This is a genomic window from Nocardia miyunensis NBRC 108239, assembly GCF_001613065.1.
Taxonomy (GTDB): domain Bacteria; phylum Actinomycetota; class Actinomycetes; order Mycobacteriales; family Mycobacteriaceae; genus Nocardia; species Nocardia miyunensis.
Window position 1 is genome coordinate 57672 of sequence record NZ_BDBQ01000051.1, and the last position, 56639, is coordinate 114310.

The 56639-nt window shown below is 67.9% G+C and carries 54 protein-coding genes (2 of these 54 cut by a window edge); 23 read left to right on the forward strand and 31 right to left on the reverse strand.

Features of this window, described 5'->3' with window-relative positions:
* The 5 genes from NM2_RS22265 to NM2_RS22285 all read right to left on the reverse strand — a co-directional run.
* A protein-coding gene (locus NM2_RS22265; protein ID WP_067672129.1) for a family 1 encapsulin nanocompartment shell protein crosses the window boundary here: on the reverse strand, window positions 1-134 show its beginning. The gene continues 667 nt to the left of window position 1, outside the view; only the first 134 of its 801 coding nucleotides appear in the window; its start codon is at window positions 132-134; the stop codon falls past the left edge of the window.
* A gap of 61 nt (window positions 135-195) precedes the next feature.
* Complete coding sequence (locus NM2_RS22270; protein ID WP_067672132.1) at window positions 196-1215, reverse strand: Dyp-type peroxidase; 1020 nt, start codon at window positions 1213-1215, stop codon at window positions 196-198.
* A gap of 56 nt (window positions 1216-1271) precedes the next feature.
* On the reverse strand, window positions 1272-1598 hold the full coding sequence (locus tag NM2_RS22275) for a cupin domain-containing protein (RefSeq protein WP_067672135.1): 327 nt from the start codon (window positions 1596-1598) through the stop codon (window positions 1272-1274).
* Window positions 1599-1705: 107 nt separating this feature from the next.
* A complete protein-coding gene (locus NM2_RS22280) occupies window positions 1706-2191 on the reverse strand; it encodes a dihydrofolate reductase (RefSeq protein ID WP_067672138.1) in 486 nt (161 codons plus the stop codon).
* Window positions 2188-3033 (reverse strand): thymidylate synthase, encoded by an 846-nt coding sequence (locus tag NM2_RS22285; protein ID WP_067672141.1) that lies wholly within the window; start codon window positions 3031-3033, stop codon window positions 2188-2190. The genes NM2_RS22280 and NM2_RS22285 overlap by 4 nt, the downstream gene beginning before the upstream one ends.
* 165 nt (window positions 3034-3198) lie before the next feature.
* Between NM2_RS22285 and cobF the strand changes: the two genes are divergently transcribed.
* Both cobF and NM2_RS22295 read left to right on the forward strand, forming a co-directional pair.
* On the forward strand, window positions 3199-3948 hold the full coding sequence (cobF, locus tag NM2_RS22290) for a precorrin-6A synthase (deacetylating) (protein WP_067672144.1): 750 nt from the start codon (window positions 3199-3201) through the stop codon (window positions 3946-3948).
* A gap of 219 nt (window positions 3949-4167) precedes the next feature.
* Window positions 4168-5034 (forward strand): Fpg/Nei family DNA glycosylase, encoded by an 867-nt coding sequence (locus NM2_RS22295; protein WP_067672147.1) that lies wholly within the window; start codon window positions 4168-4170, stop codon window positions 5032-5034.
* Window positions 5035-5037: 3 nt separating this feature from the next.
* Here NM2_RS22295 and NM2_RS22300 read toward each other — a convergent pair whose 3' ends face one another.
* Together NM2_RS22300 and NM2_RS22305 are read right to left on the reverse strand one after the other, a co-directional pair.
* On the reverse strand, window positions 5038-5886 hold the full coding sequence (locus NM2_RS22300; RefSeq protein ID WP_067672149.1) for a DUF1906 domain-containing protein: 849 nt from the start codon (window positions 5884-5886) through the stop codon (window positions 5038-5040).
* Window positions 5887-6494: 608 nt separating this feature from the next.
* Complete coding sequence (locus tag NM2_RS22305) at window positions 6495-7349, reverse strand: class I SAM-dependent methyltransferase (RefSeq protein ID WP_067672152.1); 855 nt, start codon at window positions 7347-7349, stop codon at window positions 6495-6497.
* Between the two features lie 82 nt (window positions 7350-7431).
* Here NM2_RS22305 and NM2_RS22310 point away from each other — a divergent pair, with 82 nt between their 5' ends.
* Window positions 7432-8019 (forward strand): TetR/AcrR family transcriptional regulator, encoded by a 588-nt coding sequence (locus NM2_RS22310; protein WP_067672292.1) that lies wholly within the window; start codon window positions 7432-7434, stop codon window positions 8017-8019.
* A 4-nt stretch (window positions 8020-8023) separates the two neighbouring features.
* Here NM2_RS22310 and NM2_RS22315 read toward each other — a convergent pair whose 3' ends face one another.
* The 6 genes from NM2_RS22315 to NM2_RS22335 form a co-directional block, all read right to left on the reverse strand.
* Entirely contained in the window at window positions 8024-9523 is a 1500-nt protein-coding gene (locus NM2_RS22315; protein WP_067672155.1) for a carboxylesterase/lipase family protein, read from the reverse strand.
* Between the two features lie 17 nt (window positions 9524-9540).
* Entirely contained in the window at window positions 9541-9786 is a 246-nt protein-coding gene (locus NM2_RS22320; protein ID WP_067672158.1) for a DUF2630 family protein, read from the reverse strand.
* A gap of 226 nt (window positions 9787-10012) precedes the next feature.
* Window positions 10013-10393: an ArsR/SmtB family transcription factor gene (locus NM2_RS47680; RefSeq protein ID WP_084531420.1), complete on the reverse strand. Its 381-nt coding sequence runs from the start codon at window positions 10391-10393 to the stop codon at window positions 10013-10015.
* An 89-nt stretch (window positions 10394-10482) separates the two neighbouring features.
* The gene (locus NM2_RS22325; RefSeq protein ID WP_067672161.1) at window positions 10483-11256 is read right to left on the reverse strand and encodes an ABC transporter ATP-binding protein; all 774 of its coding nucleotides are present in this window, start codon (window positions 11254-11256) and stop codon (window positions 10483-10485) included.
* Window positions 11253-12332, reverse strand: coding sequence for a FecCD family ABC transporter permease (locus NM2_RS22330; protein ID WP_067672164.1), 1080 nt, complete (start codon window positions 12330-12332; stop codon window positions 11253-11255). The genes NM2_RS22325 and NM2_RS22330 overlap by 4 nt, the downstream gene beginning before the upstream one ends.
* Entirely contained in the window at window positions 12329-13552 is a 1224-nt protein-coding gene (locus NM2_RS22335) for an ABC transporter substrate-binding protein (RefSeq protein ID WP_245718161.1), read from the reverse strand. The genes NM2_RS22330 and NM2_RS22335 overlap by 4 nt, the downstream gene beginning before the upstream one ends.
* A gap of 196 nt (window positions 13553-13748) precedes the next feature.
* On the opposite strand from NM2_RS22335, the gene NM2_RS22340 reads away from it, so the two are divergent.
* Genes NM2_RS22340 through NM2_RS22355 form a run of 4 tightly spaced genes read left to right on the forward strand, consistent with a single transcriptional unit; the run spans window position 13749 to window position 18553 of the window.
* Entirely contained in the window at window positions 13749-14711 is a 963-nt protein-coding gene (locus NM2_RS22340; protein ID WP_174575663.1) for an ornithine cyclodeaminase, read from the forward strand.
* Between the two features lie 2 nt (window positions 14712-14713).
* Window positions 14714-16054, forward strand: a complete 1341-nt coding sequence (locus NM2_RS22345; RefSeq protein WP_245718162.1) for a type III PLP-dependent enzyme domain-containing protein — start codon at window positions 14714-14716, stop codon at window positions 16052-16054.
* Window positions 16055-16082: 28 nt separating this feature from the next.
* A complete protein-coding gene (locus NM2_RS22350) occupies window positions 16083-17153 on the forward strand; it encodes a PLP-dependent cysteine synthase family protein (RefSeq protein ID WP_067672173.1) in 1071 nt (356 codons plus the stop codon).
* A complete protein-coding gene (locus NM2_RS22355; RefSeq protein ID WP_067672294.1) occupies window positions 17153-18553 on the forward strand; it encodes an MATE family efflux transporter in 1401 nt (466 codons plus the stop codon). Before NM2_RS22350 ends, NM2_RS22355 begins: the two co-directional genes overlap by 1 nt.
* 23 nt (window positions 18554-18576) lie before the next feature.
* On the opposite strand, the gene NM2_RS22360 is transcribed toward NM2_RS22355, so the two are convergent.
* Entirely contained in the window at window positions 18577-19245 is a 669-nt protein-coding gene (locus NM2_RS22360; protein ID WP_067672176.1) for a response regulator transcription factor, read from the reverse strand.
* A gap of 109 nt (window positions 19246-19354) precedes the next feature.
* Between NM2_RS22360 and NM2_RS22365 the strand changes: the two genes are divergently transcribed.
* A complete protein-coding gene (locus NM2_RS22365; protein ID WP_067672179.1) occupies window positions 19355-20731 on the forward strand; it encodes a sensor histidine kinase in 1377 nt (458 codons plus the stop codon).
* Between the two features lie 348 nt (window positions 20732-21079).
* On the opposite strand, the gene pdxR is transcribed toward NM2_RS22365, so the two are convergent.
* A complete protein-coding gene (gene pdxR, locus NM2_RS22370; RefSeq protein ID WP_245718163.1) occupies window positions 21080-22486 on the reverse strand; it encodes a MocR-like pyridoxine biosynthesis transcription factor PdxR in 1407 nt (468 codons plus the stop codon).
* Between the two features lie 34 nt (window positions 22487-22520).
* Here pdxR and NM2_RS22375 point away from each other — a divergent pair, with 34 nt between their 5' ends.
* Complete coding sequence (locus tag NM2_RS22375) at window positions 22521-23192, forward strand: pyridoxamine 5'-phosphate oxidase family protein (protein WP_067672185.1); 672 nt, start codon at window positions 22521-22523, stop codon at window positions 23190-23192.
* A gap of 507 nt (window positions 23193-23699) precedes the next feature.
* Here NM2_RS22375 and NM2_RS22380 read toward each other — a convergent pair.
* Together NM2_RS22380 and NM2_RS22385 are read right to left on the reverse strand one after the other, a co-directional pair.
* Window positions 23700-24938 (reverse strand): hypothetical protein, encoded by a 1239-nt coding sequence (locus NM2_RS22380; protein WP_067672296.1) that lies wholly within the window; start codon window positions 24936-24938, stop codon window positions 23700-23702.
* Window positions 24939-25239: 301 nt separating this feature from the next.
* Window positions 25240-26001 (reverse strand): crotonase/enoyl-CoA hydratase family protein, encoded by a 762-nt coding sequence (locus tag NM2_RS22385; RefSeq protein WP_067672188.1) that lies wholly within the window; start codon window positions 25999-26001, stop codon window positions 25240-25242.
* Between the two features lie 267 nt (window positions 26002-26268).
* Between NM2_RS22385 and NM2_RS22390 the strand changes: the two genes are divergently transcribed.
* The gene (locus tag NM2_RS22390) at window positions 26269-26943 is read left to right on the forward strand and encodes a TetR/AcrR family transcriptional regulator (RefSeq protein ID WP_084531422.1); all 675 of its coding nucleotides are present in this window, start codon (window positions 26269-26271) and stop codon (window positions 26941-26943) included.
* 9 nt (window positions 26944-26952) lie between these two features.
* Window positions 26953-28575, forward strand: coding sequence for an acyl-CoA dehydrogenase family protein (locus NM2_RS22395; protein ID WP_067672191.1), 1623 nt, complete (start codon window positions 26953-26955; stop codon window positions 28573-28575).
* A gap of 365 nt (window positions 28576-28940) precedes the next feature.
* Here NM2_RS22395 and pgi read toward each other — a convergent pair whose 3' ends face one another.
* Window positions 28941-30578, reverse strand: coding sequence for a glucose-6-phosphate isomerase (gene pgi / locus NM2_RS22400; protein WP_067672194.1), 1638 nt, complete (start codon window positions 30576-30578; stop codon window positions 28941-28943).
* A 355-nt stretch (window positions 30579-30933) separates the two neighbouring features.
* Here pgi and NM2_RS22410 point away from each other — a divergent pair, with 355 nt between their 5' ends.
* A complete protein-coding gene (locus NM2_RS22410; protein ID WP_067672201.1) occupies window positions 30934-32385 on the forward strand; it encodes an NAD-dependent succinate-semialdehyde dehydrogenase in 1452 nt (483 codons plus the stop codon).
* Between the two features lie 90 nt (window positions 32386-32475).
* Here NM2_RS22410 and NM2_RS22415 read toward each other — a convergent pair whose 3' ends face one another.
* On the reverse strand, window positions 32476-32769 hold the full coding sequence (locus NM2_RS22415) for a chorismate mutase (protein WP_067672204.1): 294 nt from the start codon (window positions 32767-32769) through the stop codon (window positions 32476-32478).
* 418 nt (window positions 32770-33187) lie between these two features.
* On the opposite strand from NM2_RS22415, the gene pcrA reads away from it, so the two are divergent.
* Window positions 33188-35671 (forward strand): DNA helicase PcrA, encoded by a 2484-nt coding sequence (gene pcrA, locus NM2_RS22420; RefSeq protein ID WP_067672299.1) that lies wholly within the window; start codon window positions 33188-33190, stop codon window positions 35669-35671.
* A 259-nt stretch (window positions 35672-35930) separates the two neighbouring features.
* On the opposite strand, the gene NM2_RS22425 is transcribed toward pcrA, so the two are convergent.
* Window positions 35931-37079: a M23 family metallopeptidase gene (locus NM2_RS22425; protein WP_067672208.1), complete on the reverse strand. Its 1149-nt coding sequence runs from the start codon at window positions 37077-37079 to the stop codon at window positions 35931-35933.
* A gap of 605 nt (window positions 37080-37684) precedes the next feature.
* Between NM2_RS22425 and sucC the strand changes: the two genes are divergently transcribed.
* The 6 genes from sucC (at window position 37685) to purH (ending at window position 45357) form a co-directional block, all read left to right on the forward strand.
* Window positions 37685-38866, forward strand: a complete 1182-nt coding sequence (sucC, locus tag NM2_RS22430) for an ADP-forming succinate--CoA ligase subunit beta (protein ID WP_067672211.1) — start codon at window positions 37685-37687, stop codon at window positions 38864-38866.
* 13 nt (window positions 38867-38879) lie between these two features.
* The gene (gene sucD, locus NM2_RS22435; RefSeq protein ID WP_067672214.1) at window positions 38880-39794 is read left to right on the forward strand and encodes a succinate--CoA ligase subunit alpha; all 915 of its coding nucleotides are present in this window, start codon (window positions 38880-38882) and stop codon (window positions 39792-39794) included.
* Window positions 39795-40121: 327 nt separating this feature from the next.
* Complete coding sequence (locus NM2_RS22440) at window positions 40122-41231, forward strand: DUF5336 domain-containing protein (RefSeq protein ID WP_067672217.1); 1110 nt, start codon at window positions 40122-40124, stop codon at window positions 41229-41231.
* Window positions 41232-41405: 174 nt separating this feature from the next.
* Window positions 41406-43016, forward strand: a complete 1611-nt coding sequence (locus NM2_RS22445) for a cell division protein PerM (protein ID WP_067672220.1) — start codon at window positions 41406-41408, stop codon at window positions 43014-43016.
* A 101-nt stretch (window positions 43017-43117) separates the two neighbouring features.
* Window positions 43118-43738, forward strand: coding sequence for a phosphoribosylglycinamide formyltransferase (purN, locus tag NM2_RS22450; RefSeq protein ID WP_067672302.1), 621 nt, complete (start codon window positions 43118-43120; stop codon window positions 43736-43738).
* Window positions 43735-45357: a bifunctional phosphoribosylaminoimidazolecarboxamide formyltransferase/IMP cyclohydrolase gene (gene purH, locus NM2_RS22455; RefSeq protein ID WP_067672224.1), complete on the forward strand. Its 1623-nt coding sequence runs from the start codon at window positions 43735-43737 to the stop codon at window positions 45355-45357. The genes purN and purH overlap by 4 nt, the downstream gene beginning before the upstream one ends.
* Window positions 45358-45964: 607 nt before the next feature.
* Here the strand turns inward: purH and NM2_RS22460 are convergent.
* The 5 genes from NM2_RS22460 to rpmB form a co-directional block, all read right to left on the reverse strand.
* Window positions 45965-46426 carry a hypothetical protein gene (locus NM2_RS22460; RefSeq protein WP_067672227.1) on the reverse strand — a complete coding sequence of 154 codons (462 nt, stop codon included), beginning with the start codon at window positions 46424-46426 and terminating at the stop codon, window positions 45965-45967.
* Window positions 46427-46538: 112 nt separating this feature from the next.
* Window positions 46539-46793 (reverse strand): 30S ribosomal protein S18, encoded by a 255-nt coding sequence (rpsR, locus tag NM2_RS22465; RefSeq protein WP_040819081.1) that lies wholly within the window; start codon window positions 46791-46793, stop codon window positions 46539-46541.
* Window positions 46794-46904: 111 nt separating this feature from the next.
* Window positions 46905-47267, reverse strand: coding sequence for a 30S ribosomal protein S14 (rpsN, locus tag NM2_RS22470; RefSeq protein WP_067672230.1), 363 nt, complete (start codon window positions 47265-47267; stop codon window positions 46905-46907).
* The gene (gene rpmG / locus NM2_RS22475) at window positions 47267-47431 is read right to left on the reverse strand and encodes a 50S ribosomal protein L33 (RefSeq protein WP_067672233.1); all 165 of its coding nucleotides are present in this window, start codon (window positions 47429-47431) and stop codon (window positions 47267-47269) included. The genes rpsN and rpmG overlap by 1 nt, the downstream gene beginning before the upstream one ends.
* Window positions 47431-47667, reverse strand: coding sequence for a 50S ribosomal protein L28 (gene rpmB / locus NM2_RS22480; RefSeq protein WP_067672305.1), 237 nt, complete (start codon window positions 47665-47667; stop codon window positions 47431-47433). The genes rpmG and rpmB overlap by 1 nt, the downstream gene beginning before the upstream one ends.
* 99 nt (window positions 47668-47766) lie before the next feature.
* Between rpmB and mrf the strand changes: the two genes are divergently transcribed.
* The 3 genes from mrf to rpmF are packed head-to-tail and all read left to right on the forward strand — an operon-like array spanning window position 47767 to window position 49578.
* Complete coding sequence (gene mrf, locus NM2_RS22485; RefSeq protein ID WP_067672236.1) at window positions 47767-49119, forward strand: ribosome hibernation factor-recruiting GTPase MRF; 1353 nt, start codon at window positions 47767-47769, stop codon at window positions 49117-49119.
* Window positions 49116-49403: a type B 50S ribosomal protein L31 gene (locus tag NM2_RS22490; protein WP_067672239.1), complete on the forward strand. Its 288-nt coding sequence runs from the start codon at window positions 49116-49118 to the stop codon at window positions 49401-49403. Before mrf ends, NM2_RS22490 begins: the two co-directional genes overlap by 4 nt.
* A gap of 1 nt (window position 49404) precedes the next feature.
* Entirely contained in the window at window positions 49405-49578 is a 174-nt protein-coding gene (gene rpmF / locus NM2_RS22495; RefSeq protein WP_067672242.1) for a 50S ribosomal protein L32, read from the forward strand.
* Between the two features lie 333 nt (window positions 49579-49911).
* Here the strand turns inward: rpmF and NM2_RS22500 are convergent, their stop codons facing one another.
* The 6 genes from NM2_RS22500 to NM2_RS51750 form a co-directional block, all read right to left on the reverse strand.
* Complete coding sequence (locus tag NM2_RS22500; RefSeq protein WP_067672245.1) at window positions 49912-50304, reverse strand: hypothetical protein; 393 nt, start codon at window positions 50302-50304, stop codon at window positions 49912-49914.
* Window positions 50305-50646: 342 nt separating this feature from the next.
* Window positions 50647-51474 (reverse strand): MHYT domain-containing protein, encoded by an 828-nt coding sequence (locus NM2_RS22505; protein ID WP_067672247.1) that lies wholly within the window; start codon window positions 51472-51474, stop codon window positions 50647-50649.
* 48 nt (window positions 51475-51522) lie between these two features.
* Window positions 51523-52134 (reverse strand): GTP-binding protein, encoded by a 612-nt coding sequence (locus tag NM2_RS22510; protein WP_067672250.1) that lies wholly within the window; start codon window positions 52132-52134, stop codon window positions 51523-51525.
* On the reverse strand, window positions 52115-52492 hold the full coding sequence (locus NM2_RS22515; RefSeq protein ID WP_067672252.1) for a DUF742 domain-containing protein: 378 nt from the start codon (window positions 52490-52492) through the stop codon (window positions 52115-52117). The genes NM2_RS22510 and NM2_RS22515 overlap by 20 nt, the downstream gene beginning before the upstream one ends.
* Window positions 52493-52499: 7 nt before the next feature.
* The gene (locus NM2_RS22520; RefSeq protein ID WP_067672258.1) at window positions 52500-52910 is read right to left on the reverse strand and encodes a roadblock/LC7 domain-containing protein; all 411 of its coding nucleotides are present in this window, start codon (window positions 52908-52910) and stop codon (window positions 52500-52502) included.
* Window positions 52907-56074, reverse strand: coding sequence for an ATP-binding protein (locus NM2_RS51750; protein WP_084531425.1), 3168 nt, complete (start codon window positions 56072-56074; stop codon window positions 52907-52909). Before NM2_RS51750 ends, NM2_RS22520 begins: the two co-directional genes overlap by 4 nt.
* A 444-nt stretch (window positions 56075-56518) precedes the next feature.
* Between NM2_RS51750 and NM2_RS22530 the strand changes: the two genes are divergently transcribed.
* Window positions 56519-56639, forward strand: partial view of a response regulator transcription factor gene (locus tag NM2_RS22530; RefSeq protein WP_067672267.1) — the 5' portion only. The gene runs 572 nt beyond the window's last position; only the first 121 of its 693 coding nucleotides appear in the window; its start codon is at window positions 56519-56521; its stop codon lies off the right edge, out of view.

The window sequence follows — 56639 nt, forward strand, 5'->3', positions numbered from 1 at the left end:
GAGCCGTGCGGGCCGGAGACGTCGACCACGCGACGCCCCGCGACATGCCGTTTGAACGTGCGCTTGGCCTCGTCCTCGATCGCCGACCACGCCTCGGACGTGATCGGTGCGAGTTCGCGGTGCAGGTTGTTCATCGCTGGAGTCCTTTCGACGTGGCCGGACTTGTGGGCCGGACCGCTCGCGTACTCGACCCGATCATGCCGGGCCCTTCTTCAATGTGCCGATACCGAGAGAGCCGTCCCCGGAGCTCGCGGCCACAGGTGCGCCCGCGGGTTCGGCGGCCGCGTCCGGGGGATCGGGCAGGTCGTCCAGGAATCCCGCGGGCGGGGTGAAGAACGAGGTCCCGGTGACCGCTGTGGAGAAATCCAGGATGCGGTCGTACGCGGCCTCGTCGCTGCCCAGGAACATCCGCTCGAGCATGCGCTCGGTGACGCTCGGCGTCGCGGCGTAGGCGACGTAGTACGTGCCGAATTCTCCTTCGCGCACACTGCCGAAGGGCATGTTCGCGCGCAGAATCTGACGTTGCGTACCGTCCGGGTCGTACAGCGTATTGACCGCGACGTGCGAATTCGCCGGCTTGTCCGCGTCGGACAGCTCGTAGTCACCCAGCTTGGTCCGGCCGATCACCAGTTCCTGCTCGGACACCGGCAGCGCGTTCCAGGTCACCAGATCGTGCAGGTACTTCTGCACGATGACGTAACTGCCGCCCTCGAACACCGGATCCTCCTCGCCGATCAGCGCCGTCGAGGCCGCGAGCGCACCCTCCGGATTCTCCGTGCCGTCCACGAAACCGAGCAGATCGCGCTGTTCGAAATAGCGGAATCCGACCGTCTCGTCCACGATGGTGGCCGCACCGCGCAGCCGGTCGCCGATCACCATCGCCAATTCGAAGCAGGCGTCCTGGCCCTCGGCCTTGATGTGGAACAGCAGATCCCCTGGAGTGGCCGGAGCCGTGTGCGTTGGCCCCTCGTAGGCGGGGAATTCGTGCAGTTCGGCCGGGCGCGGGCCGGCGAACAGCCGATCCCAGGCCGCGGAACCGATACTGGTGATGCAGGCCAGATTCGCTCCGGGTAGACGGAAGCCGACCGAACGGCGCAGTCCCGACAGATCCGCCAGCAGATCGCGAACGGTATTCTCGCCGCCCTCGTCGATGGTGGCGACCAGGAACAGGGCGGCCGGGCTGAGCGGATCGAGGATCGGCTGCGACTCACTCATGATCGACAGCGTACGGGGGCACACCGACAATCACGCGGAATGGGTCCGCGCACTCCCTATTTCGCGACCGTCAGCAGGAAGGCGACGTCCTCGACCGCGGACACGCTGTGCCGGGCGGTGGGGATGATCAGCAGATCACCCGGCGAGCCCTTCCACTCGTTGGCCCCGCTGAACAACGTGAGCGTGCCGGACAGCACCTGCAGGGTGGCCTCGCCGGGATTCTCGTGCTCGGCCAGGCTCTGCCCCGCGGTCAGCGCGATGACGGTCTGCCGCAGCGAATGGGTGTGGCCACCGCACAGGGTCTGGGAGCTGCGCCCACTGGTATTCGCCGCGGCCAGTTTGAGTTGCTGGCGGGCCACCGCGGTCAGCGATTTCTTGTCCATGAACAGCCTTTCACGCCTGCGCCGTGCGAGTTGTCACGGGTTGAATAGTCGTGAGTATGCCGCAGGCGCCGGACGAGAACGTGCTGTTTCACATTGCAATTCGATGTTCAGCGTCTGGTGTAGTGCCGGATGCGAAAGCGCAGACCGGTGGACGACTGCGCCCACGGACCGTCCTGCGCGATCCACTCCGGGCCGATGACCGGCGCGTAGGCGTCGCCGTCGATCTCCGCGTCCACCTCGGTGACCATCAGATCGGTCGCGTATTCCATTGCGGCACGGTAGATTTCGCTGCCGCCCATCACCCACAGCGGATCCGCTCCGGACGCGCGCAACGCCTGTTCCAGCGAATCGGTGCGCTCGGCCCCGGCGGCGGACCAGTCCGGCTGCCGGGTGAGGACGATATTGCGGCGTCCGGGCAGCGGACGGAAACGTTCGGGCAGCGAATCCCAGGTGCGACGTCCCATCACCACCGGGTACCCGCCGGTGACCTTCCGAAAGTGGGCCATATCCTCCGGGATGTGCCAGGGAATCGTGTTGTCCCGGCCGATCACGCCGTTCCGCGACTGAGCCCAGATCAATCCGATCTGCGTCATACCGCGACCGGCGCTTTGATCGCCGGGTGATGCCGGTAGCCGACCACTTCCACATCGGAGTACTCGTAGTCGAACAGCGAAGGCGCGGGGCGCAGATGCAACCGCGGGAACGGGTACGGCTCCCGCTCGAGCTGTTCGCGCACCTGCTCGACGTGGTTGTCGTAGATGTGGCAGTCCCCGCCGGTCCAGATGAACTCACCGGGCGCCAGTTCGGTCTGCTGGGCGACCATCAGGGTGAGCAGGGCATAACTGGCGATGTTGAACGGCACCCCCAGGAACAGATCCGCACTGCGCTGATACAGCTGGCAGGAGAGTTTGCCATCGGCGACGTAGAACTGGAACAGCGCGTGGCAGGGAGCCAACGCCATCCGGTCCAGATCGGCCACGTTCCACGCCGAGACGATCATTCGCCGCGAGTCCGGATTGGTGCGCAGGGTGTGCAGGACCTCGGAGATCTGGTCGATCTGCGAGCCGTCGGGCGTCGGCCAGGACCGCCACTGCACCCCGTAGACCGGACCCAGCTCACCCTTCCGATCGGCCCATTCGTCCCAGATGCTCACGCCGTGCTCGTGCAGCCACGCCACGTTGGAATCGCCGCGCAGGAACCACAGCAGTTCGTAAACGATCGATTTCAGATGCACTTTCTTCGTGGTGATCAGCGGAAATGTCGCCGACAGGTCGTACCGCAACTGATGACCGAACACACTGCGCGTCCCGGTCCCGGTCCGATCGGTTTTCGGCGTCCCCGTGCTGAGCACCAACCGCAGCAGATCCTCGTACTGCGTATCGGGAACGACGCCGGATGCCGTATCCGGCACCGTGACGAGCCGCGAGTCCTCCATGACTGGAAGCTTACGCAGTTCGCGCGGGGTGCGTCCGCCGGGCGGTGCGCTGCCGCGAGGAGCGGACGGTGATGCCGCTGTGTTGCTTTCGGCAATTCGGTCGCGGATGTCGGGGACGGTGTACCGGGAGGTTGCTGGTCGGGGTGGTTTGGCAAGCTTGCGGGTGTGCGGAAGCTTTATGTGATCGGGATCGGGGCAGGGGATCCGGAGCAGGTGACGGTGCAGGCTGTCGCGGCGATGCGGCGGGCCGAGGTGTTCTACGTCATCGGCAAGGGTGAGGCGAAACGGGAGCTGGTGGAGGTGCGGACCGCGATTCTGGCCGCGCATATGGATCGGGCGTACCGGGTCGTGGAGATCGCCGATCCGCCGCGCGAGCGGACCGTCGCGGACGGGGAGTATCGCGATGTCGTGCGGGATTGGCACGAGCGGCGCGCGGCGCTGCTGGGGGAGGCGTTCGCCGAACACGACGGTGTCGGGGCGATCTTGGTTTGGGGGGATCCGTCGCTGTACGACAGCACGTTGCGGATGATCGAGCGGGTCGATGCCCGCACACCGCTGGATTACGAGGTGATTCCGGGGGTGACCAGCGCGCAGGCCCTGGCCGCGCGGCATCGGATCGTGCTGCACGAGATCGGCGAGCCGGTGCACATCACCACCGGTCGTCGGCTGCGCGAGGAGGGGTTACCGCCCGGTGTGCCCACGGTGGTCATGCTCGACGGCGAAACCTCGTTCGCCGGAATCCCCGGCGACGACGTGCAGATCTGGTGGGGCGCGTATCTCGGCATGCCCGACGAGGAACTCATCGCGGGTCCGCTGCGCGCGGTGGAATCACGAATCCTCCAGCGCCGCAACGAACTTCGCGAGGCGAAGGGGTGGATCATGGATATCTACCTGTTGCGCCGGGACGTCGGCTGAGCGACCTGATCCTCGTCACTCGTACGGAGGATCGGCGCTTCGGGCTGCCGAACTGGTCGCGCTTTCCAGCGCGGTGCCGGTGGGTGTGGAATTCGCGGGCCCTGGCCGATTCCGGTCGGAATCCGGCCGACGGCGGTCAGCTCGGTGCATCGAGCAGGCCGGCGACGGTCGCGGGGATTTCGGGCCGGGTTTGTCGGTAGTCGCCGGTAGTGTGCAGGGGTGCCCGAATTACCGGAGATCGTGGCGCTCGAGCGGTTCCTGGCCGAGCATGCGGTGGGTGCGGTGGTGGGGCGGGTGGATGTCGCGGCGCTCAGTGTGCTCAAGACGTTCGATCCGCCGGTCACCGCACTGTCCGGCCGTGATGTCACCGGGGCGGGACATTGGGGCAAGCATCTGGGGTTGAACTGCGGTGGGCTGTGGTTGATCACCCATCTGTCGCGGGGCGGGTGGCTGCGCTGGCTCGATGAGCCGGGTCGCACCCCGCCCAAACAGGGGAAGGGGCCGCTGGCGCTGCGGGTGCATCTGTTCACTCCCGAGGGGGCGACCCCGGCATTCGATCTGACCGAGGCGGGGACGAAGAAGCGCCTCGCCGTGTGGATCGTCGAGGACCCATGGACGGTGCCCGGTATCGCCCGCCTGGGCCCGGACGCGCTGGAGGTCACCGGCGAGCAGTTCGCGGCGCTGCTGCACGGCACGGCCCAGCGACTCAAGACCGTCCTGGCCGATCAGGCGGTGATCGCCGGAATCGGCAATGCCTATTCCGACGAGATCCTGCATGCGGCAAAGCTTTCCCCGTTCGCCACCGCCAACCGCCTGACCCCCGAGGAGGTCGAGCGGCTGTACGCGGCGATGCGCGAGATCCTCACCGACGCGATCGCTCGATCGGTCGGCCAGGAGGCGGCGAAACTCAAGGGCGAGAAGCGATCCGGGCTGCGCGTGCATGCCCGCACCGGGCTGCCCTGTCCGGTCTGCGGTGACACCGTGCGCGAGGTCGTCTACGCGGACAAGTCGTTTCAGTACTGTCCGACGTGCCAGACCGGCGGCAAGATCCTCGCAGACCGGCGCATGTCGCGGTTGCTGAAGTGAGTCTCACGCTTTACTCGCGGGCGGCTGATATCCCGCAATGCCCAGGTGCGCACCGATCTCCGCGAGCGCGTCCACGATCGTGCGGCCGTTCAGCTGCGGCCATCCGGCGAATACGGCCGGAATCGCATCCCGGGTGCCCGCGCCGCCGATCTGATCGATGGTCAGATCCGTATGGTAGAGCAGCCATTTCAAGGCGTCACCGACGGAGACCTGATTTCCGTACGCGTCGGTGATGGTGTCGCTCAATTGCATATCTCCTCCTAAGCTCCACTGGCCGTAATCATCTTTCAGAGATTGGTTGATATCGCATTCGACGCCATTGACGTAGGCGTATCCGAGCGAGACGTTCTGCAGGATATTGATGCGCGGATCCTGATTCCCGCCGCTCCACGCCTGGGTCTGCCAGGCCCAGGTGGCCACGCCTGCATCCAGTGCCCGCGAGACGGGCCAGTAGCCGCCGTAGATGCCCACGTTGTTCGTGCCGAGAATCGTTGCCGCACCTTGCAGATAGGCGTTGATCGGGGTCTGTTGTTCGGGTGTGGCGTCGAAGTCGGCGGAGAAATAGATGGGCCGGTCCGCGGATCCGCCGCAGGCGAGGACCTGATTCAGCCCTGCCTGGGCATCGGAGCGCCCGGCGTCATATCCCTCCAGCATCCTGTCGGCATAGGTCTCCCAGTTGGAGACGATGTCGATTCCGTGGGCGCGCAAGTCGTCCGCCTCGGCCGGGGTCAGTAGTTTTCCGGGTAGACCGGCGCCGCCCGAGGAGAGATAGCGGCAGACGAATCGATATCCGGCGGCCGCGATGGCCGCACCTCCGGGAATTCCTCCGGCATAATCCAGACCATTGGCCATGGCGCTCCTCCCCGATCGAAGATGTGGCTGATTCGGCGACGGATCGCCTCGAATGCCTTTCAGTCGTATGCATTACGTGCTCGATGGCGCGGAATTCGGCGGTGGGCAGACCGAATCGAAGGCGCCCCTGGGGTGGCGGCAACAACCGCACATCACGAAAGAACTGGTGTGCATACGAATTCCTCGCTCTTCCAGGGGAATCGAGAGACAGTACGCGAACCGCCCCTTCAATCTTGGCAGAGTGCGGCGCAACGGGCAAGCAAATCCGCCCTGCGAATCGGGCGTCTCGGAGGAATTGGCCGAATCTACCACTGTCCCAGGGGGTGCGAGCCGACGCCTCGCGGTGTTGATCGCGTCTCGCCCGAGCTTGCGCCGTCGAAAAATCGGGCGTCCAGTCTGGGGAGATCCGGCAAAAGCATTGCGGTGCCGTGTATCCCGGTCCGATTGTCATCGTCGCACCCGGATCGGTCGTCGCCCCGGCGTGAGCTCGGCCCCGGGCTCGGCCGGAGTGCGGGTCCGCTGCTCTCCAGCCACATGTGAGCAATCCTGCCGGAGCGCCGAGTCAGTGCACTGTCACATGGATGAATCCTGTTGGGGGGCAACAGGATCTATAGATCGCCGCGCTTGCGCACGGCGGCGACCGCGACGGTCGTGTACGGCATCGTGAAGCTGCCGCCCAGGTCGTCGATGGCCGCGCCCACGCCCGCCAGGATCTCGGCCAGACGATCCGGTTCGAGCCTGGTGAACATGCCGGTCGTGGGCAGCTGGTCCAGCCATTCGTCGCGGGTGTAGGTGCGTCGCCACTCGTGCTGCCACCGTTCCGGCTCCCCGAACGCGCCGCTCTGCCGAATGCCGTCGGCGGCGGTATCGAAGAATGCCTGGTAGACGTCGAGCGCCGGGCGGGCCGGCTGATCGGCGAACGGCGAGTCGGGTACCACTCGCCGGTAGACCGCGTGCACCCGCTCGGCCACCTCGGGCGGCATCTGGAAGACGTGGTTGAACGGCGCGAGCAGCCCGCCGGGACGCAGCACCCGCCCGGCCCGCGCGGCTCCGGCGACCGGATCCACCCAGTGCCATGCCGTTCCCGAGACGACCGCGTCGAATCGCCGACCGCCCGATTCCCACTTCTCGAAGGTGGCCACCTCGGTCTCGATCCCGGTTCCGCGCGCGAATTCGGCCATCCGCGCGTCCGGTTCGACGCCGAGCACCGTGCAGCCGAGGCCGCGGAACTGCCGCGCGACGATGCCGGTACCGGTGCCGACGTCGAGGATCTCACCGCCCGGCGCGGTATCGCGGATTCGTTCGATCAGCTCCGCCGGATAGGGCGGGCGTGTGCGGTCGTAGCGGGCGGCGTCCGCGCCGAAGGATTCGGCTATGGCGCGGGCCTCGTGCGGTGTGCTCGCCGAGGGGGTATCGGCCGGTGCGGGTCGGGATCGCGGCTGTTCGGAAGGTAGAGTGGGCATACGCCCACGGTAATGGGCGCATGCCCACTCGACAATGATCCGGGTGGTCGATCGAGTTCGCCCTGAGCGGAAAGGGGTGCCGGTGCCCACGGGAGTGGCCCTGCGCGATGTGCGCGAGCAGTTGTTCAATGCGGCCGAACGCATCCTGCTGCGAGACGGTCCCGACGCGCTGACCAGCCGGGCCGTCACGACGGAGGCGGGTTGCGCGAAGGGCGTACTGCACCGGCACTTCACGGATTTCGACGAATTCCTGGCCGAACTCGTCCGGGACCGGATCGCCCGGATCGGCGCGCAGGCGCACGCGCTGGAGGAGTCCGCCGGGACCGGCACGGTCGTCGCGAATCTCACCGCCGCACTGACGGATCTGTTCGGCGCCGTCGCCGTGTCGATCGTCAGCCTCGTCATCTTCCGCGACGAACTGCGCGCCAGGCTGCGCCGCACCGAACAGGCCGGAATCCCGCTGCTGCGCGAGGCGGGCGAGATGATCGCGGCCTACCTGCGGCGTGAGCGCGAACTCGGGCGCATCACCGCCGACGCCGATATCGATACCCTCGCACCGACATTGATCGGCGCGGGGCATCTGCGTTTCGCCGATAGGGGCGCGCCACCGGAGTCCGCGGAGGTCGCCAGGATGGTGACCACCGTCCTGGCCGGAGCCCTGGCGAAGTAGCGGCTCAGCTCACGGCCGGGACCCGAACCCCTTCCCAGGCAAGGCGTTTGGACTTCTCCGGATCCACCTCGAGTCGCGGCGGTGAGTCGATCACGCGGGTGACGCGGTGCTGCTCGCTGTATGCGGGCCAGGACGGCAGCGGACTGCCGGTGCGCGCGAAAGCCAGCCAGTTGTCCTGGAATTCGCGTTGCACCGCGAGGAAACCCTTGCGCCCGCCCGCCGCGGTGAGCACTCGGCCGACCGCGGAGTTCACGCCGCCGAAGACCGGGATCAGATCCAGTGCGTGCGTCGCGCCGAAACCGGCCAGCCGCACCGCCCGAGGTGCGAAGTCGAAGCGGTAGGCGTAGGTCGGCGCGTATCGGCTGTGCCCGGCCATGACCTCGAGCGATGGCCGCCAGAAGACGAAATCACCGCCCGCCCGCACCGCCGTCTTCGGCGCGGGATAGCCGGGATAGGCTGCGGCGATACGGGATTCGGCGCCTTCGGAACCGGTCAGGACCGCGCACATGCGTTCCTCGGTGGTGGGCAGGGTGTCGTCGAACCGCGCGAACAGCGTCGCCTCGTTGCGATTGGTGCCGATGATCAGCGGCAGCGGATGCGCCGTGCCGTTCACGATCGCATCGATCGGGGCCTCGGGCAGATAGTCGCCGTCCACGACCGGGGATGCGGCGAAGGTGCCCGGATACTGGTGGGACCACTTGCCCAGCCGGGATTCCACCGCCTTGCGGATATCGTTGGCACTGGCCTCACCGAGCACCTTCGCCGCGTTTTCCGGTGTGGCGCCGAGCTTTTCGATACAGGTGCGCGCGAACAGCCGGGCCTGTTCGGCGGAAATCCCCCAGTCGGCGGGTGCGCTCTGGGCGATACCGCGATGGAACAGTCCGGCCGCCGCGGGCGTGGCCAGCAGTGAGAGCACCGCGTGCGCGCCCGCGGATTCGCCGAATATCGTGACGTTGTCCGGGTCTCCGCCGAATGCGGCGATGTTGCGCTGCACCCACTCGAGCGCCGCGACCTGGTCGCGCAGGCCGAGGTTGGAGTCGAAAGGCCGTTCGGGTGTGGAGAATTCGCTGAAATCGACGTAGCCGAACGCGCCGAGCCGGTAGTTGATCGATACGACGACGACGTCACCGAGAGTCGCCAGGCGCGTGCCCGAGTACAGGCTCAGCGCCGAGGTGCCGATCAGGTACGCGCCGCCGTGGATGAACACCATGACCGGTCGCGGAGCCGAGGACGGTTCCGCCGGGGCGACCACGTTGAGCGTGAGGCAATCCTCGGCTGTCGGTTGGATGGTGCGCGGCCCGATCCGTGCGCCCGAGCGATGCTGCATCGCGGCGAAGCCGAATTCGGTGGCGTCGCGCACCCCTTGCCAGGGCTGCACCGGTTGCGGAGCCCGGAATCGCAGCTCGCCGACCGGTGCGGCCGCATAGGGAATCGAACGCCAGCGCACCACATGACGGCCGCGCCGGCCCCGAACCACACCGTCCGCAGTGGAAATCTCTGCCATGGGCACGATGGTAGCTGTTACTGCAGGTATCCCTCGACCTGCTTGGCCGGGTTGACCTGGGCATCATTCGGATCGCCGCCCTGGTCGATGCGGGCCCGCCGCTGCCGCAGCAGATCCCAGCACTGGTCGAGCTGCACCTCGAGCTCGGCCAGCTGCGCCCGCTCGGCCTCCTGACCGAGCGCCCCCTCTGCCGCCTTGGACCGGAGCTGATGCTCCCGATCCACCAGTTCGGTGATTCGCGCGAGGACATCATGTTCGGACATAGGGGTGAGTTTAATTGCCTGCTGTATTTTCGGCCTCCGCTTCGCTCCGGCGGGTTTGCGGCGCCCTTGTGGCTCACCGCCCGGCCCCGTGTCGGGCACTCGTTCCTCGCACCCGCCACGCGTCCGGGCGGCGAGCCGCGCCGCAAACCAGATGTCGGCGTTGTCTGGGGCTGGTGGAACAAGGTGCGAGGGGCCGGTGTCGGTGCTTGGTTTCGTACTGCCGCGCTCACTTGGCCTGTCGGGCGTGCACGGCGGGCATCCCGTAGGGGGATCGATCGGTCGACGGGTATCTGTACTGGGTTCGGCGTTGCTGGGGTGGGGAAGGGCGGTGATCCTGGAGGGGTGGCTGGGGAAATTGGGACAGCCATGCGGTCAGGCTGTGCAGGCCGTCGATATTCACGGCGTAGAACCTGTTCATACCGGCGGGGCGTACCGTTGCCAGGCCATTGTCGAGTAACGCTTTGAGATGTTGGGATACCGCTGCTTCGGAAATTCCGCGCTGTACGCTGATCGTTCGGGTGATCGCTCCGGAACTCTTCTCTCCCGATGCGAGTAATTCGAGAATTTGTCGGCGAGTCGGGTTGCCGAGAACTCCAAAGGCGTCCATGCGGAAATAATAGAGAAAGCTATATTAGAGGACTATGAGAAGGGTGACCGGCATCCTGGTTTGGGCGGCGTGACGAGCGGGAACACAAATCAGACCTCCGTGACGTATGCCGAGGTCGCCATCAGTGCGAGCGTATCGTCGTCGCTGAAGTGGATTCGCGCGTTGACGCGGTAGACCTGACGCAGCATATCCTCGGTGATCACTTCGCGTGGCGTCCCGACGGTGTGCACGGTCCCGTCCCGCAGAACAACGACGCTATCGGCGAAACGCGCCGCATGGGTCAGGTCGTGAATTGTCGTGATCACGACCGCGGGTTGTTCTTCGGCATATTGCCGGACGAGTTCGAGCATCTTCAGTTGATTGTGCAGGTCCAGGCTGCTGGTCGGTTCGTCGAGTAACAGCACCGAAGGTCGTCGCACGATGGCCTGCGCGAGGCTGACCAATTGTCGTTGCCCGCCGGACAGATGTGCCATCTTGCGTCCGGCGACCGCGGTGAGCCCGACCCGTTCCAGGACATCGGCCACCAGATCCACGGTGCTGCGTTCGACCCGGAATCCGGCCCCTTGCTGAAAGGCGAGCAGCACGTTCTCGAAGACGGTCAGTGTCGTGGCGGGCGGTGGATCCTGCGGCAGATACAGCACGGAACCGTGCCGACCAGGGGAGGACCCGTTGCCGTTGCCGAGGGCGACCGTCCCGGAATGCCGGTGCAGTCCCGCGATGCAGCGCAGCAGCGTGGACTTACCGGCCCCGTTGGGTCCCACGACCGCGTACATCGCGCCTGGCCGGAACGCCGGAAGGGATATCGACCGCAGGATGGGCGTGCGGCCGTAGGTGAAGTCGAGATTCTCGACGGTGATGGTCATGTCCACGTCCGCTGTCGCCGGGTCATGATGATGAGCAGGAATACCGGAACGCCCACCAGCGAGGTGATGACGCCGACCGGGATGATCACGCCCGGCACGACGATCTTGCTCACCATCGAGGCGCCGGTGAGCAGGGTCGCGCCGCTCAGGATCGAGGCGGTGAGGAAGTACCGCTGGTCCTCGCCGACGAGGATCCGCGCGATGTGCGGTCCGACGAGTCCGATGAAACCGATTGTGCCCGCGATCGATACGGCGGTGGCGGCCAGCAGCGAGACGCCGATCAGTGCGATGGTGCGCATCCGATCGACCGGCACGCCGAGCGCGTTGGCGCGGTCGTCACCCATCCGGAACGCGGTCAATGTCCATGCCTGCCAATAGAAGAAGGGCAGCAGCACCGCGGTGACGACCGCGAGCGTGCCGATCTGCGGCCACGTCGCGCGGCTGAGGCTGCCGAGGGTCCAGAACACGACCTGCTGCAGTTGCACCTCGGAGGCGACGTACTGCATCAGCGCGAGCAGCGCGTTGAACAGGAAGACGATGGCGATGCCCAGCAGGATCATGGTCTCGGCCCCCGTGCCCCGCAACCGGCTGAAGCCGAGAATGATCAGGCAGGCCGCGATCGCGAATATCCATGCGCTGCCCGCCATTCCGAGTTCGTTGCCCAGCGGCAGCAGGCTGGTGAAGCCGGTGACGGCGGCCAGCGCCGCGCCGAATCCCGCGGCGGCGGAGACGCCGAGCGTGTAGGGCTCGGCGAGCGGATTGTTCAGGATCGTCTGCATGCCCGCACCGGCCGCGGCCAGCGCGCCGCCGACGAGGATGCCGGTGACCGACATGGGAAGCCTTATGCCCCAGACGATCTGGTCGTCTACGGCGGGAGCCTGCCCCGGGGTGAAGGCTGCCCGGAGCAGATCGCCCGCGGGCATCGGCGCGCCGCCGATCATGACGTCGCCGCAGAACACCGCCACCGTGAGCACCGCGAGCGCGGCGACGATCAGGATCCGGCGGCGGGCCAGGGCCCGGTATCCGGCCCCCGCGGTGACCGCTCGTTCGACCGGCGTCCGGTTCACCGTGATCATGACAGCCCCGTCCAGAAGGTGCCGCCGGCGGTGATCGGCAGGAACTTCGTATGCAGCTCGGTCAGTTCGGCGCTGGGGTCGACGTCGCCGAACAGTTCGGGGTGCAGCCACTTCGCCATCCACTCCACGGCCAGATAGTTGTACGGCGAGTCGTAGAAGTGGTGCCACAGCGCGAAGGTGCGATGGTCGCGGACCGCGGCGAGGGTGTCGAAGCCCGGCTGTTTCGACACGACCGAGGCCAGTTGGCCGCGCGCGGCGTCGGGGGTCTCGTCGTAGCCGAGCGCCACGAAACCGCCCGCCTTGACCGGGGTTTTGCCGGGCGCCCAGTTGGCGCCGGTGGCGATGATGACCGCGGGATTGCGCTCGAGGATCTTCTCCGGCGACAGCGTGCCCTGCGGGGTGGAGAGCAACTCGTCGCCGAGGTTGGTGCCGCCGGCCGCGGTGACGAGTGCGGCAAGATTGCTGCGCGCGAAAGTCGAGCAACAATCATAGTAACCAGGCGCTCGCCAGAGGAAGGCCGGTGTCGGTGTCGCATGCGCGGCGGCCAGTCGATCGCGCACCATCGTCACCTTGGATCGGTAGTAGTCGATGAACGCCTGCGCCTGCTGCTCCCGGCCGAAGATCTGCCCGAGTGCGCGAATACTGGGCACGGTGTGCGCGACGGGGTCGACGAAGTAGTCGATGACAACCGTTGGGATACCGGCCTTTTCGAGCTTGCTGACGATCCCGGCGTCCTGCGCGGCCTTGAAACTCGCTGCGCTGACTACGAATACGTCCGGACGCAGCTGTAGCGCCTGCTCGGCCGAGAGCGATCCGGCCGAGATCTCGCCGGTGGTGGTGACCTTGTCCAGCTGCGGAAAGCGCTCCCGGTACTTGTGATACGTGTCGGTGTCGTTCTGCAGCAGGTCGTCCGGCCAGCCCACGACGTCGCGCGTGGGGTCGTCCTTGTTCAGGAATGCCGTGGTGTAGATCAGGCGCTGTCCGCCCAGGAGCACCCGCTGTGCGGGCAGTCGCACCTGGACTTTGCGGCCCAGCGCGTCGGTGATCGTCGTCTCGTGTCCGCTCGACGCGGTGGTGGCGCTCGGACTGCAACTGGTGATCAACAGTACCAGGATCGTGGTGAGCAGGACCGTGATCGACAGTGCCCGTCCCGGCGGCCGGAACGCGGTCAGTGAACTGCCCGGTTGCCGACTCGCACCGGACGACATGTTTTTCCGCATATTTGGTTAGCCTTCCCTCATCTTCTGAAAGGCTAGGTACCGGGCTCGGATGATGTCAACAGCGACGGGCAAGCCGAAAAATTGCCCTGAACAAGACTTTTCTTAAGTCCTTGCAGTTGCTGATTAGGTAAGGCTAGCCTTCGAGTCGCCGCGTCTTCTCAGCGGATTCCCAGCACCACGATTGGACCGCATCCCCATGCATATCCTCACCCGGAGCGATCTGGCGGACCTGCAGGTGTCCCCGTCGGATGTGATCAGTGCCGTCGAGGACGGCTACCTCGCGTTCGCACGAGGCGACTCCCGATGCCCGACCAAACTGATGATGCCGCTGCCCGACGAGCGGCGTGATTCGGTGTCGTATTCGATGCTCGGCTACGACGCGAATCTCGAACATCTCGGCTTCAAGACCTCGTATCGCCAGGGCAGCCAGACCAACGAGAAGTACTACACCACAATCACTTTGTACGACGACGCCACCGGACAGCCGTTCGCGCTGCTGGATTGCCAGCGCGTCGGCGCCTCGCGCACACCGGCCACCACCGCCTTGATCGCACGGGAGTGTGCCGCACCGGGGGCGCGCTCGGCGTTGATGATCGGCACCGGGGTGCAGGGTGTGAACACGCTGCCGTATCTGCTGACCGTGCTGCCGGATCTGGCGACCGTCCGGCTGTTCGGCACCCATCCCGATGGCATCGCGTCCTCGAAACGCATACTGCACGAACATTTTCCGGATCGTGAGCTGGAGCTGGTCGAGGATGTGCGCGAGGCGGTCGAAGCCTCGGACATCGTGGTCGTCGCCTCGGGCCGGGCCGCGCATCCGCCGATCGATGTGCGGTGGCTGCCGCCGGGCGGATTGATGATCTCGGTCGCCAGCAAGGGCGTCGCGGCGGGCGCGATGCGCGATTCGGACTACAACATCACCACCAGCATCGGCCAATTGGGCGTCACCGGAACACGATTGGCGTCCGGGGGAGAGGTGCGCGTCGACGCGGTGCTGCCCGACATCATCGCCGGTCGGGCGCCGGGCCGCCGCGCGCCGGGCGACCGGGTGTTCGCTTTCTCCAGCGGCATGATCATCACCGACATCCCGGTCGCGCACGCGTTCGCCACCCGTGCCATCGCAGCCGGCCGAGGACAGAACGTCGAGTTATGGAAATAACAGTGTCGAACCAGATCACAGCGCCGAATGTCGCTCCCGCACTGGTGGCCCGGCAGTCGGAGTGGGCGGTGTCGGTGCAATCCGATCCCGCGCTGCTCGGCGATATCGCGCATGCGGTGGGCGGTCCGTTCCACGTCATCGATCCCGATCGGTTCGCCGCCAATCTCGACGCGTTCCGCGGCGCACTGCGCGCCGCTGGTGTCGAGGGCCGAATCTACTTCGGCAAGAAGGCGAACAAGGCCGGAGCCTGGCTCGACGCGTGCGCCCGGCACGACGGCGGGGTCGACGTCGCCAGCGCTCCGGAACTGGTGCACGCGCTCGGCCACGGTGTGCGCGGTCGCGACATCGTGGTGACCGGGCCCGCCAAATCCACCGAACTGCTCTGGCTGGCCGCCCGGCACGAATGCCTCGTCGCCATCGATGATCTCGATGAACTCGAGCGGCTCATCGGCCTCGGCGTCGCCGCCCGGATTCTGCTGCGGGTACTGCCGCCGACCGGCCCGAACAGCCGATTCGGACTCGATTCGGAGCAGCTCGATCGCGCCCTCGAACGCTGTGTGCAGGTGCGCGAGGACATCACCATGGACGGTTTCTCCTTCCACCTCGACGGCTATGCGCCGCAACCGCGAGCCGAGCTGGCGAACGAGTTGATCGACCGCTGCCTGGACGCGCGGGCGAGGGGCCTGGCCGCCACGTCGATCGACATCGGCGGCGGATTCGCCTGCGACTACGTCGATTCCGACGACTGGCGGCGTTTCCAGGACGACTACTCCGACGAATGGTTCCATGCCGCGAAGCAATTCACCCGCTTCTACCCCTACCATCAGGCGCCGGTCGGCGCGGACATGCTCGCCGCGGTCCTGGAACAGGTCGGTCCGCGCTTCGCCGAAACCGACACCCGGCTGCTGTGCGAACCCGGCCGAGCGCTGCTCGATCAGGCCGGTTTCTCGGTGTTCCCGGTGCAGGGGTGCAAGGCCCGCGGCGACCACTTCGCCGTCACCGTCGGCGGGCTCAGCATGAGCATCTCCGAACAGTGGAAGGGCAGTGAATTCCTGCCCGATCCGCTGCTGTGGCCCGCCGGCCCGGCCGCGGACCCAGCCGGGGGCGGGGGGCCGATCGCCGCCTTCATCGCCGGTTCAAGCTGCCTGGAGTACGACGTATTGACTTGGCGCAAAATAGCTTTCGAGCGGTCGCCGCGCTACGGCGATCTGATCGTCTACCCCAATACCGCCGGATATCAGATGGACAAGAACGAGAGCGGCTTCCATCAGCTGCCGCTGCCGCCCAAGGTCCGTGTCCACCCTCGAGACGGCCGATACACCTGGTCGATCGAGTCCCACTGATGCCGCCGCGACTCGGAGGAACGCCACCATGCTGACCACGATCAGCCGATCGACCACAGCGATCGCGGATCACGCGTCCGCTCTCGTCGGTGATACGCCCCTGCTGGAACTCACCCGAACCGGTTCGGGCACTCGGTTGCTGCTCAAACTCGAACAGTTCAACCCGACCGGCTCCGGCAAGATCCGGATGGCCCGCCAGATGATCCTCGCGGCGGAACGCACCGGCCGGCTGCGGCCGGGCGGTCATATCGTCGAACCGACCTCCGGCAATACCGGTCTCGGCCTGGCCATGATCGCGCTGGAGCGGGGATACCGCTTCACCGCGGTGGTGGATTCGCATGCCGCACGGGACAAACTGCGTGTGATGGCCGCGATGGGGGCCGAACTGGTCCTGGTCGACGGCGATTCCACCGGCGGGCCCAGCACCGTGGAGCGACGCCGCGTCGCGGACGAGATCGCCGCCCGCACCGGAGCTTTCCGCCCCGACCAGCACAACAATCCCGCCAACAACGACGGATACACCGAACTCGCCGGGGAATTGGTCGACGCGCTCGATCGGATCGACTATCTGGTCGGCGCGGTCGGCACCGGCGGATCGCTGTGCGGCACGACCCGCGAGCTGCGCCGCCTGGGCGTGCCGGTCACCACGATCGGGGTCGAGCCGGTCGGCTCGATCATCTTCGGCGGTCCCGGCGGCAGTTATTGGCAGACCGGCGCGGGCAGCCCGCCCGGATTCACCGTGGGCAGCAATGTCGACTACAGCTGCATCGATGAGGGCGTCCCGATCGGCGATGTCGCGGCCTTCACCACCGCGCGCGTCGTCGCCCGCCGCACCGGACTGCTCATCGGCGGAACCGCCGGCGCCGCAATCAGTCTCGCGCTGCGCCGCCTGGCCCTGGTTCCGGCGGGCAGCACGATCGTGGTGCTCGTCTGCGATGCCGGGGAGAAATATCTGGACACCATGTACGACGACGATTGGCTCCGCGCGCGCGGCCTCCTCGACGAGGCCGCCCACCGGCGGCTGCACCGCCTGCTCGACGCCTACGCCGATTCGGTGGACATCGCGGCCGCGGATCTGTGCCGGAAGGCGGGCGCGTGATGTCCGCACTGCTCGGCGATCCCACCGGCCGATTGCGCGACTACCGGCCCGTCATCGCGCTGGCCTCCCCGATCGCGGGGATCCAGCTGGCCCAGGTCGCCCTGACCACGGTCGATCTGGCGATGATGGGCCTGCTCGGCGTCACCGCGATCGCCGCGGGCGGTCTGGCCATCCTGCTCTACAACCAGCTGCGCACCATGAGCGTCGGCATGGTCACCGGAATCGGCAATCAGATCGCCGGTGCGGTCGGCCGCGGTGAAAAGCGCACCGGCAGTGAGGAACTCGACGACGAGGCGCGAACGGAGATCCGGGATCTGGTCCGCGCCGGACTGCTCGTCGCGACCCTTGTTTCGGTCCTGGCCGCGGTCATCCTGATCGGGCTCGGCTGCGCGCTGCCGCTGTTCGGGCAACGTCGCGAAGTGGTCGACATCGCGCGCCCGATGATGATCGCGCTCGCACCCGGGCTGATACCGATGCTGTGGCTGAATGTGTTGCGGCAGTTCACGGTCGGCATGCGCAGGCCCGGTTCGCTGCTGCGCGTCACGCTGATCTCGATCGCGGTCAACGCGCTGCTGGACGCCGCGTTCATCTACGGCTGGCTCGGTCTGCCGAAGCTCGGGGCGACCGGTATCGGCCTGGCCACCACGCTCGTGCAGGTGTTCACCCTGGTCGCGCTGCACCTGCAGATCCGGCGGGAAGCGCAACTCACCGGACTGCTCGCGCTGGACCTGTGGAAATTCGACCGGCCGACCGTTCGCCGCGTCGTCGGAATGGGCACGCCGATCGCCTTCACCTACGGCAACGAGGCCGCCATCACCTCCATTGCGACCGTACTGATGGGCATCTTCGGTCCGGAGCTGCTGGCCGCGAGCAATATCGTCAACCAGCTCGCCTATATCGTCTATCAGCTGAACATCGGTCTGTCCCAAGGGTCTTCGATTCTGGTCAGCCGCAGCGTCGGGCGCGGTGACCGGCACGAGGCCGGGGATATCGCGCGCAGGGTGCTCACCGTGAGCGTCGTGACCATGACGGCGTTCGGACTCCTGTACTGTCTCGCACCGCGGGTGGTGGTGGCTCCGTTCCTGCACGGCGCCGGTGCCGGCGTGGTGGCGACCGCGACCGGGCTGCTGTGGTTCGCCATCGCGCATCAATATCTCAAGGGCGCGCAGAACATCTGCGTCGGATTGCTGCGCGGTCTGGGCAATACCACCTCGAGTCTGCGCATCACGCTGATCGGCTACTGGGGCGTGGGAATTCCGGTCATGCTGATCGCCGCCTATCTGCTGCACTGGCGCGGATACGGGATCTGGCTCGGGTTGTGCGCGGGGTTCGGGGCGACCGCGGTGTTGTTGCTCAGGCGGTTCCGCGCCGATCTGCATACCCGACAGGCCAGCCCGTAGGAGTCCGGGCAGCCGAATCGGCGCTAGTCGGCCAGCTGGTATCCGACCCCGCGGTGGGTTCTCAATGTCGTTCTGTCGAACGGGATGTCGATCTTGCTGCGCAGGTATCGGATGTAGACGGCCACCACGTTGTCCGGGCCGTCGTAGTGGCTGTCCCAGACGTTGCGCAGGATCTCCGACTTGCTGACCACCATCCCGGGATGGCGCATCAGAAATTCCAGCAAGCCGAATTCCCTTGGTGTCAGGGATAACTCGACCTCGCCGCGGCGCACCGACCGCTGGCTCGGATCGAGGGCGAGATCGCCGACGGTGAGGATCTCGTGCTGCTGCGGGGACTGCCGCCGCATCAGGGCGCGCAGGCGGGCGATGAGCACCAGGAACGAGAACGGTTTGGTGAGGTAGTTGTCCGCGCCCATATCGAGGGCGTCGGCTTCGTCGAGAGCGCCGTTCTTGGCGGTCAGCATGAGCACCGGCGTCGTGACGTCTCCGGCTCGGATCTGGCGGAGGACTTCGTATCCGCTCAATCCCGGCATCATGATGTCGAGCACGATCACATCGAAGTCGTCCTCCGTCGCCATCCACAGTCCGTCGACGCCGTTGCCCGCGATCTCGACGTGAAATCCCTCGTGTTCGAGGCCGCGGCGAATGGTCTCCGCGAGCCCCGCCTCGTCCTCGACTACCAGCACACGCATGACCCGTGAACCCCTTTCCGGCCCGGCAAACCCCCTGATGATGACTCGACCCGATATTTACCTTAACTTAGGCTAAGCAAACTATGCACGCGTTGGTGAGGGAGTCGGTATGCGATGGCAGAAGCGGATCCGCGAACGCCTCGCGGGGCTGTGGCCGCCGTCCCGCTGGGGATTGCGGCTGCGGTCGGCGCTGGTCGCCACGGCCGTCATCGCGATTGTGCTCGGGGTCGGCGCGGCACTCATGCTGGGGCTGCTGTACCGGTCGCTGATCGGCACCGTCGACAGTGCCGCCGCCGCTCGGCTCGACGACATCGTCGCGCAATTGCGCACAACGCCTCCGATGAAGGCGAGCGCGGCTCTGCTGGTCCCCAACGGATACGTCAACATCGTCGAAATCTCCGACAGCTCGGGGCGATTGCTGCGATCCTCCGCCCGGCCAGGCTCGCAGCGGCGGCTGGTTCCGGCCGCGGACGACGTCGTCGGGCAGTCGCTGGGCCGGGATTCGGATCTGCGGCTGTCCGCGCGCGAGGTCGAGTCACCGTGCGGGCGCGTCACGGTGATGGTCGCGGCGGATACCCAACCCGTGGAGGACACCATGGGAGAGGTCGCGCTCGCATTGGCGATCGGCACTCCGGTCGTCATCGCGGTCGCCGCCGGAGCGACATACGCGCTGGTGGGGCAGTCACTACTGTCGGTCGAGGCGATTCGATCGCGCGTCGCGGGGATCGGCAGCACCGGTCTGTCCGAACGGATTCCGGTGCCCTCGGCGCGCGATGAGGTCGCCCGGCTGGCCGTCACCATGAACGAGATGCTCGGCCGGATCGAGGCCGGGCACCTCGCCCAGCAGCGCTTTCTGTCCGACGCCTCGCACGAGCTGCGCAGCCCGCTGGCCACCGTCCTGAGCGGTTTGGAACTCGCCCGCGATCATCCCCGGGCGTTCGATACGGACCTCGCCGCCGGGACGCTGCTTCCCGAGGCGGAACGCATGCGCTACCTCATCGACGACCTGCTCATGCTCGCCGCCGCCGACGAGAACGGGCTCACCGTGCCGCTCACCGACGTCGACCTCGACGATGTCGCCGCCATCGCGCTCGAGGCCACGCGGCATCCCGCCGATGTGACGCTGGCCAGACAGTTCAACCCGGTCCGAGTGCGGGGCGACGCGCGGTCGCTGACCCGGGTCGCCCGCAATCTGCTCGGCAACGCCATCACCCACACGAGCTCGATCGTCACGATCCGCACCGTGCGAACACTGTCCGGCGCGCAGCTGATCGTCGACGATGACGGCCCGGGAATCCCTGTGTCCGAACGCGAACGGGTCTTCCAGCGTTTCGTCCGCCTCCAGGACGACCGCGGCCGCGACAGCGGAGGAACCGGACTCGGGCTGGCGATCGTCGCGGAAATCGTTGCCGCCCACCGTGGTACCGTCACCATCGAGGATTCGCCGTACGGCGGTGCGCGGGTAGTCGTGAAACTGCCCGTGTAGGCGCCCTGTGTTTTCGGCCTCCGCATCGCTCCGGCGGTTCGCGGCCCTCTGAGTCTCACCGATGAGCCCCGTGCCGGGCACTCGTTCCTCGCACCCGCCACGCGTCTCGGCGAGACGCGCCGCGAACAGGTTGTCGGCGTTCAACGGAGTTGGTGGAACGGGGTATTCGGATGCACTTCGTAGAACGGTAGCGGTTGTCTCGGTGCGGGTTTCGTAGGGAGTTTGCTGTGGGAATTGTTCCGCGGCATCCACTGGCGCTCAGGTGCCGAGGCGGGTCGCGAACCAGGAGTCGGCACCATCCGGGGCATGGGCCGAGGGGTGGAGGGGTGTGTATCCGCAGGGTGGTGTTCAGGTGGCGGCTATGCAGCGGGCGGCGATTCGGGCGGCGGTGGCCAGGTCGGTGGGTGGGAGGGCGGCGTAGCCGAGGGGGATGCCGAATTCCCGGGGTGGGCCGCTGTGGTGGCGGGCCAGGCCGTCGAGCAGGACGCCGTGGGTTCGGGCGGTGGCGACGGCGCGTTGCTCGTGCGCGGCGGTGGGGAGTGGCACGGTGACGTGGGAGCCCGCGTCGTCGCCGCGGACGTCCAGGCCGTGGCCGCGTAGTTCGTCCACCAGAAGTGCTCGCCGGGGCGGCATTTCGCGGCGGAGGCGGCGCAGGTGGCGGGCGAGGTCGCCGTGGCGGGCCAATTCCACGAGGACCTGCTGACCGGCGGGCGCGGGATGGGTGCCGGTCCATTCACGGTGTGCCACTACGGCATTCGCGATGTCCGGGCTGGCGACCAGCCAGCCGACGCCCAGTGTGGCCGACAGGATCTTCGAGGTGGTGCCCAGGTGGATCACCACGTCGGGGGCCAGGGTGGCGAGCAGGGGGAGCGGGGCGGTGTCGTAGCGCAATTCGCCGTCGTAATCGTCCTCGATCACCAGGGCTCCGGTGCGGCGGGCGAAGTCGACCAGGGCGACCCGGCGGGTGGCGGGCATTCGCGCGCCGAGCGGAAACTGGTGTGCTGGTGTGCAATACACGGCTCGGACGTTCGGCGGGATCAGATCGACGCGCAGTCCGCCGGAGTCGAGCGGGACGGGCACGACCCGGATGCCCGCGGCCCGCAGCGCGCCGACCGCGCGCAGATATCCGGGCTCCTCCACGGCCACCGCGTCGCCGGGGCGCAACAGCGCGGCAGCGAGTTCGCTTACCGCCGAACCGGTTCCGTTGGTGGCCAGGACCACGGTCGCACTGCCCGCGCCCAGGCCGCGGTGCCGCAGCAGATGTTCCGCGACGGTCGTGCGGTAGTCGGGTTCGCCCGCTCTGTTCTTGTGCGCCTCGGGAATTCGATCCCCGGCCGCGCGCCACGCTCGCCGCCAGGCCGCCCGGTCGATCGCCGCGACGCACGGCGTTCCCGGGACCAGGTCGAGCAGATCCGCGGCCGGACGTTCGGCGCTGGCGGACGCGGGGCTGTGCGGTGCGGCGGCGGGCGAGGCGGTGAGGTAGGTGCCTGAACCGTGCCGGCCGCTGAGCCAGCCCTCGGCATGCAACTGGTCGTAGGCCGCGCTGATCACCGTGCGGCTGACACCGAGCTGTGTGGCCAGCGCCCGGGAGGAGGGCAGCCGGTCGCCGCCGCGCAGCCGGCCCGCGGTGGCGGCGGTGCGCAGGCCGTCGGCGATCTGCACGGCCAGCGGCGTCGCCGACGTGCGGTCGATCAGGAGTGGCAGATCGGGCTGGCCCATGGAAGTGGTCTTTCGAAACAGTACGGAATTGGCCATTAGATAATGCCACTGGTTCGGGGAATCTGGATGTATGACCGAGTCAGTCGCCACCCGCACCCCGCTCTCGCCGACGCCCCGCAGCACCGTCACCCGGTTCCGGGGCCAGCGCGACGCCACCGACCGCGCCGCGCTGGACGCCATTCTCGACGCCGCGACGATCTGTCATCTCGGCGTGCTGATGCGCGGCGCTCCGGTCGTGCTGCCCACCATCTACGGACGCGACGGAGACACTCTCTACCTGCACGGATCCACCGGAGCGGGTAACCTGCGCGCGGCCATGACGGGCGATGTGTCGGTGGCGGTCACCCTGGTCGACGGCATCGTCTACGCGCGCTCGGCCATGCACTTCTCGATGAACTACCGCTCGGCGGTCGTGCACGGTCGTCCGGTCGAACTGACCGACCACGACCAACGCCTGCACGCCCTGCGCGTCATCGTCGAACACGCCGCACCCGGCGCGTGGGACAACGTCCGCCCGCCGACCAAGAAGGAACTGGCCGCCACCACCGTCCTGTCCCTCGACCTCACCGAGGCCTCGGTCAAAACCCGCACCGGCGATCCGGGCGACGACGAAGCCGACCTCGCCAGCGATGCCTGGGCGGGCGTGTTGCCCGTCCGGCAGATCTTCGACTCGCCCATCCCGTCCGCCGATCTCGCTCCCGGCATCGAGATTCCGCCGCACGTTCTGGCTCGCCACGGGTAGCCGCCCGCGGTTGCCGATCGCCCGCTATCGAGCGGCGCCGGGTGCGATCACGGTCGGAGTGCCGGGGTCGTTCGATCTTGGACCCGGTGATATTCCGTGGTCACGACAGGGCCACCGAGTCGGCTGTTAGGGCATGAACAGCGAATTCCCTTGCCGTAGTGAATCTTTTGTGCCGCGATGACGAGCCGACGCCGATGTGGGTGGTGCCAGCGGAGTTCTGATGTTCCGGAGTGGCACCGGTTACGTCCGCGATAACGGCGATGTGTCCGCAGGAGGTGTGTGGGCGTGGTGGTTCCCGGTCGCGCCGGGCTGGCTGGGGTGGGGCACCGCATGTGCGTCGCCGAGCAGCGCACCGGCGTCGGCAAGGTGGTTGAAATACGTTGCGCGGGAACGTCGATGATCGAATCGAACCCGACGTTTCGGAGTGGGCCTCGTCGGTGCTCGCAATGGCGGGGGCGGAAAGTGTTCGGGTGCTGCTGGTGTCGGATCGGCGGGGCTCGGGTGGGGCTACCAAAAGGTCGGTGTGAGGCCGTGGGCGGTGAGGGTGGTGTGGGCGAGATCGTTCAGGGCCGTGGGGGATCGGATGGCGGGGTCGAGGGAGGTGAGGGCGAGGGTGTAAGTGTGCCCGAGGCGGGAGAGGTAGCCGGACAGGCGGGTGCGGGGGAGCGGGGGTGTGAGGCCGGGGTGGATGGCTCGGGCGGCCACGCCGCGGCAGGGGTGCGGGCCGAGGTGGGACAGGGTATTCGGTAGCGGGCCGATGTTGGAGCACAGGATGTCCCGTTCTCCGGCTCCGCGCGTCAGGGCGTGGGCGGCGCGGGCGGGGAGTACCTGCAGGATCTCCTCGGGCATGCCGCCGGGGCTGGAAATGCGGTATTCGTATGCGGCACGGCATTTTTCGCGCAGCGTGGCCGGAGTGTCCGAGCGGGTGACGGCGACCTCGGTCATCGCCATGTCGTTGTCGACGCGCGGTTCGTCGCGGGTGTCGACCGGAATGCTGGCCGAGATCTCCGGCTCGTGTAACCCGCTGTCCCACAACATTTGTGCGATCAGATGAACGAAGAAACTGTTCCCGGTCGCGGCGTGGGCGGCCGCCGCCAGTTCCCAGTCCGCCGCCGGAATCTCCAGTACGACACCGCATATGCTGGCCGGTCCCGAGCGTCGCGGTGCGGCACTCGGACGTTCCGGGACGCCGCGCCGCAGTGCTCGAACCGTTCCCCCCAGGACGATGCCCCATTGTCGTCGCGCATCAGACCAATCCGACTGCGGCGCGGTGATTTCCGCTGTCACAGCAGCGGAGAGCGCCTGATCGACCGCGATCGCCAGGCCGCGCCCGTCGGCCAGGACGTGTGAGCAGGTCAGCGCGACGATCGAACCCCCGTCCGCGAGCGTCGCCGTGGACAGTCGCCAGCCCGGACCGTATTCCGGGTCCAGATCGAAGCCCTGCGCGTCGGCCCAGGCGAGCATCTCACCCGCCCGCAGCGCACGCTCGCTGATCCGGATCGGATGCGCGCTGATGTTCGCCCGCCACCGCGGCCGCGCGCCCGGCACCCGAGCCCGCACCACCCGACGCCCCAGCGGCCCGCTCCGCAGCGCGGCATGCACCTGTTCCAGCACTTCCGGCGCAACCCGATCAGTGGTCCGCCACAACCCCTGCAGCGCGATCGGCGTACCCATACCCCGATGCGTGCGCAGGAAGATCTCGTCGACGACGCCGAGTCGGCTCATCGGACGCTGGTCAGCGGACATGCCGCCATTGTGCCATCGGCGCACCCCCTGCGTTCGGCGGGCTGTCGCGCCGGATCGGCGCGGTCGTGTCGCGCGTCGGACGCCCGCGGACAGCTCTCACCGCGAGGCCGGTCTGCCGCAGCTCGGGCATTCGGGTTGACGCGCCGACGTGGTGCCAGAGGTGAGGCAGGACAGCCGTGGCGGCCCGCGCCGGTGGCGACGGAGTCGTGTCTTGCGCCGCACGCCCGCGGACAGCTCTCACCGCGAGGCCGGTGTGCCGCCGCTTCGGCGCGCGGGTGGGCGCGCCGCGTGGTGCCAGGGTTCAGGCAGGGCTGCCGTGGCGGCCCGCGCCCGAGGCGAAACGTTGCGCGCCCGCGAGTGCGCCGTCGGACAGGGCGTTCATGCCGTGCCGCAGTTCGTTGGCGATGGCCGCGGCCTCGTCCAGGCCCTGCTGTTCGAGTGCGGACATCCGGTCCGAACGCAGGCAGGTCTGCGGGAGTGCGGCCAGCTCGCGGGCGAGATCCTCCGCGGCGGTGCGTGATTCGCCGTTGGGGACGACGCGGTTCGCCAGGCCCATCTGCAAGGCCTCGGTGGCGCCGACCGCGCGGCCGGTCAGAATCATGTCCATCGCCCGCCCCTCGCCGACGATGCGCGGCAGCCGGACCGTGCCGCCGTCGATGAGCGGAACGCCCCAGCGGCGGCAGAACACGCCGAACGTGCTGTCCTGCTCGGCAACTCGCAGATCGCACCACAGCGCCAGCTCCAGACCGCCGGCCACCGCGTAACCCGCGATCGCGGCGATCACGGGTTTGGACAGGCGCATCCGGGTCGGGCCCATCGGGCCGTCGCCGTCCTCCGCGACGCGATTGGATCGCTCGGTGCCCAGGCCCTTGAGATCGGCTCCGGCGCAGAAGGTTCCGCCCGCGCCCCACAGCACCGCCACCGCGGCCGCCGGATCGGCGTCGAACTCCCGGAACGCGTCCGCCAGCGCGTTCGCCGTCGGACCGTCGACCGCGTTACGCGCCTCCGGCCGGTCCAGGACGACGGTGAACACCGGTCCGCTGCGCTCGATTCGGACGCTCACATCTGCTCCTCGCCTGTCGCCGCACCCCTGCGGATGCCATCGGTCCACTGTCGAGCCCTTGGCCGCGCTCGTTTCCGCCATCGGTCGTCTCGGAATGCGTACCCCGTGGCGGGCGGGTTGATCAGGTCTCCCGACCGCACTCCATGACGCTCGGGCTCGCTGGGTATTCCGCTCGGCCGCGCGGTGGCTCCCGTGCGCGCCGATACCCGACGATACGTCCCCGAGCCGGCCTTGCGTCAAGAAATGAATATATGATTCACTTCTTGTGTGGCCTACCGCAGAACCCCCGCTGTGCAGGCCCGTCTCGACAGACAGGCGGGCGTGATCGTGCACGCCGCCACGCGGGTGCTCTCCCGGGAGGGCTTCGCCGGGTTGTCGATGGCGGCGGTCGCGGCCGAGGCCGGGGTGGCCACGGGCACCGTGTACAAGCACTACAGCGGCAAGGCCGAACTGGTCACCGCGGTCTTCCGCGAGGTCGTGGGCCGTGAGGTGGCCGCCGTCGCGCAGGCGGGCGCGGCCGGGGCGGGCGGTGTGATCGAGCGGGTCGGCGCGGCCGTGGAGACCTTCGCCGGACGCGCGTTGAAGAATCCGAAACTGGCCTACGTCCTGCTCGCCGAACCGGTGGATGCGGCCGTGGACGCCGAGCGGCTGCGCTTCCGCCGCGCCTTCGCCGAGATCTACGAAACCGCCGTCGCCGAGGGGGTGGCCGGTGGGCAGCTGCCGCCGCAGAATCCCCGGATCAGCGCCGCCGCCCTGGTCGGGGCCATCGGCGAGGTGCTGGTCGGCCCGCTCGCCGAGGCGCGGCAGAGCGAGTCGGTGATTCCCGAGCTCGTGGATTTCGCGTTGCGCGCGTTGGGATTTCGCGCCACCGATGAGAGCGGCAATCCGGATGCTCGCATCCCGCAGACCCGCGACGACCGAGTTCCGGCGTCGCCCGAATAGGAGTTCCGCATGCCCACCCACGAGGTGTTCAACCAGGTTCCGAATATCGTCCCGTTCGACAACTCGCGCAATCCGGCGCTGATCGAGGGCCTGCACCGGGAGGGCGCGGGCTGGGCGGAGCCCGAAGTGCGTGAATTGGGCGCGCTCGCAGGCGGATTCGAGGCCCAGGAGTGGGGCCGGGTGGCCAACGAGTACCCGCCGGTGCTGCACACGCACGACCGCTATGGCAATCGGATCGACGAGGTGGAGTTCCACCCGTACTGGCACCGGCTGATGGACGTCGCGGTGACGCACGGCCTGCACGGCTCACCCTGGCTGGACGAACGTCCGGGCGCGCACGCCGCCCGCGCGGCCAAGTTCTACACCTGGGGCATGGCCGACGCCGGGCACATGTGCCCGATCTCGATGACCTACGCGATCGTGCCCGCCCTGCGGCACAATCCGGAGTTGTCCGCCCGCTACGAGCCGCTGCTGGGTTCGCGCACTTACGATTTCGGCCTGCGCGAGCCGTCGTCCAAGGCCGGTCTGATCGCCGGGATGTCGATGACGGAGAAGCAGGGCGGCTCGGACGTCCGCGCGAACACCACCACCGCCACGCCGCAATCCGACGGCAGTTACCTCGTCGTCGGGCACAAGTGGTTCACTTCAGCGCCGATGTCGGACATGTTCCTGACCCTGGCCCAGGCGCCGGGCGGGCTGTCCTGCTTCCTGCTGCCGCGCGTCCTGCCCGACGGCAGCCGCAATGCCCTTCGCCTGCAACGTCTCAAGGACAAACTGGGCAACAAGTCCAACGCCTCCTCGGAGATCGAATACGAGAACGCCGTCGGCTGGCTGGTCGGTCCCGAGGGCGGGGGCGTCAAGACCATCATCGAGATGGTCAACATGACCCGCCTGGACTGTGTGATCGGCTCGGCCACCGGCATGCGCGCCGGGCTCGTGCAGGCCGTGCATCATGCCCGGCATCGGGAAGTGTTCGGCGCCAAGCTGATCGATCAACCCGCCATGCGCAATGTCCTGGCCGATCTGGTGATCGAATCCGATGCGGCGACCACCGTGATGATGCGCCTGGCCGGGGCCACCGACCGCGCCGCGAGCGATCCGGCCGAGGCCGCGCTGCGCCGGATCGCGCTGGCGGTCACCAAGTACTGGGTCTGCAAGCGTGCCCCCGTGCACGCCGCGGAGGCGCTGGAATGCCTGGGCGGCAACGGATATGTCGAGGAATCGGGCATGCCGCGGCTGTTCCGCGAGTCTCCGCTGATGTCCATCTGGGAGGGTTCGGGCAATGTCGCGGCGCTGGATGCGTTGCGCGCCATGGGCCGTCAGCCCGAGAGCGTGGAGGCGTACTTCAACGAGGTCTCGCTCGCGCGCGGCGCGAATCACCACCTCGACGACGCGATCGACCGAATCGGTAAGGAGCTCACCGACTTCGGCGATATCGAATACCGCGCCCGCCGCGTGGTCGAACTGATGGCCCTGGTCCTGCAGGGCGCGCAGCTGGTCCGCCACGGCCATGCCGCCATCGCGGATGCCTTCTGCGCCAGCAGGCTCGGCGGCGACTGGGGTATCGCGCTTGGCACTCTGCCCACCGGCGTGGACACCACCGCCATCCTGGAACGCGCTTACGTGCACTGACCGATCGTGGTGGGGGCCGCAGCGGGGACCGCCGGATGCGTGGTGAGGGGTGCGACCGGGAGCGCGCGGAGTGTGCGATGAGCGGCCGCAGCTGAGAACGCGCACCACGGCGATCTGGTCCGACGCCGGTGAAATGCACTGGACACTCCACTTGCACCCGCTCCCGACCCTCGACGAAGCCCTGGGCAACCTGCTCTCGCATTGAGGCTCCGGGCACGCTCGGGAATCGCTGCTTACATCGTCTGGTGCCGCGAAAACATCACGACGACAACGTAACCGGATGTTCGAGTGCAAGGAGGTCGGTGACAGCGCGGATCCGTCCAGGTCGTCGCTCGTTGCGTCGGTGTAGAACGTCGGTCTGCGGCTCAGCGGTGGTCGCGGTACCAGCGGATCAGGGCATCGGTGGACGAATCCGATTGGGGCGCGGGATCTTCGGCAGAGGTGAGCAGCGGGGCCAGCTCCAGGGCCTGCTGTTTGCCGAGTTCGACGCCCCACTGGTCGAAGCTGTCGATGCCCCAGATGGTGCCTTCCACGAAGACCTGGTGTTCGTAGAGGGCGATGAGCTGGCCCAGGACCGAGGGCGTCAGCTCGGGGGCGAGGATGGCGGTGGTGGGGCGGTTGCCGGGCATCACCTTGTGCGGCACCACCTTCGGGTCGGTGCCCTCGGCGGCGATCTCCTCGGCGGTCTTGCCGAACGCGAGCACCTTGGTCTGCGCGAACAGGTTGCTCATCAGGATGTCGTGCATGCTGCCGGTGCCGTCGCGGGTCGGCAGATCGTCGGTGGGACGGGCGAATCCGATGAAATCGGCCGGAATCAGCCGGGTGCCCTGATGCAGCAGCTGGTAGAAGGCGTGCTGGCCGTTCGTACCGGGCTCGCCCCAGAAGATCTCGCCGGTGGAGGTGCTGACGGGGGAGCCGTCGGCGCGCACGGACTTGCCGTTGGACTCCATGGTCAACTGCTGCAGATAGGCCGGGAAACGGGCCAGATCGTTCGAGTACGGCAGCACCGCCCGCGACTGCGCGCCGAAGAAATTCGAGTACCACACGCCGAGCAGACCGAGCAGCACCGGCGCGTTCTCGGCCAGCGGCGCCTGCGCGAAATGCTGGTCCACACTGTGCATTCCGGCCAGGAACTCCGCGAACCGCTCGCGCCCGATGGTCGCCATCACCGCGAGCCCGATCGCCGAATCCACCGAGTAGCGGCCGCCGACCCAGTCCCAGAAACCGAACATGTTGGCGGTATCGATGCCGAACGCCGCCACCCGCTCGGCGTTGGTGGACACGGCCACGAAATGTTTGGCGACCGCGTCCTCGCCCAGAGAGTCCACCAGCCAGCGGCGCGCGGCGGTCGCGTTGGTGAGCGTCTCGAGCGTCGAAAAGGTCTTGGAGGCAATGACGAACAGCGTCGAGGCCGGATCCAGGCCGTCGAGTTTCGCGGTCAGATCGGCGGGGTCGACGTTGGAGACGAAGCGCGCGGAGATTCCGGCGTCGACGTAGTGCCGCAGCGCCTGGTACACCATCGCCGGTCCCAGATCCGAACCGCCGATGCCGATGTTCACCACCGTCTCGATCCGCTGCCCGGTCGCGCCGCGCCACTGCCCGGATCGCAGCGCATCGGTGAAATCGCCCATGGCGTCGAGGACTTCGTGCACCTGTGCGCCCGCGTCCTCGCCATCGACGATCAGCGACGTCCCCGGCGGCAGTCGCAGCGCGATGTGCTCCACCGCGCGGTCCTCGGAGGTGTTGATGTGCTCGCCGCGGTACATCGCGTCGCGGCGCTCGGCCACACCGGCGACCTCGGCCAATTCGACCAGGAGATCCAGGGTTTCGCGGGTCACGCGGTGCTTGCTGTAGTCGATGTGCAGATCCGCGATCCGAACGGTCAGCTCGCGGCCTCGCTCGGGGTCCTCGGCGAAGAGTTCTCGCAGAGTCCGGTCGGCGATCGCCGAATGGTGATCCTGCAGTTTCCGCCAGGCCGCCGTCGCGGTGATGTCGCTGCTCACCGGTCCGACATTACCGCCCGTACTTCACCGGCGTCGACATCAACCGATGCCGCCTCGGTCGCGTGGCGACGTGCCGCCGCGGCCGAGGCGATCGCTCAGTTCTGTCGGCAGACCCACATCCAGTGGGTGCCGTAGTGCGCGGCGGCATCGTCGTTCAGATGCGCCCATGTCTTGTGGCCGGGCTTGTTACCACCTGCGGTGCACGGGTCCCCGACGTGGGCGCCGCCGGGCGGCGCGGGCGGAGTACTGCTGTCCGGCGGCCGGCCCACGGCATCGTCATCGTCGGGGCGGACCTGCCGGGCGATGCGAATCCGAACCTCCCGGAGGGCTGGACAACCGGGCATAGGCTGGTCACATGGTGTCCGAACGTGAACTTCTCGCATCCGTCCCCACACAACTCTGGATCGGTGGCCCGGTGGACGCCACCGGCGGTGCCACCTTCCCGGTCGAGAATCCGGCGACCGGTGAAACCCTGATCGAAGTGGCCGACGCGTCCCCCGAAGACGCGGTCCGCGCCCTCGATACCGCGGTCGCGGTGCAGGAGGACTGGGCCGCCACCCCGGCCCGACAGCGCGGTGAGATCCTGCGCGCGGTCTACGAGCGGATCATCGAGCGCACCGAGGATTTCGCGCTGCTGATGACCCTGGAAATGGGTAAGGCCCTGCCCGAGAGCCGCAACGAGGTGCGCTACGGCGCCGAATTCTTCCGCTGGTTCAGCGAGGAGGCCGTGCGCATCCACGGCCGCTATCAGACCGCGCCGACCGGCACCGGCCGCATCATGGTGCACAACCAGCCGGTCGGGCCGTGTCTGGCGATCACGCCGTGGAACTTCCCGCTGGCCATGGGAACCCGCAAGATCGGCCCCGCGCTCGCGGCGGGCTGCACGATCATCGTCAAACCGGCCTCGGCCACCCCGCTGACGATGCTGCTGCTTGCCCAGCTGTGCCGCGAGGCGGGTCTGCCCGACGGTGTGCTCTCGGTGATCACCAGCCGCCGTTCCGGCGCGGTGACCGCACCGCTGATCAACGATCCGCGCCTGCGCAAGCTCACCTTCACCGGTTCGACCGAGGTCGGCAAGAAGCTGGTGGAGTCCTCGGCGCACGGCTTGCTGCGCACCTCGATGGAACTCGGCGGCAACGCCCCGTTCGTGGTGTTCGACGACGCCGACGTCGACGCGGCGGTCGAGGGCGCGATGCTGGCCAAACTGCGCAACGGCGGTGAGGCGTGCACCGCGGCCAACCGCTTCCATGTGCACAACTCGGTGCTCGAGGAGTTCACCCGCAAGTTCGTCGCGGCCGTGCAGGAGACGAAACTCGGACCGGGTGCGGATCCGGACAGCACCCTGGGCCCGCTGATCAACGCCGACCAGCTCGATACGGTCAGCGAACTGGTCGACGACGCGGTGGCCAAGGGCGCGCAGGTGCGCACCGGCGGCAAGGCGCCCGGCGGTCCCGGCTACTTCTACCCGGCCACGGTGTTGACCGACGTGCCGACCGATGCCCGCATCCTGAGCGAGGAGGTGTTCGGGCCGGTCGCGCCCATCGTCGGCTTCGATACCGAGGAGCAGGGCCTGGCCGCGGCCAACGACACCGAATTCGGCCTGGTCGCTTACGTCTACACGCGGGATCTGGACCGGGCGCTGCGCATCGCCGAAGGCCTGGAGAGCGGCATGGTCGGCATCAACCGGGGCGTCATCTCCGACCCGGCCGCACCCTTCGGCGGGGTGAAGGCCTCGGGCTTCGGCCGCGAGGGCGGCACCGAGGGCATCGAGGAATATCTGTCGACCAAGTACATCGCGCTGCCGTAGCCGGACAGCGAAAACCGCCCCGGGACCCGTGCCCGGGGCGGTCCCGTGCGAAAATGCTGTGTGGCCGAGTCGATCTCGGCTACCGCCGGCTCAGTGGCCGAGACGGCCGCGGCCCAGCCGCAGCAGCAGCATGGCGAGCGTATGGCCCTCCTGGCCCAACTCGCTGAAACGCTCGAGAACCTTCATCTCGCGGGAGTGGACCAGTCGCGTGCCGCCGTTGGCCATCCGGGTGCGGCCGATGATGCGCGAGATCTCGGTGCGGCGTTTGATCGCGGCCAGGATCTCCGCGTCGAGGCGGTCGATCTCCTTGCGGAGCTTATCGATCTCCGCCTCACCGCTGGGCAGCGCGGCGTCGGACCCGGTCGTAGTCGTAGAGGTGCTCATACTTCTTCTCCTCGTGTCAGAACTTCGATCGGCGGGCGACCGCTGGCCGTTACCGATGGGTTCCTTCACCGTGAATCAGGCCCGGTGGACCATATATTCCCCCCTTCGACACCCATAACACTCAAATGCGAAATCGGCGACCAGGGTGGACGGCGGTCTGCCGGGTTGCAATGGTTGAGCGAGCGCAGGACATGTGGCCAGTCTGCCACGGTGTCCGTGATCGGCAAAACGCTTCCGGATGAGCGCTGCCCGGGGAGTATCCGGCCGGTCACGCCGATGTCACGCGGATGGGCACAGGGACTACAACCTTGTCGGTGCTCGCCGGTAGCGTGGGAGAGCGATGGAGACCACGGTGGCTGACAAGAGGCGTCCGCAGGCGCGGACGGGGCAGGCAGAGAGTTCGGGGCACGCGGCGGGAATACCGCACGACCCGGCGGCGGGGGCGGTCGAGCGCCTGCTCGAGGGCCTGAATCCGCAGCAGCGCGCGGCGGTGACGCACAGCGGCACGCCCCTGCTGATCGTCGCGGGCGCCGGTTCGGGCAAGACCGCCGTGCTGACTCGCCGCATCGCCTATCTGCTGGCTGCCCGCGGTGTCACCCCGGGGCAGATCCTGGCGATCACGTTCACCAACAAGGCCGCCGCCGAGATGCGCGAGCGGGTGGCCGGTCTGGTCGGCCCGCGTGCGGCGAGCATGTGGGTGTCCACGTTCCACTCCAGCTGCGTGCGCATCCTGCGCACCCAGGCCGCGCTGCTGCCCGGCCTGAACACCAACTTCTCCATCTACGACGCCGACGATTCGCGCCGGCTGCTCGCGATGATCGGCCGCGATCTGGAACTGGACGCGAAGAAGTACACCCCGCGCCTGCTCGCCACCGCCATCTCCAATCTCAAGAACGAGCTCATCGATCCCGAAAAGGCCACGATCGACGCGGAATCCGACGAAAGTCAGCTGCCCCGCATCGTCGCGCAGGTGTACACCGAATATCAGCGCCGGCTGCGCGGCGCCAACGCGATGGACTTCGACGATCTGATCGGTGAGACGGTCGCCCTGCTGCAACGTCATCCGCAGGTCGCCGAGTACTACCGCCGCAGGTTCCGGCACGTGCTGGTCGACGAGTACCAGGACACCAACCACGCCCAGTACGTCCTGGTCCGCGAGCTGGTCGGCCATCACGCCGCGGGCCCGGCCACCGAGGCGGACGACGCGGATGCCGGTGCGGCGGCGGCGGATCCGGAGTTCAACCCGGCCCGGCGCGAGGACGCGGTGGCCCCGAGCGAGCTGTGCGTGGTGGGCGATGCCGATCAGTCGATCTACGCCTTCCGCGGCGCGACCATCCGCAACATCGAGGAGTTCGAGCGCGATTTCCCGGACGCGGAAACCATTCTGCTGGAACAGAACTACCGCTCGACCCAGCACATCCTGTCCGCGGCGAACGCGGTCATCGCGCGCAACGAGGGCCGCCGCGAGAAGAAGTTGTGGACCGATTCGGGCGAGGGCGATCTGATCGTCGGTTACGTCGCGGACAACGAGCACGACGAGGCGTCCTTCGTCGCGCGCGAGATCGATCGCATGGTCGATCAGGGCGATTACAACTACGGCGATGTCGCGGTCTTCTACCGCACCAACAACAATTCCCGTGCGCTGGAAGAGATCTTCATCCGGATGGGGTTGCCGTACAAGGTGGTCGGCGGCGTCCGCTTCTACGAGCGCAAGGAGGTCCGCGATATCGTCGCCTACCTGCGCGTTCTGGAGAATCCGGCGGATGCGGTGAGCCTGCGCCGGATCCTGAACACTCCGCGCCGCGGCATCGGCGATCGCGCCGAGGCATGTGTGGCCGTGCATTCCGAGCAGCGCGGCATCGGTTTCGGCCAGGCGCTGCGCGATGCCGCCGACGGCAAGGTGGCCCTGCTCAATACGCGTGCCCAGCGCGCCATCACCGGTTTCCTGGATCTGCTCGACGAGATCCGCGCCGCTGGTGTTCAGGAGGATCTGGATTTCCCGGATGTGGGAACGGTGGTCGAGGCGGTGCTGGACCGGTCCGGATATCGCGCCGAACTCGAGGCGTCGGATGATCCGCAGGACGGCGCCCGCCTGGACAACCTCAACGAATTGGTCAGCGTCGCACGCGAATTCAGCTCCGAGGCGCGCAACAGCGTCGAGGCCGCCCGCGCGGAGGGGCTGCTGCCCGAGGCCGCCGAGGGTGAGCCCGATCCCGGTTCGCTGGCCGCATTCCTCGAACGGGTGTCACTGGTCGCCGACTCCGATCAGATTCCGGACGAGGGCACCGGGGTGGTCACCCTGATGACCCTGCACACCGCCAAGGGGCTGGAGTTCCCGGTCGTCTTCGTCACCGGCTGGGAGGACGGCCAGTTCCCGCACATGCGCGCCCTGGGCGATCCGACCGAGCTGGCCGAGGAACGCCGCCTCGCCTACGTCGGCATCACCCGCGCCCGCCGCCGCCTGTACCTGACTCGCGCGGTGGTCCGCTCCGGCTGGGGTCAGCCGGTGTCGAATCCGGAATCCCGCTTCCTGCAGGAGATTCCGGGTCATCTGATGGACTGGCAGCGCCTCGAACCGGCCTCCTCGCCCGGCGCCCGCGGCATGCGCCGCCGCGGCGAGAGCGACGGTCTGGAACGGGACTGGACCCGAGGCGACGGCTGGAACGACCGCCCCGGCGTCCGCGGCGGCGACCGCCGCCCCGCCCCCGGCGGCACAAAGCGCGGCAACACCAATCTCGTTCTGGCCGTTGGCGATCGGGTCAACCACGACAAATACGGCCTGGGCCGGGTCATAGCCGCCGAAGGTACCGGCCCCATCGCCAGCGTCACCATAGATTTCGGCACCGCGGGCAAGATCCGCCTCATCCCGCAATACAGCGGCGGAGTCCTGGTCAAGCTGTAAAAGGTTGTCGCCAAGAGCGTTTCGAACTCGCCCTAATGGTGATGTGCGTCGCTGCCGGACCACCTCGAACGCGCCCAGCGGCGAAGCGTCTCTGTGCGCTGGAACTGTCAGGCCAGCAACGTCAACCTAATGTTTTTCGGCGCGGCTCGTCGTTGCGCGGTCGAAGCGCATGGCCGAAGGCCGAGTCTCGGCCGTGCAACGACGAGCCATTCGGGCGTCGAAAAACCCGCCGGAGCGGAGCGGAGGCCGAAAATACAGTTCAGTCCTCTTCGGGGCCCAGGGAAATGCCGCGGCTGGCCAGCCAGGGCAGGGGGTCGATGCGGTCGGTGCCGTGCAGCCAGACCTCGAAGTGGCAGTGCGGGCCCGTGGAGAAACCGCGGTTGCCGATGGTGGCGATCTGATCGCCGGCCATGACGTGCTCGCCGACCGAGACCGTGGTGGTGTTGACGTGCCCGTAGACGGTGACGGTGCCGTCGTCGTGCCGCAGTCGCACCCACATGCCGAAGCCGGAGGCCGGCCCGGCATCGATGACGGTGCCGTCCATGACTGCGTAGATGGGGGTGCCGATCGGGCCCGCGATGTCGACGCCGGGATGCAGTACGCCCCAACGAGTGCCGTAGCCGGAGGTGAAGGTGCCGCTGGCGAACTTCACGAAGACCGGCCGGAGTTTGGCGGCGGCCTGGGCGGCCAGGCTCTCGGCAAATTGCTGACCGTGGTGCAGCACGTCCTGGAACTGGCTGATATCGGTCACCGGTGCGGCATCGAGCACCTGCGGCGACTGGCTCGCACTCGGGGCGCCAGTGGTGGGCGTGGAGGCCGCGACCTGACGTATCTCACCGGTCGTGGGTGCGTCGGCGGTGGCGGGGCGCTGACTTCCGACATGCTGCGCACCGGTCTGGCCCGCGGCCACGACCGCACCCGCGGCGACGGCCACGACGGCCGCGCGGCCCTTGAGAGCGGCGGGCGGAACGGGCATCCGGTGCGCGCCCGAAACACGAGCGCGCCGGTGATCGGAGCCGCGTGTGCCACGGGCGCCGAACGAGGCGGGGCCGAACGGCTCATCGGGCTGGTCGTAGTCGGCGTGCTCGGCCTCGGACGGCTCGCCCGAAACCCAGGGATCCCACTGCGAATCCTCGGAAGACTCGGTATCCCAGTGGTATTCGGTGGTCTGCTGCCATCCGCCGGGTTCGGGAGCCCATGCATCGGCGGGATCGTTCCACGTGTCGCCGACGGGCACGTCCCAGGTCGCCGCCGAGGCGGAGTTCGACCAGCTGTCGGCGCGGCCCGCGGGCGCGGCGTATCCGCTGAACGAGGCCGCGTCGCCGAGATTGTTCAGACCATCGCCGTCGCGGCGGTAACGCAGGGCGGACGGGGCGCGATGTCCCGGTTGAAACGGATCGCCACTCATTACCGAATTCCCGAGGAGATGTAGTGCCGTGTGGTCGACGGGTCGCCTGCGACGCGGCTCTCTACCTGCGGAGCGCTGTGCTGCAACAAGCCTGCCGTCCTCCTGTGCGCGTCAGCGGCGGAATGTGGTTGTCCGGTGAAGCCCGGTCGGGAGTACAGAGACTACCGGGTCGGACGCCCTCTTTCATGCCTGTCCTGTGACCTTGTTGTGACATCGGTCGCATCGACGGTAACGAAACGATTGCGACCCGGCAAGCGCTCCGGGGGTTCTCCGGCCTCATGTGAGATTCATCACATGAATACCCAGGAATAGCGTGCTCGGCGGGATGCCGGATCTGTCCCATTTCAGTACGACGCCGCGTAGTAGTCGAACTCCTGTGAATTCCCTGAACCCGTGGTCCGGCGGCCTCCGCGGCAACCTACTCGCGAGTAGCGGCAGCCAGCGGTTTTGCCCTCCCGGGTGCGGGCCGGTGACCTGTGCCACTTAGGCTGTATGCGGCTGATTTCCCGTGCTCGCGAGTGATTAGAGTCCGATTCGACCCGCCCTGGAACGACGGGACGCCAACAAAGTCGTTGTCACCACAACGCAGACGAGACGGTGAGTACATGGATCTCTTCGAATATCAGGCGAAGGAGCTCTTCGTGAAGCACGGAGTGCCTTCGTCGGAAGGCCGGGTCACGGACTCGGCCGAGGATGCGCGTGCGATCGCGACCGAGATCGGCAAGCCGGTCATGATCAAGTCCCAGGTCAAGGTCGGCGGCCGCGGCAAGGCCGGTGGCGTCAAGTACTCCGCGACCCCCGACGACGCCTTCGCCAACGCGCAGAGCATTCTGGGCCTGGACATCAAGGGCCACGTCACCAAGAAGATCCTGGTCGCCGAGGCCAAGGACATCGCGGAGGAGTACTACATCTCCTTCCTGCTGGACCGCTCGAACCGCACCTACCTGGCCATGTGCTCGGTCGAGGGTGGCATGGAGATCGAAGAGGTCGCCGCCACCAAGCCCGATCGGCTGGCCAAGGTTCCCGTTGACGCGGTCAAGGGTGTCGACCTGGCCTTCGCCCGCTCGATCGCCGAGCAGGGCCACCTGCCCGCGGACGTTCTCGATGCCGCCGCGGTGACGATCCAGAAGCTGTGGGAGGTGTTCATCGGCGAGGACGCGACCCTGGTCGAGGTGAACCCGCTGGTCCGCACCCCCGAGAACGAGATCCTGGCCCTGGACGGCAAGGTCACCCTGGACGAGAACGCCGAGTTCCGGCACAAGGAGCACGCGGAGTTCGCCGACATCGACGCGACCGACCCGCTCGAGCTGAAGGCGAAGAAGAACGACCTCAACTACGTCAAGCTGGACGGCGAGGTCGGCATCATCGGCAACGGCGCGGGTCTGGTCATGTCGACCCTGGACGTCGTCGCGTACGCCGGTGAGAACCACAACGGCGTCAAGCCCGCCAACTTCCTGGACATCGGCGGCGGCGCGTCGGCCGAGGTGATGGCCAACGGCCTGGACGTCATCCTGGGCGACTCGCAGGTCAAGAGCGTGTTCGTGAACGTGTTCGGCGGCATCACCGCCTGTGACGCGGTCGCCAACGGCATCGTCAAAGCGCTGGAGATCCTCGGTAGCGAGGCCAACAAGCCCCTGGTCGTCCGCCTGGACGGCAACAACGTCGACGAGGGCCGCCGGATCCTCGCCGAGGCCAACCACCCGCTGGTCACCCTCGCGCAGACAATGGACGAAGGCGCAGATAAAGCAGCCGAACTGGCCTCCACTTCCAACGGCACGGCCAAGTAAAGGAATCAGGGCAATGTCTATTTTCCTCAACAAGGACAACAAGGTCATCGTCCAGGGCATCACCGGTGGTGAGGGCACCAAGCACACCGCCCTGATGCTGAAGGCCGGCACCAACGTGGTCGGCGGTGTCAACGCGCGCAAGGCGGGCACCACCGTCAAGCACGTCGACAAGGACGGCAACGACGTCGAGCTGCCGGTGTTCGGATCGGTCGCCGAGGCCATCGAGAAGACCGGCGCGGACACCTCGATCGCGTTCGTGCCCCCGGCGTTCTCCAAGGACGCCATCATCGAGGCCATCGACGCCGAGATCCCGCTGCTGGTCGTCATCACCGAGGGCATCCCGGTGCAGGACAGCGCGTACGCGTGGGCCTACAACGTCGAGAAGGGCGCCAAGACCCGGATCATCGGCCCGAACTGCCCCGGCATCATCACCCCGGGTGAGTCGCTGGTCGGCATCACGCCGAACAACATCACCGGCAAGGGCCCGATCGGCCTGGTGTCCAAGTCCGGCACCCTGACCTACCAGATGATGTACGAGCTGCGCGACTTCGGCTTCTCCACCGCCATCGGCATCGGCGGCGACCCGGTCATCGGCACCACCCACATCGACGCCATCGAGGCGTTCGAGAAGGACCCGGAGACCAAGGTCATCGTGATGATCGGCGAGATCGGCGGCGACGCCGAGGAGCGCGCGGCGGCCTACATCAAGGCCAACGTCACCAAGCCGGTCGTCGGCTACGTCGCGGGCTTCACCGCCCCCGAGGGCAAGACGATGGGCCACGCGGGCGCGATCGTCTCCGGTTCGGCCGGAACCGCCGCCGCGAAGAAGGAGGCCCTCGAGGCCGCGGGCGTCAAGGTCGGCAAGACGCCGTCCGAGACCGCCGCGCTGGCTCGGGAGATCCTGGAGAAGGCCAGCATCACCGCGTGATCATCGCCTGATCCGAACGCTTCGCGCACGGGCCGCCAGCCGAATCCGGTTGGCGGCCCGCGTCATTGCGCCGGAGGTGTTCACGGTGCTGGGAATACGTGACACAGTCCCAGGGCGCGGACCACTGTGCAGAACATTTCCGAAAGATTCACGGCAAACCTCCTTTTTCTCCTCCCCGAGGCACGATTCATCTGCTCACCTGGTTCATCGGGCATAACATCCGGCCGACCGCGGGTTTGCGGTGGCCGTGACCCGGGCGGTTTCGTGCAGTAGCGTCAAGAGGGCATTCAGTCTTGACTACGAAGGACTCGACAAGGAGAAGACGACATGTCATACCCGTCCGGGGGCTCCGGGTACAACGCGCCCGCCCCGACACCCTCCTCCGCACCCAGCTTCGCGCAGCAGTCGGGCGGCGGTACCGGCGGCAAAGCGGGTGCCCCGGGATCGAGTGCCACAGCGCTGCCGTTCTATCTCACCGCCGGCGTCGCCGTGCTCGGCGTCATCAACTTCCTGCTGGGTTTCGCGCCGTTCGTGTCGACGAGCAGCCACGATCTCGGCGAGGGCCTGCAAACGCCCGCGACCAGTAGCGACTTCTTCTTCTCGTTCTCCGTGACGGTGCTGATCGTGCTGCTGGCCGGTGGCCTGCTGGCCGGGCTGTCGCTGTTGCCCAAGCAGAACTGGGTCGGCGCGTCGGCGGCGGTTTCCGCGGCCGGGTTCATCGGACTCGTCTTCATCGTGATCAAGGTGCCCGACGGGGTCAGCGTGGGCTGGGGCGCCTGGGTGATCCTGTTCCTGGCGCTCGTGCAGACCGCCGCGGCTGTCGTCGCGGTGCTGTTCGAGAGCGGCATCCTGTCCGCGCCCGCGCCGAAACCGGCTGCGCCGCAGGCTGTTCCGGGCGGTTACGGGGCGCCGGGTTACGGCCAGCAGGGCTACGGCCAGGCCCAGCCGGGGCAGTACGGCCAGCAGTCCCAGCAGGGACAGGCCCAGCAGGGGCAGTCCCAGCCGGGGCTGAGTCAGCCCTCCTACGGGCAGTACGGTCAGCAGCCCGGCTACGGGCAGCAGCCGGGCGGTCAGGCTCAGTCGCCCTACGGGCAGCCCGGTCAGCAGTATCCGCAGTACGGTCAGTCGCCCTACGGGCAGCAGCAGTACGGCCAGCAGCAGTACGGTCAGCAGCCGGGCGGTCAGCAGCCGGGCGGATACGCCGCCCAGCAGCAGCCGTCCGGCTCGAATCCGACCGCGGAGACCGGCGGCCAGCAGCCGCAGTACGGCTCGCTCAGCTTCGGGCAGCAGCAGGCCGGCCAGGGTGCCGCGTCCGGGCAGTCCGGGCAGTCGGCGAGCACGGCCAAGCCCGCCAACCCCTTCGGTGAGGAGCGGGCAGCCAACCCGGCGGCGGACCCCACCACGGCATTCCGTCCCGGCGAGGACGACAAGAAGTAAAGATGCGTGACGGCGAGTCTGGCGTGTCGGCGCGCCTGACTCGCCGATTGGGTGGAAGCTGTCACCCTGGGGTGTCGTGAGGGAGCGCCGTGGTGACGGCGAGTCCGCCGACCCGTCGTGAGGGGAAGTCGTGACAGTCGCAGCCGATGCCGGACGTCGCGGAAGAGTCGGACCGTGAAAGCATCGCCCGTCCGGTGGGAGCCCCACGACGCGCGCCCGCCGCGTGCGGAGAACGCGCGCGGCCCGCGGCGTCCGGGGCCCGAGGACAATCTGTTCCTGTCGCTGAGTCCGGATCGGGCCCGGGTACTGCTCATCGTCGCCGCTCGGGCGACCAGTTACACCATCGTGGTCATCGTGGCGCTGGTCCTGCTGACGCTGTTCGCCGCGGGCAGCGCGATGACCGGCGCCTCGGGCGCGATCGCCGCGGGTTGGCTTGCGGTACACCAGGTTCCGCTGGTGATCGGCCGGACGACGCTGAGTCTGCTGCCGCTGGTCCCGACGGGCCTGGTGCTGTGGCTGACCGCCCGCGACTGCGCCCGCGCGGTGGAACCCGAATCCTCTCGCGCGGACCTGGGCTGGATCCTGGGTGCGGCGCTCGCGGGCCCGCTGCTGGTCACCGCGGTCTGTCTCGCGGTGGCCGAGGATGCCTCAGCCGTGGTCGCCCTGCAGCCGCCGCAGGCTCTGGCCGCCTTCGCCTGGGTGGGCGGGCTGCATCTGGTCGCCGCCCTCGCCGGCATCGCCGGACGGCCGAATCCGTTGCGCGACCGGGTGATCTCGCGAGTCCCGCTGTGGGTCGAATCCGCGGTCCGGATCGCGGCGCGCGCGGTGTGGCGGCTGCTGGTGTGCGCGGCGGTGCTCACCGTGCTGTCCCTCCTGCTGCACTGGTCTCGGATCGGTGAGACCTACCGCGCGTCGGGCAATGTCGGCGGTGCGCTCGGGCTGTCGCTGCTGTCGCTGGCCTATCTGCCGAATACGGTGATCGCCGCGACGGGTCTGCTGGTCGGCGCGCAGGTGCAGATCGGCGTCGGCGGGCTGAGCGTGTTCTCGGTCTCGGGTGCGCCGGTTCCCGCACTGCCCATCCTGGCCGCGGTGCCCACCGGCCCGGCGGCCGGATGGTGGCCGGTGGTGCTGGCCGTTCCCGCCGCGGTGGGCGTGCTGACCGGGCGGGACTGCGCGCGCGGCACCCACGATCAGCCGCGGCGGCCGTGGGCGACGTTGACCGCGGCGGGTGTCGGCGCGGTGATTCTGGGTGTGCTCGGCGGGGTCGCCGGTGGTGAGGTCGGTTCGTTCGGCGAGATCGGCACGGGCATATTCCTGTTCGGCGGTCTGGGTTTCGCATGGCTGGCGGTGGCCGGATACCTCGGCCTGATCGGTTCGCGCTGGTTCCTCGCCGTCCCCGTCGGCGAACTCGTCGATCAGCACGAATACGCCGCGGACGTGGGATATGCCGACGCGGATCGTTACGGCGAGGACGGAAGTTCCGACGACGGCTATTACGAGCGGGAAGGCTACGAATCCGGCGATTACGAGCGTCACCGTGACGACCCGGATCACCTCGACCGCGGCTACGACGATCAGGGTTACGACGACCGGGGCTATGCCTACGACGACCTCGACTACGAGCAGTACGCCCGGCTCGGCAATCCCCATGCGGCCGAGGAGATCGACGGTGAACTCGTCGAGGAACAGGCCGCGCTCGAACCCGCCGCCGATCCCGACGACATTCTGGACGCCGAGGTGGTGGAGACGGACCTGCCGGAAGGTCGGCGGTGGGACGGTAGCTAGGCTCTACAGCGGCGGTCCTCGCATCCGCCGCAATCCTGCAGTCTCGACGCACAGGGAGTAGAGCGCTGACGACTCCGCCCGCCCAGTTGGTGCCCGCGGCCGTGCCCGCGACCGTCGTCGTGCTCGCCTCGGGTACCGGATCGTTGCTGCGTTCGCTGATCGAGGCCGCCGCGGAGCCCGGCTATCCCGCCCGCGTGGCCGCGGTCGGCGTCGACAGGCCGTGTGCCGCAACCGATCACGCCGACGCCGCCGGAATTCCGCATTTCCGCGTCGCGCTGGGGGAGTATCCCGATCGCGAGTCCTGGGATGCGGCGCTGACCGAGGCGGTCGCCGCCCACGCGCCCGATCTGGTGGTGTCGGCCGGTTTCATGAAGATTCTGGGCCCGGCCTTCCTGGCCCGCTTCGGCGGCCGGATCATCAACACCCACCCCGCGCTGCTGCCCTCGTTCCCGGGCGCGCACCCCGTGCGTGACGCGCTCGCCTATGGAGTGCGGGTGACCGGCTCGACCGTGCATCTGGTCGACGCGGGCATCGATACCGGGCCGATCCTGGCACAGGAGGCGGTCGCGGTACTGCCCGAGGACGACGAGGGCGCCCTGCACGAGCGGATCAAGGTTGTCGAGCGGCGGTTGCTGGCGCAGGTCGTCGCCGCCGTCGCGACGCGAGGCATTGTCTCCGATGGACGAAAGGCAGTTATCCCAGATGAGCGAGTACTCCGGTGAGTGAACGCAGCGAACGACCCGCGAACGAGGCCGAGCGCAGGCCGATCACCCGGGCGCTGGTGAGCGTCTACGACAAGACCGGACTCGTCGAGTTGGCCACCGGGCTGCACGCGGCGGGCGTGGAGCTGGTGTCGACCGGGTCGACCGCGGCGCGGATCGCCGACGCGGGCGTCCCGGTGACGAAGGTCGAGGAGCTGACCGGTTTCCCGGAGACCCTGGACGGCCGGGTCAAGACGCTGCATCCGCGGGTGCACGCCGGAATCCTGGCTGATCTGCGCAAGCAGGAGCACGTCGATCAGCTGGTCGAACTGGGCGTCGAGGCGTTCGGTCTGGTGGTGGTGAACCTGTACCCGTTCACCGAGACTGTGGCCAGCGGTGCGAGTCCGGACGAGTGCGTGGAGCAGATCGATATCGGCGGTCCGTCGATGGTGCGTGCCGCGGCGAAGAACCATCCGTCGGTCGGCGTGGTGGTCGACGTCGCCGACTACGACCGGGTGCTCGATGCGGTGCGTTCGGGCGGATTCACCCTCGTCGAGCGAACCGAGCTGGCGGCCAAGGCATTTCAGCACACCGCGAGCTATGACGTCGCGGTGGCGAGCTGGATGACCGATGTGCTCACCGCCGACCAGGATTCGCAGGCCGCGGCCGAGCCGGATTCGGCTGCCGCGGAGCGGTTCCCGGCCTGGCTGGGCGCGACGTGGACGCGCGAGTCGGTGTTGCGCTACGGGGAGAATCCGCATCAGGCCGCCGCGCTGTACACCGATGCCGCCGGTGCGCCCGGGCTGGCGCAGGCGAATCAGTTGCACGGCAAGGAGATGTCGTACAACAACTACACCGATGCCGATGCCGCGTGGCGGGCCGCCTGGGATCACACCGCGCCCGCCGTCGCGGTGGTCAAGCATGCCAATCCGTGCGGCATCGCGGTCGGCGACGATATCGCGCAGGCGCACCGCAAGGCGCACGCGTGTGATCCGGTGAGCGCGTTCGGCGGAGTGATCGCGGCCAACCGCGAGGTGACCGTCGAGATGGCCGAGCAGGTCGCGGAGATCTTCACCGAGGTGATCGTCGCGCCGGGCTATGCCGACGGTGCGGTGGAAGTGTTGCAGCGCAAGAAGAATGTGCGCATCCTGGTCGCCGAGCCGCCCGTTCGCGGCGGTGCGGAACTGCGCCCGATCAGCGGCGGCGCGCTGTTGCAGCAGCGCGACATCGTCGACGCCGAGGGCGACGACCCGGCCAACTGGACTCTGGCCTCCGGCGAGGCCGCCGACGCGGCCACCCTGGCCGATCTCGAATTCGCCTGGCGCGCATGCCGTGCGGTGAAGTCGAACGCGATCCTGCTGGCCCACGACGGCGCCTCGGTGGGCGTCGGCATGGGCCAGGTCAACCGGGTCGACGCGGTCCACCTGGCGGTCCTGCGCGCCGACGACCGAGCCAAGGGTGCGGTAGCCGCCTCGGACGCCTACTTCCCCTTCCCGGACGGCCCCCAGCAACTCATCGCCGCGGGCGTGAAAGCCATTGTGCAACCGGGCGGTTCGGTCCGCGACCAGCTGACCATCGATGCCTGCCGAGAAGCGGGCGTCACCATGTACCTCACCGGCTCCCGCCACTTCGCCCACTGAGGACGACCCGGCCCGGGGAATACGACCCCGGGGCCGGGTCGAGCCCGAAGCCAAGCGAGTTGAATGCGAAACTCGTTCGGGCAGAACATGTTCCTGGCTCTCGCAGAGAGACCGGTTCGTACGAAACCGGTTCCCGCTCGTGGCCGGTCAACCGGAAGGTCACCTGTTTTTCCGTCCACCTCTGATAACGCCAACTCCAAGGTCGGGGCCCGGGTCGATTCTGGACTGACCGGAGCGGAGGAGCGAAGCGGGGGCCAAGAATACAGAAACCCCTGCGCGGGGCTGCGGTTCCCGCGCAGGGGTTTCTTTCATCCAGGCACCGGGCCGTATACATCCCGGGTCCCGGGTTTCGTCATCCCGGCTGACGCCGGGAATCGGTCTGGGGTTCCCCTTGTGCGGGACGAGAATTCGGAGTAGCTCGACGAATGCGTCGGCCGGGGGAAGTGCGTGACATGAGTGCTCTGTGGGTGTTGGACTGGCCTGGAGTTTCTCTACGTAACGCTTATGTCACGCAACGTATCACTTCCGAAGCGTCGCCGCTTCAGATGGTTAAGCTATAACCGCTGTTCAGAATGCTTTGTGATCGACATCACATTAGCTGGCGAATTCATGCGGCGCTGAGCACCTTTCGATTGCCCAGAGGTTGCTTCAAGTGGATGTCGAGGGTGCCGAACACCGCGATCATGGTGCACATCCGGCCCTGCGCCTCCGGCAGGCGACCCGAATGCATGGCGACGGTGACGGTACTCGAGGTCTCGGTGGTGGTCACGTCGACGCCGAAGCAGTCCGGCGAGCCGATCTGGAAGTTCACCGCGATGCGATCGGCGGCGAGCGGGCTCCAGCTGTCGAAGGCCATCGGGTGCGCGTCGACGATGGCGGGATTCGCGGTGAACGTGCGCCCCGGATCGGGCGTGGCCTGTTCGGTCGGGGTGCTCGGCCCCGAGGTGGTGCTCGTGGTCGTATTCGCCTGTGTGCCACCGTTGTTCGCCTGTCCGCACCCGGCCGCCAGCACTGCCAGCAGGGTTGCGGCGGCCGCGCCGACGCGACGCGGTCCCGAATTCGCCTTCATGCGCCACACCCTAGTGGGCGGCGCCGCGGTTTCCATGGCGCGCACGGCGCGGCGCAACGCGAAGGGAACCCAAGGTGTGTAACGGGGCTCTCGCGTCTGGCCGAGGGGGCGGTCAGCGACTGGTGAACGGCAACAGGGCCATCTCGCGGGCGTTCTTCACCGCGATGGCGACCTGGCGTTGCTGCTGCGGGGTCAGGCCGGTGACTCGGCGGCTGCGGATCTTGCCGCGGTCGGAGATGAACGTGCGCAACAGGTTCACGTCCTTGTAGTCGACCACCTCGACGCCCGCGGCGATCAGGGGGTTCTTCTTCGGACGCCGTGCCTGCTCGGCCCGGACCTTCTTGGACGGTGCTCGCTTGACTGCCATATCAGTGTCCTTTCTCGGCATGAGCTCTGGGCCCTGCGTGGTTACGCAAGCTCCCTCCTCGGGCCCTGACCGCACCTGCCGGGCTTCCCTCTCACGAGATCTGGGGGTGGTCTACCAACTCGATTTGTGCACACCGGGCAGCTCCCCGCGGTGGGCCAGCTCGCGCACACGCACTCGGGAAAGGCCGAACTTCCGCAGATATCCACGTGGGCGGCCATCCGAAGCATCCCGATTGCGCAATCGTACCGGACTTGCATCGCGAGGTAGCCGCTGCATTGCCGCGTAAAGCTCTACAGCTGTGCCTTTGGCCTCCGCATCGCCGCGGCGGATTCGCTGCCCCCGAGTCTCGCCGCGAACCGGCGATCCGGCGGCGGCGCGCCGGGCGGCCTCCTTCAGCTCGGCGCGCCGCTCGGCATTGCGGGCGACGACGGCCGCGCGCTGGGCGTTGCGGGCGATCTTGGACTTCTTGGCCATTACCTGTCCTCCCGGAAGTCGACGTGCTCGCGCAGGACCGGATCGTATTTGCGCAGCACCATCCGGTCCGGATCGTTACGGCGGTTCTTTCGGGTGATGTAGGTGTAGCCCGTGCCCGCGGTGGAGCGCAGTTTGATCTTGGGGCGAATCTCGTTGCGGGCCATCAGATCCGCACACCCTCGCGCCGGAGCCGCGCGACGGTCGCCTCGATGCCGTCGCGATCGATGGTCTTGATGCCCTTCGCCGAGACGGTCAGCGTGATGCGGCGGTCCTCGCTGGGCAGGTAGTAGGTCTTGCGCTGGATGTTGGGGTTCCAGCGGCGGTTGGTGCGCATGTGTGAATGCGAGACGGTCTTGCCGAATCCGGGCCGGCGCCCGGTGACCTGGCAGTGTGCCGACACGGTGATCCTCCTGAAGATGACAATCATTTTCGACATTGGACATCGAACACTGTAGCGTGGGCGGCCAGTAAATGAAAATCATTGTCGAAAGGGGTTCCGGTGGCCTCACCTCCCGAGCGCCGCACACCCGTGGTGCTACTGGCCGACGCGTCCAACGAAACCGAACCGGGCGCACCCGTGGGCGCGGGTCTGGCCCGCATCGCCCGCGCGATGCTGGACACACCGGGCACGGTGGTGATCCGCCACGATCTGACCGCCCTGCACGAGGGCATCGTGCATAGGACGGTGTGGTACGGCACCCCGATCGGCCGGGACGTCGCGAATCCCGCCGTCGATCACCACGCGGTGACGACCGTGCACGAACTCGCGCACGGCTGCGTCTCGTGCACGCTGCGCGCCGATCTGCTGCCGCTGCTGTGTCTGCTGGCCACGCGAGATTCGGTGCGGCGCATCGTGATCGCGCTGGATCCCGCATTCGAGGCCGAGGCGGTCTGTCATGCCATCGAGCATGTTCCGGTGGCCGGTGTGGCCGGCCGCGTCGACGGGCCCGCCGGTCGCAGCGTGCGGATCGAGGCCGTGGTCACCGGTCTGGACGCGCGGACCTGGCTGGCCGACGCTGTCGGTGCGGAGACCCTCGCCGAACGCGGCCGCCGGGCCGATGACGAGCGCACCGTGGCGCAGGTCGCGGTGGGACAGGTCGAATTCGCCGATGCCGTCCTGGTTTTCGGCGGGCAGGCGGTGACCGGTGCGGAACGCGCGCGCCTGACCGCGATCCTGGATCGGCTGATTCCGCGCGCCCCGGTCGATTGGGCGCACGGTTCGACGATCGAGGATCAGGTGCGGATCGAGCGCCTGCTCGACCGCGTCGCGGCCGATTCGCGTCGCGGCCGGATCTTCGACGCGCACGCGCCGCTGTTGCGCCGCCGACCCCCGCTGCACACCGAATTCGGTGTCACCCTGGTCGAATTCGCCGCCGGACGCCCGTTCCATCCGGCCCGGCTGCACGACGCGCTGGACGTGTTGTTCGAGGGTGTGGTCACCGCGCGGGGCAGGGTGTGGCTGGCGACCCAGCCCGACGAGGTGGTGTGGCTCGAGTCCGCGGGCGGCGGGTTGCGGGTCGGGAGCGCGGGGCCGTGGCTGGCCGTGCTGCCGCCCGAGGATGCCGCCGCGGCCGATCCGGATCGCCGCGCCCTGGCCGCGATGCGCTGGGACGAGCACTTCGGGGATCGTGACGTCTCGCTGACCGTCCTGGTCTGCGACGCCGATCCGGACGAGATCCGGCACGCGCTGCACTGGGCCCTGGTCGACGATGCCGAACTGCGTCTGGTGCGCACCGCGCCCGAGGTCGTCGCGCAGTGGGACGACCCGTTCGGCGACTGGCATGAAGACCCCTGTGAGACAAACGAATCCACCGCGACTCAGGGCGCGCAGGACGGGAGGGCAGATCGGTGAAGGCAGGTATCCACCCGGAATATCATCCGGTGATCTTCGAGGACGTGAGCACCGGTAAGCGATTCCTCACCCGTTCCACGGCCGTGAGCACGCGCACGGCGCAGTGGTCCGACGGCAACAGTTATCCGTTGATCACCGTTGAGGTCAGCGCCGACTCCCATCCGTTCTGGACCGGCGCGCATCGCGTCTTGGACACCGCTGGGCGGGTGGAGAAGTTCGAGCGCAAGTACGGTCGGCGCACGCCCGGTCGCCGGGGCGGCGAGCAGAAGGGCACGGTGAGCTGAGATGGCGGTTCCGAAGCGGCGGATGTCCAGGTCGAATACCCGTAGCCGACGGGCGAATTGGAAGGCGAGCCCGCCGGATCTGGTGCCGGTGAGCGTCGGCGGCGCGGTGTATCGCGTGCCGCGGCGGTTGGTGGCCGCGGTGCGACGAGGGCTGATCGATCCGGCTCGGCTGTAGATCTGTCGCGAGAGTCGGTGCGGCACAGGGTGATGTTCAGGGTGTTTGTCCGCATTCCGCGATTTTTGGGCAAATATCAAGATTGGGTCGAGCTGCGCATGTAGCCGAATTATTGATTGCGATGAGGTAGCTGATCTCTGAACTACCTACTGCCAGTTGGTTTTTGAGTGTGAAAAAGTCCACATGAAGTGATGATTTCGTGCTCTGGACCCGGTAGCCTCATTCGGGAGGGCGGGTTCTCTCGGGAGACCAGGGAACCCGCTCATCGCCATTTCTGCGGGAGATTCGCGCGGGGGCACGCTCTCGATCCATGCGGCCGGGCTGCGATCGATGTCACGCATGTTCCGAGTTGCCGCGGCCGAGCGCCTCGTGCACCAGCGATTCCAATCGCGCGACCTGTTCGGCCAGCGCTGTCAGCGGCGCCTCCGCCAGCGACAGCGGCCACGGGAGCCGCGGTTGTGACAGGTTTCGCACCTGTTCCTCGAGTTCGGCGATCGTAGCCTCCAGATCGCCCACCTCGGTGCGTAGTTCGGAGATCTGCGTCAATGCGGCGGCCACGGCGTCCACCAGCGATCGGTGCCGACCGTCTTCGTCGGTGCCCAGCTGTGGCCATCCGGCCAGGTCGGGGCCGCGCAGCTGGGTCTGGATATCGCGGAGAACGGCCAGGTGGTCCGGGAGTGCCTGCGACGCGTCGGTCTCCTCGGCGTCATCCGGGCGGGATTGCATGGGGCCACTGTAATTCGCCGTGTGCGCGCGGCGCTCGGCATCGGATGTGCCGCTGCCGAATCGGGCGCGTGCGGGCGGTGGTTGTCTGAATTTGCAGTCTCGTAACACGATTGCGGTAATTTTGCCGAGTTATTTACGGGCAAAGTTACCGCCTCGTAATCGGTGCGGGCGAGGCTCTGTCTGGGCCACATTCCACGGGCCCGCGCCCCCGGATTCCGGGTGTGTGCAGGCTGAAATACCAGGGCCGCAGCGGTTTCGAGGAACCCCGCGCCCGACGAATCCGGGTCGGATCGCCTACTGCCGGGGGCGGTCCGACCCGATTCGTATGTCCGTGCGGTCCGCTCAGCCGACCGGCTCGGACGTGCGGGCGGTCTCGGTTCTGCGGTTCTGTCCCTGGATGCGGCGCTGGCGCGGGCCCTTGGGCACCCGCTTGGTGCGCGATTCGGGCTGCAACCGCCCGGTGCGGTCCGGTGCGACCAGAACCGCGGTGATCGGGACCGCGAGCGACATCGTGGCGACGACGAAGATCGGGATGAACATGGTGAACAGATCCCGCCCGGCGGGCTGCGGCATGGCCGGATCGATGCGCACCGTCAGCCCGGACAGGCCGAGATAGAGGATTCCGATGACCGCGCCCGCGTACACCACGGACGCCCCGACCAGGGCCGTCGTCACGTGCACCCGCGTCGTCCAGAGCAGTGCGGCGACGAGCACAACCAGCAGAACGGTGCATCCGGCGATGATCGCGGGACTGATCGTGGTCGTGCCCTGTACCGCCAGGGAGCTCAGGCCAAGGTAATTCATCAGCCCCAGGCACAGTCCCGCGACGAGCGCGCCGATGCCCAACCGGACGGGCTTGCGATCGTCGCCCGCGATGATCAGTCCGGCCAGCACGCCGACCGGCGCCACCACGAGCGCGGCGACGCGCTGCATCAGGTCGTAGCGGACCACCCCGGTGGGCAGCCCGACGCCCAGCATCGTCACCGACATCGCGACCTGCGTCCCGATCGTGCCGATGCACACGGCCGCCGCGGTCAGCCACACGAGCCGGAATTTGGCGGTCACCGACAGCGTCGACTGCCGGATACAGATCAGGCCGACCAGAGTGCCCGCCCACGCCACACCGAGCGCCAGCACGAGCACCCAGGTCCCCATGGTGAAGTACTGCACGCAAAAACCCCCTGTCCGGGTCGTATCAGATCTCGGTGGTACAGCCGCTCATCGGTGCGCTGGATCGCGGGCGGGCGGTTCGGTCAGACGCGCGATGGCGTATTCGGTTACCGCTGCCAGTGATTGGCGCACCTGGACCGGATCGCGGGCGTCGATGTCGACGATGGGCACGCCCTCGCGGATCGACAGCGCCTCGCGCAGTTCGGTCGCCGGGAACCGGGGAGAATCGGGAAAACGGTTGACCGCCACCAGGAATGGCAGCTGCCGCGCCTCGAAGAAGTCGACCACGGCGAAACTGTCCTCGATCCGGCGGGTGTCCAGCAGCACCACCGCGCCGATCGCGCCCCGGACCAGGTCGTCCCACATGAACCAGAATCGGCGCTGGCCCGGGGTGCCGAACAGGTACAGGGTCAGATTGCCCGGCAGGATGATGCGGCCGAAATCCATGGCGACCGTGGTGGTCTCCTTGCCGGGCGTGGCCGACAGATCATCCACGCCGTCGGAGTAGCCGGTCACCATGGCTTCGGTGCGCAGCGGCACGATCTCCGAGACCGCGCCGACGAAGGTGGTCTTGCCCGCGCCGAAACCACCGGCCACCACGATCTTCGTGGAGGCGGTGCGGGTTTCGGCGTCCGAGACGTCAGAGAGCGCGGAGTCCACGCAGGGTCCTCTCCATGAGCGAGCGGCGCTCATCGTACGTGGCGTTTTCACTGAGCGTGGTGTGCACCCGCAGCGTACCGGCGACGACCAGATCGCCGATGACGACGCGGACCATACCCAGCGGCCGTTGCAAGTGGGCGGCGATCTCCGCGACCGACAGCCTGCCACCGCCACCACCGAGGCGCAGGATATCGGTACGGACATCGCCTGCGGGCCAATCGAATCGGCTCGCGTACGGCAGGGTCTCCACGACTGCCTCCAACGGTAGGTCGACCGCGGGCTGGGTGCGCCCGGCGGTCAGCGCGTAGGGGCGGACGCGTGTTGTCGGCCGGGGATCGGCTCCGAAGGAACTCGACATGGAACCGTCAGACCGACGAACGGGCAGTGGCCTGAACGACCGCTCCGACCCGATCGGACAATAGCGCCATCTCGTAGCCGATGCGGCCGATATCGTGCTGCTTGTTGGCCAGCACTGCCAGATGCGAGCCGTTGCCGACGCTCATCACCAGCAGATAGCCGCGTTGCATGTCCACGATCGACTGCATCACCTTGCCGCCCTCGAACAGCTGGGCGGCCCCCGAGGACAGACTGGCCAGTCCGGCGGTCACCGCGGACAGCTGCTCGGCGCGATCCGCGGGCAGGTGCGGACTGGTGGCCTGCAACAGGCCGTCGGCCGATACCAGCACCGCGTGCGAGACGCCGGGGACCTCGCGCGTGAAGCGCGTCACCAGCCAGTTGAGATTCTCGTCGGTGGGGGGCTGCTCGGTATCGGTCATACGTGTCCTCCATCGTTGTGCTGCGCGTCGTGTTGTTCGAGCCCGCCGCCGGACCGATTTCCGTTGTACCCGTTTTCGTCCCCGTACGACGTGAGGCCCGCGCGTCCACTGCGTACACCGCTGAGGTGCCGGGACAGATTGCTGCGGATTTCCTCGGGATCGGGGGCGCCGGTGTCGGCGGGTGGAGTCAAGCCGCCCGGGACGAGCTGAGCGCCCGGGTTGCGAATGGGAAGTCCACCGGAGGTCCGGTGGTCCATGGTCGGTTTGCTGGCTTCTTCGGCCGCGGCCCAGCCCGCGTCGGCGGGGGAGGACCAGGCGCCGCCGGGTTCGCTCGCCGAGGGCTCGACCAGCCACTCCGAGACCATGCGCTGGTAGATGGGCGATTCGGCGGGTTCGAGGGCGCCGGGCTGCTGGACCGGCAGCGTCGCGGTCTGCGCCCACAGGTCCGCTGGCTCGGAATCCCAGGACGGGGTGCGGGCCGGTTCGGGGGGCGCGGGGGCCGGGGTGTTGCCGGGCATCGGCGGGAATTCACCCGACGGCCAGGGCTCGGCCGCGGGGCGCCGGCGTCGGGGGCGCAGGATCTGCTCACCGCCGGGTCCGGATCCGGTCGTCGAGTTCGGTGTCCGGGACGTGGAATCCAAACTGCCCCAGGCCTGTTCGGTCGCGGCAGGCTGCTCGGGGCGCGTGTCGGCCCAGAACTGTTGTGCCGGTTCGGATCCGGTCTCTTCCCAGCGCACCGCGCCGGACCACGCGTCGCCGCTCCGCCAGCGGGCGATGTCCGGGCCCTGCTGGTACTGCGGTTCTTCGGCATCCCAATCCTGCTGCGCCGGAACCGATTCCGGTGAATACCAACTCGATGCGGAGTTCGACCAGTCCTGCACCACCGGTTCGTCGTCGTCCTCGTCCCGGTCCGGCTGTGACAATACCGACCGGTCGGGGACGGCCCAGGGGTCTCGGGCGGTCTCGCCCGCATGGGCGAACGGATTCGGTTCCTCGTCCTGCGGCTGATAGCCGATCACGTTGTCGGAGACCGGCTCCGGGTCTTGGCGGGAGACGAACAGACCGGTGGGTCCGTCGTCGGGGGCCGGCTCGGGATCGTGCTGGGAGACGAACAATCCGGTGGGCTCGTCGGCGCCGGACGAGGACTCCGCGGCGGATTCGGAATCCCCGCGCGCCGGGCGGCGCTGCGGCAGCGGGGTCACCGAGGAACCGAACAGCGGCACCGGAGCCGGGATGTCCTCGGGCGCGGCATGGGCCGGTGTCGAGGTCGGCGTGGCGGGCAGCGGTGCGCCCGGGAATTCGCCGGACTCCGGCTTGTCGGAGGTGATCAGGGATTTCGGCAGATGGACCGTGGCGGTGATGCCCGGCTGCTGCGCCATCGTGGAGGTGCGGCGCAGGCTGACGGTGACCGTATGGCGCTTGGCGAGCCTGCCGACCACGTAAAGGCCCATGCGGCGGGCGGTTTCGACGGTCACCTCACCGCCGGAGGCCAGCCGGTCGTTGATCTCGCGCAGATCGTCACCGGACATGCCCAGGCCGCGGTCGGTGATCTCGATCAGATAGCCGCCCTCGGGCGCCGCGGACACCGACACCGCGACCGGTGTGCTCGGCGGCGAGTAGCGCAGCGAGTTGTCGATCAGCTCGGCCAGCAGATGTTCGATGTCGACCGCGGGCTCACCGGCGACGACGCCGTCGGGCACCGCGCCGATCTCCACGCGCTGATAGTCCTCCACCTGGGAGACCGCACTCCAGAGCATGTCCGAGAGCGGCACCGGGGGCAATTGGCCGCGGCGCAACGCGGTTCCGGCCAGCACCAGCAGGTTGTCGCCGTTGCGGCGCATGCGGGTGGCCAGGTGGTCCAGGCGGAACAGGCTCTGCAGCCGCCCCGGATTCTCCTCGTCGCGTTCGAGATCCTCGATCAGCGTCAACTGCTGCTCGACGAGGGATTGGCTACGCCGCGAAAGGGTTTCGAACATGCTGCTGATCAGCAGTCGCAGGCGGGCCTGATCGGCGGCCAGGTGCAACGCCTGGCGGTGCATGTCGTCGACCGCGCGGGCCAGCTGGCCGATCTCCTCGGTGGTCTGCACGTCGACCGGGAGGATCTCGGGGGTCGCGCCGCCGTCGCGCACCACCGACAGCTCGGCGGGCAGGTCCACGTGGGCGACCTGCAGCGCGCCGCGCCGCAGCCGCCGCACCGGCACGACCAGGGAGCGCGCCACCGCAAGCGCCAGCGCCAGGCCCGCGAGCATGGTCAGGACCACGGACGCGACGTCACGAAGCACGGTGCTGCGCGCATCGATCGAGGTGCGGCTCAGACCCGAGGTGATCAGGTCGGCCACGTGGTTGATCGCCTCGGAATAGGTGGTGGCGCTGCGCCGCAGCGAATCGTCCACCCCGGCTATCGTCCTGGGCTCGGCCGAGTTCTGGCTCAGCGCGCGCAACCGGGTCTGCTGGGCGTCCAGCAGGATATCCGGCTTGTACGCCGAGGTCGGCTGGACCACGGCGTACTGGTTGATCATGGTGAGTTCGGAACCGGTCGCGGTGAGCGCCTGCGCCATCATCGCCGGATTGTTGCTGATCTCGCCGCTGCCGATGATGAGCTGCTGTTGCAGGAACATCCGGCGCGCGATGGTGAGATCGCCGAGCTGGGTGTAATACCGCTCGAGCGTCGTCTCCTTGGGCGTGATGAGCGTGGTGACGGCGTTGCTGATGTGGGTGGCCACCTCGTCGGCCTCGGTGCCGAGCACCTGGGCCGAACTGCCGTGCAGGCTGTTGCGCATCCCGCGTCCGGTGGACAGCGCGTCGGTGATCTCGGTGCTCACCTGCTGGTCGACCCGCGCCAGCGGCAGTGCCGACTGGAGGTTGGCCGCGGTCTGGTCGAAGCGCGCGGAGACCTGGTCCAGCGTCGCCTGCCCGAGGCGGTCGCCGGTGCCCGCGGCGACCGCGAGATCATCTGCGGCGGAACCGAAGTCGAGCAGCGGGCGAATGATCTGCGCCTGCTGGGTCGCGACGTTCAGTTGCGAGATGGTGCCCAGTTCGCCCCGGATTCGCAGGACGGCGAAGACCGAGGCCAGCACGACGGGCAGGAGCAGCACGATGCCGACCTTGCTCGTCACCGAGAGGTTGGACAGATTTTGCTGCCATGGTCGCGGTGCAGTTCCCATCCCGCTTCCGTCGCCTCCGCTCGCGCATTCGCCCTGGGGGTCCCACCGCGGCCGGTTCCCGGCTCACAGCCTCACCTCGCAGGTGCTCGGCCGCGCTGTGCCGAAGGCACTGTATCTTCGGCCAGCTCTCGAGCCCCCTCGCGGGCCTACGCAGATCCGCTGGCGCTCGAATTTGCGCAATGTGAACTGACGTTCTTCGGGTCCAACCGCCGGAGAACCGACTGTAGGTCTTCTTTTACGGCACGCAACATACCGCGTGAACTTGGCCACGGCAATTCGGACTTCCCTGCTCTGAAATCGCTAATTTCCCCACGCACAAGGTGTTTCATACGCTCGTATCCGCGCGAGCGAGTAAAGCGACTGGTCACCGGCTCGCGGTGAACCGGCGTGTCGAACGGGGGGCTTCTCAGTGGACTCTCAGTCGGTGCGTTCAGACTGGACCACATGCGCATTCTGGTAGTCGACGACGACCGCGCGGTGCGGGAATCGCTGCGGCGGTCGCTGACGTTCAACGGCTACTCCGTCGAACTGGCGGTCGACGGGCTCGACGCTCTCGACCAGGTGG

Excerpts from the sequence above, each read along its gene's own strand:
- NM2_RS22270 (WP_067672132.1), bottom strand. The coding sequence starts at position 1,215 with ATGAGTGAGTCGCAGCCGATCCTCGATCCGCTCAGCCCGGCCGCCCTG.
- NM2_RS22275 (WP_067672135.1), bottom strand. The coding sequence starts at position 1,598 with ATGGACAAGAAATCGCTGACCGCGGTGGCCCGCCAGCAACTCAAACTG.
- NM2_RS22280 (WP_067672138.1), bottom strand. The coding sequence starts at position 2,191 with ATGACGCAGATCGGATTGATCTGGGCTCAGTCGCGGAACGGCGTGATC.
- NM2_RS22285 (WP_067672141.1), bottom strand. The coding sequence starts at position 3,033 with ATGGAGGACTCGCGGCTCGTCACGGTGCCGGATACGGCATCCGGCGTC.
- NM2_RS22300 (WP_067672149.1), bottom strand. The coding sequence starts at position 5,886 with ATGGCCAATGGTCTGGATTATGCCGGAGGAATTCCCGGAGGTGCGGCC.
- NM2_RS22305 (WP_067672152.1), bottom strand. The coding sequence starts at position 7,349 with ATGCCCACTCTACCTTCCGAACAGCCGCGATCCCGACCCGCACCGGCC.
- NM2_RS22315 (WP_067672155.1), bottom strand. The coding sequence starts at position 9,523 with ATGGCAGAGATTTCCACTGCGGACGGTGTGGTTCGGGGCCGGCGCGGC.
- NM2_RS22320 (WP_067672158.1), bottom strand. The coding sequence starts at position 9,786 with ATGTCCGAACATGATGTCCTCGCGCGAATCACCGAACTGGTGGATCGG.
- NM2_RS47680 (WP_084531420.1), bottom strand. The coding sequence starts at position 10,393 with ATGGACGCCTTTGGAGTTCTCGGCAACCCGACTCGCCGACAAATTCTC.
- NM2_RS22325 (WP_067672161.1), bottom strand. The coding sequence starts at position 11,256 with ATGACCATCACCGTCGAGAATCTCGACTTCACCTACGGCCGCACGCCC.
- NM2_RS22330 (WP_067672164.1), bottom strand. The coding sequence starts at position 12,332 with ATGATCACGGTGAACCGGACGCCGGTCGAACGAGCGGTCACCGCGGGG.
- NM2_RS22335 (WP_245718161.1), bottom strand. The coding sequence starts at position 13,552 with ATGCGGAAAAACATGTCGTCCGGTGCGAGTCGGCAACCGGGCAGTTCA.
- NM2_RS22340 (WP_174575663.1), top strand. The coding sequence starts at position 13,749 with ATGCATATCCTCACCCGGAGCGATCTGGCGGACCTGCAGGTGTCCCCG.
- NM2_RS22350 (WP_067672173.1), top strand. The coding sequence starts at position 16,083 with ATGCTGACCACGATCAGCCGATCGACCACAGCGATCGCGGATCACGCG.
- NM2_RS22355 (WP_067672294.1), top strand. The coding sequence starts at position 17,153 with ATGTCCGCACTGCTCGGCGATCCCACCGGCCGATTGCGCGACTACCGG.
- NM2_RS22360 (WP_067672176.1), bottom strand. The coding sequence starts at position 19,245 with ATGCGTGTGCTGGTAGTCGAGGACGAGGCGGGGCTCGCGGAGACCATT.
- NM2_RS22365 (WP_067672179.1), top strand. The coding sequence starts at position 19,355 with ATGCGATGGCAGAAGCGGATCCGCGAACGCCTCGCGGGGCTGTGGCCG.
- pdxR (WP_245718163.1), bottom strand. The coding sequence starts at position 22,486 with ATGGCCAATTCCGTACTGTTTCGAAAGACCACTTCCATGGGCCAGCCC.
- NM2_RS22375 (WP_067672185.1), top strand. The coding sequence starts at position 22,521 with ATGACCGAGTCAGTCGCCACCCGCACCCCGCTCTCGCCGACGCCCCGC.
- NM2_RS22380 (WP_067672296.1), bottom strand. The coding sequence starts at position 24,938 with ATGTCCGCTGACCAGCGTCCGATGAGCCGACTCGGCGTCGTCGACGAG.
- NM2_RS22395 (WP_067672191.1), top strand. The coding sequence starts at position 26,953 with ATGCCCACCCACGAGGTGTTCAACCAGGTTCCGAATATCGTCCCGTTC.
- NM2_RS22410 (WP_067672201.1), top strand. The coding sequence starts at position 30,934 with ATGGTGTCCGAACGTGAACTTCTCGCATCCGTCCCCACACAACTCTGG.
- NM2_RS22415 (WP_067672204.1), bottom strand. The coding sequence starts at position 32,769 with ATGAGCACCTCTACGACTACGACCGGGTCCGACGCCGCGCTGCCCAGC.
- NM2_RS22425 (WP_067672208.1), bottom strand. The coding sequence starts at position 37,079 with ATGAGTGGCGATCCGTTTCAACCGGGACATCGCGCCCCGTCCGCCCTG.
- sucC (WP_067672211.1), top strand. The coding sequence starts at position 37,685 with ATGGATCTCTTCGAATATCAGGCGAAGGAGCTCTTCGTGAAGCACGGA.
- sucD (WP_067672214.1), top strand. The coding sequence starts at position 38,880 with ATGTCTATTTTCCTCAACAAGGACAACAAGGTCATCGTCCAGGGCATC.
- NM2_RS22440 (WP_067672217.1), top strand. The coding sequence starts at position 40,122 with ATGTCATACCCGTCCGGGGGCTCCGGGTACAACGCGCCCGCCCCGACA.
- NM2_RS22460 (WP_067672227.1), bottom strand. The coding sequence starts at position 46,426 with ATGAAGGCGAATTCGGGACCGCGTCGCGTCGGCGCGGCCGCCGCAACC.
- rpsR (WP_040819081.1), bottom strand. The coding sequence starts at position 46,793 with ATGGCAGTCAAGCGAGCACCGTCCAAGAAGGTCCGGGCCGAGCAGGCA.
- rpsN (WP_067672230.1), bottom strand. The coding sequence starts at position 47,267 with ATGGCCAAGAAGTCCAAGATCGCCCGCAACGCCCAGCGCGCGGCCGTC.
- rpmG (WP_067672233.1), bottom strand. The coding sequence starts at position 47,431 with ATGGCCCGCAACGAGATTCGCCCCAAGATCAAACTGCGCTCCACCGCG.
- rpmF (WP_067672242.1), top strand. The coding sequence starts at position 49,405 with ATGGCGGTTCCGAAGCGGCGGATGTCCAGGTCGAATACCCGTAGCCGA.
- NM2_RS22500 (WP_067672245.1), bottom strand. The coding sequence starts at position 50,304 with ATGCAATCCCGCCCGGATGACGCCGAGGAGACCGACGCGTCGCAGGCA.
- NM2_RS22515 (WP_067672252.1), bottom strand. The coding sequence starts at position 52,492 with ATGTCGAGTTCCTTCGGAGCCGATCCCCGGCCGACAACACGCGTCCGC.
- NM2_RS22520 (WP_067672258.1), bottom strand. The coding sequence starts at position 52,910 with ATGACCGATACCGAGCAGCCCCCCACCGACGAGAATCTCAACTGGCTG.
- NM2_RS51750 (WP_084531425.1), bottom strand. The coding sequence starts at position 56,074 with ATGGGAACTGCACCGCGACCATGGCAGCAAAATCTGTCCAACCTCTCG.